We start from the raw sequence: 56,545 nt of genomic DNA on the forward strand, positions 1-56,545 counted from the left end.
CCCGAATTCGGTGGTCGTGGTCGATGAGGCTTACATCGATTTCGGCGGTGAGACGGCGATCAGTCTGGTGGATCGTTTTCCGAACCTGCTGGTGACTCAGACCCTGTCCAAGTCTCGTTCCCTGGCCGGCCTGCGGGTGGGTCTGGCGGTGGGGCATCCTGACCTGATCGAGGCGCTGGAGCGGATCAAGAACAGCTTCAACTCCTATCCGCTGGATCGTCTGGCGAATGTCGGTGCAGCCGCAGCGCTCGAAGATCGTGAGTACTTCGACAAGACCTGCCGGTTGGTCATCGAGAATCGTGAATGGGTCGTTACGCAATTGGAAGCGAAGGGCTTTGAAGTGTTGCCGTCGGCGGCGAACTTCATCTTCGCCCGTCATCCGAAACACGATGCGGCAGCGCTGGCGGCGAAGTTGCGCGAGCAAGGTGTGATCGTTCGGCACTTCAAGCAGGAGCGGATTGCCCAGTTCCTGCGGATCTCGATTGGCACACCGGAGCAGAATCAGGCGCTGATCGACGGCCTCGGCGACCTCTAAAGATACCCCCCGATCCTGTGGGAGCGAGCTTGCTCGCGATGAGGCCATAACATTCAACATAGATGCTGAATGTTATGGCCTCATCGCGAGCAAGCTCGCTCCCACAGTTGTTTTGGGGGGGCTTTTATTCGTGATGCGCTTCGCCGAGGAACGTCAACGAACTAAACACCCCGCGGGTCGCCACATCCGGATTGTCCTTCAGCGCAATCTCCATTTGCGCCGAAATCACATTCAACCCTTCATTACGCACCACCACCTGCGCCCGGCCGTCCGTATCCGTCTCGGTACTCAACGTATTCGGCGCACTGCGATAGTCGCCGGTCAACTTCACCCCCGCCGCCGGTTTCCCATCCAGTAGCACCCGCACTGGCAGCAACTTGCCCGGCCCGACGGTCAGCGGATCAACCTCCGGCAGAATCAGCAATTTCATCTGATCGAGCTTCGGCAGTTTCGCCCCCGGCTGGTATATCGCCAGGCTGTACTTGAAGGTCTGGGTCGACTCAATGGCCCCCGACACTTTGCTGCGTCCTTCGTTGATCCATTTTTTATCCGCGGTCTGCGACCACATGCCGTTGTTCAGCGCCACGGCCATCACCGCCGGTGGTTTCAAAGGCTGCAGGCGGGCGTGGTCGGCCAGGCGTTGCACGCTCACCGGGATCATTTTGCCGCCGACGTCATAAGCCCACGCGCCACTTATTTTCTGCGCCTTGAAGGCGTTATCTTCGGCGCCGTGGCCGTAGATGACTTCGATGTTGCCACGACGTTGTTCGGTCCAGAGACCGTGGGCCGAAACTTGGCTGGCACACAGCAGACTGAGTAGCGCCAGGGATTTCAGGTGTTGCATGGTGGACGTCCTTTTACAGGTTGAGTGTCAGGCTGACGGTGAAATTGCGCGGCTCGCCGGGGTTGACCCAGTAGTTGCTGTAGGAGCGCTCGAAGTATTTCTCGTCGAAAAGGTTGTTCAGGTTCAGGCCCACGGTGACATTTTCGCTGGCCTTGTAATGGGCCAGCAGGTCGACGGTGTGATAGGCCGGCAGTTCGAAATCGCTGCCGGCTTCACCTGAGCGATCGCCGACATAGGTGAACGCTGCACCAAGGTCCGAACCGCGCAAATGGCCGTCCTGAAATTCATAAACACTCAACAGACTGCCGCTGCGTTTGGCCACACCGAGAATTCGGCTGCCGGTGGGAATCACCTTGTCGCCTTGGGTGACTTCGGCGTCGATGTAAGCGAAGGCGCCGATCACTCGCACGGCGTCGGTCACTTGCCCGGTGACTTGCAGGTCGACACCCTGGCTGCGGGCCTTGCCCATGGCGCGGCTGGAATCGGTGCTCGGATCAAGCGCCAGGACGTTTTCCTTTTCGATATGGAAGGCGGCGAGGGTGGTGCTCAAGCGGTCGTCGAACAGCTCGCTCTTGATCCCGACTTCATATCCGACGCCTTCTTCCGGGTCGAAGGATTTGCCGGCGGCGTCCAGGCCGTTGTTCGGTTTGAATGAAGTGGAGGCGTTGGCGAACAACCCTACTTCGGGCGTCAGTTGGTAGAGCAGGCCGGCCCGCTGGGTCAGGGCATCGTGGCGCTGGCGGCTGGTCGTGTTGCGGCTGTGATCGTCGATGCTTTGTTCGAAATGTTCGAAGCGCGCACCGAGCATGCCGCGCAGTTTATCGGTGAAAACTATCTGGTCCTGAAGGTTCAGTGCCTGGCTTTCGACATGCTCGAAGAGGTTGGTCCCGGAGCGTGCGCCATTGGGTTTCGGCTGGCCGTATATCGGTCGATAGATATCGATGGCGTACGGGCCGCCGGCAATGGTCGTGACCCGTTCGTTCTTGCGGAAATTCTCGTATTCGCTGCCGATCAGCAGTTCGTGCTGCCAACTGCCGATGTCGAACAAACCGCGCAGTTCGAGTTGGGTGATGCTGTCATGCCAGTTGGTATCGCGCTCGCGGTAGCGACGGTTGATGGTATGGCCATCGGCGTTCAAGGGACGATTTTCGGACGCGAAGCCCCAGAGTTTGCCTTCCTTGTAATGGCTGGCCAGGCGAAGTTTCCAGCGGTCGTTGAGCTGATGTTCGAGGGCGGCTTGCAGCAGATTGTTGTGGTTGTCGATGTTGCCGTCGTTGGGTTCGCCAAGGAAGGTCGAACGGGAGACGCCGCTCCATTTATTGTTCGGCGCGACGATACCTCGATCGAATGTCGAGCTGTGGCGAACGAATTCGCTCTCCACCAACAGGCTGGTGTCCGGGCTCAGTTGCCAGCTGAAGGAAGGCGCAACAAACACACGCTGGCTGTCGACGTGATCGCGGAAGCTGTGGTTGTCCTCGACGGCCAGGTTCACCCGGGACAGAACGTTGCCGTCATCATCCAGCGGCGTGTTGACGTCCACGGCGGTGCGATAGCGATCCCAGCTGCCGGCGCTGGTTTGCAGTGTGGTGAAGGCTTCGGGCTGGGGTTTCTTGGTAACGATGTTCACCGTACCGCCCGGATCGCCACGACCATAGAGGCTGGCGGCCGGTCCTTTGAGCACTTCGATGCGTTCGATGTTGGCCACGTCCGGCGTGCTCGGATAGCCACGGTTGGCGCTGAAACCGTCCTTGTAGAACTCCGAAGTGGTGAAGCCGCGCACGCTGTATTCGTAGAGCGTCAGGCCGCCGAAGTTGTTCTGCTTCGACACGCCACCGGCAAAATCCAGGGCGCGCTCGACGCTGGTGCTGCCCAGATCCTTGAGCACACTGACGGGAATCACACTGATCGATTGCGGGATATCGCGAATGGCCGTGTCGGTTTTGGTTGCGCTGGAAGAGCGCGTGGCGCGGTAACCCTTGACCGGGCCGGTGGGGGATTCGTAGTCGGAGGTGACGCTGATGGCGTCCAGTTCAACGGTTTGCGATTCTTCGGCGAAGACCGGATCCCCCAGCAAACCGAGGGCCAGGCTTGCGAGGGAAGCCATTGTTCGAGACGACATGTTATGTTGTTCCAATAGTGATATTGAAACAATATAACATGCCTAATGAGAATGTCTGCTGTTAACAGCTTCGGAGTTATGGAGCTGCGGAGGCCACAAAAAGAACGCAGCCTTGGGCAGCTCCTGCGGGCTTACTCTCCTTCTTTTTCCTTGATCGGCGCGGGTGGCGGACGCAGACCGATTTCTGCCGTGAGCTTGAGCTCTTTGCCGTTGCGCATCACCTGGATCGTGACCTTGTCAGTCGGTTTGATCCGCGCGACCTGGTTCATCGAGCGACGACCATCGCCGGCCGGTTCGCCGTCGATGCTGAGGATCACGTCACCCAGTTGTAGGCCGGCCTTCTGCGCCGGACCGTCACGGAAAATCCCCGCGACCACAATGCCCGGGCGCCCCGACAGGCCAAACGATTCTGCCAGTTCCTGGCTCAACGGCTGCACTTCGATACCGAGCCAGCCGCGAATCACCTGGCCGTGTTCGATGATCGACTTCATCACTTCCATGGCCAGTTTCACCGGGATTGCGAAACCGATGCCCTGGGAACCGCCGGACTTGGAGAAGATCGCCGTGTTGATGCCGGTCAGGTTGCCGTTGGCATCCACCAGCGCACCGCCGGAGTTGCCTGGGTTGATCGCAGCGTCGGTCTGGATGAAGTCTTCGTAGTTGTTCAGGCCCAGCTGATTGCGCCCGGTGGCGCTGATGATGCCCATGGTCACGGTCTGGCCGACGCCGAACGGGTTGCCGATGGCCAAAGCCACGTCGCCGATGCGGATGTTGTCGGAGCGCCCGACAGTGATCGATGGAAGATTCTTCAAGTCGATCTTCAGGACCGCGAGGTCGGTTTCCGGGTCGCTGCCGATCACCCGGGCCAGGGTTTCACGACCGTCCTTGAGCGCCACCACGATCTGGTCGGCGCCGCTGGTCACATGGTTGTTGGTCAGCAGGTAACCTTCCGGGCTCATGATCACGCCGGAGCCGAGGCTCGACTCCATGCGCTTCTGTTTGGGCGAGTTGTCGCCGAAGAAGCGGCGGAACTGCGGATCCTCGAACAGCGGATGGTTCGGTTTGTTGATGACTTTGGTGGTGTACAGGTTGACCACCGACGGCGCGGCCGTGGTTACCGCGTCGGCATAGGACACCGGACCCTGTTGCATGGTGGTGGTTTGCGGGGCTTGCTGCATGTTGACGTCGAGGCTCGGGAGCCCGACCCACTGCGGGTAACGCTGGATGATTAACAGAGCGATAAGCACGCCGGCCAACAGCGGCCAGCCGGAAAAACGCAGCGCCTTGAGCATTAAGCACGTCCTGAGAGGTTGCAGGCGGTATGAGACCGCCCATAATGTCGCGCATTATACGAGGCGAAGCGTGCCTCTGAACGGGATATTTAGGAGTCTTTTATGGCCGTCGCCCTGAGCACCCTGGTCGAAGAAGCCGACCGTTACCTTAACAGTGCCAAGATTGCCGATTACTGCCCCAACGGGTTGCAGGTCGAAGGCCGGCCGCAGGTCATGCGCATCGTCAGTGGCGTCACCGCCAGCCAGGCGTTGCTCGACGCCGCAGTGGAAGCCAGCGCCGACCTGGTGCTGGTGCATCACGGCTATTTCTGGAAAGGCGAGAATCCGTGCATCACCGGCATGAAGCAGCGTCGGTTGAAAACCCTGCTCAAGCACGATATCAGCCTGTTGTCCTACCATCTGCCGCTGGATCTTCACCCGGAAGTCGGCAATAACGTGCAGCTGGCACGTCAGCTCGATATCACTGTGGAAGGTCCATTGGACCCGGACAATCTCAAAGTTGTCGGCCTGGTCGGTTCATTGAGCGATCCGGTGACGGCCCGCGATTTTGCCCGTCGCGTACAAGAAGTCATGGGCCGCGAGCCGTTGCTGATCGAAGGCAGCGAGATGATTCGCCGCGTTGGCTGGTGCACCGGTGGCGGTCAGGGTTACATCGATCAGGCCGTGCTGGCGGGCGTCGATTTGTACCTCAGCGGTGAGGCGTCCGAGCAGACCTTTCACAGCGCCCGGGAAAACGACATCAGCTTCATCGCCGCCGGCCATCATGCCACCGAGCGCTATGGTGTTCAGGCCCTGGGCGATTATCTGGCGCGGCGTTTTGCCCTTGAGCACATCTTCATCGATTGCCCGAACCCCATCTGATTTCCTGAACCAATGCATTCCCCTGTGTAGGAGCTGCCGAAGGCTGCGATCTTTTGATCTTGAAAATCAAAGTCAAAAGATCGCAGCCTTCGGCAGCTCCTACAGAGACCGTAGCCCAAACGAGGGGGTATATTCATATACCCTTTCGATCTAGCTCACGTCCTGATTAGAAGAGGTCGCTGTGCTAGGATTCCCCGCTCGAACACGGCCCGCTGGCCGTCCATAAGATCGTTTTCGTGAGTAGCCATGGTCGACAAACTGACGCATCTGAAACAGCTGGAGGCCGAAAGCATCCACATCATCCGCGAGGTCGCCGCCGAGTTCGATAACCCGGTGATGCTGTACTCCGTCGGTAAAGACTCCGCCGTGATGCTGCACCTTGCGCGCAAGGCATTCTTCCCCGGCAAACTGCCGTTCCCGGTGATGCACGTCGACACCCGGTGGAAGTTCAAGGAAATGTACGCGTTCCGCGATCGCATGGTCGAAGAACTCGGCCTGGACCTGATCGTGCACGTGAACCCCGATGGCGTCGCGCAGGGCATCAACCCGCTGACCCACGGTAGCGCCAAGCACACTGACATCATGAAAACCGAAGGCCTCAAGCAGGCCCTCGACAAGTACGGTTTCGATGCCGCTTTCGGTGGTGCCCGTCGTGACGAAGAGAAGTCCCGTGCCAAAGAGCGCGTGTATTCCTTCCGCGATACCAAGCACCGCTGGGACCCGAAAAACCAGCGTCCCGAGTTGTGGAACGTCTACAACGGCAAGGTCAACAAGGGCGAATCGATCCGTGTTTTCCCGTTGTCGAACTGGACCGAACTGGACATCTGGCAGTACATCTACCTCGAAGGCATCCCGATTGTGCCGCTGTATTTCGCCGCCGAGCGCGACGTTATCGAGATGAATGGCACCTGGATCATGATTGACGACGAACGCCTGCTCAATCACCTGAGCGATGAAGACAAGGCGCGCATCGTCAAGAAGAAGGTCCGCTTCCGCACACTCGGCGACTACCCGCTGACCGGTGCGGTCGAGTCCGAGGCCACCAGCCTGACCGACATCATTCAGGAAATGCTCCTGACGCGAACTTCCGAACGCCAGGGCCGTGTCATCGATCACGATGGCGCAGGCTCGATGGAAGAAAAGAAACGTCAGGGTTATTTCTAAGGGGTTGTCATGTCGCACGCATCTGATTTGATCAGCGAGGACATCCTCGCCTACCTGGGCCAGCACGAACGCAAGGAAATGCTGCGTTTTCTGACCTGTGGCAACGTCGACGACGGCAAGAGCACCCTGATCGGGCGCCTGCTGCACGACTCCAAAATGATCTACGAAGATCACCTGGAAGCCATTACCCGCGACTCGAAAAAAGTCGGCACCACCGGCGATGACATCGACCTGGCATTGCTGGTCGACGGCCTGCAGGCCGAGCGTGAGCAGGGCATCACCATCGATGTCGCTTACCGCTACTTCTCCACCGCCAAGCGCAAATTCATCATCGCCGACACCCCTGGCCATGAGCAGTACACCCGCAACATGGCCACCGGTGCGTCCACCTGTGACCTGGCGATCATCCTGGTCGACGCCCGTTACGGCGTGCAGACCCAGACCCGTCGCCACAGCTTCATTGCCTCGTTGCTGGGCATCAAGCACATCGTTGTCGCCATCAACAAGATGGACCTCAACGGCTTCGACGAAACAGTCTTCGAGTCGATCAAGGCCGATTACCTGAAGTTCGCCGAAGGCATCGCGTTCAAACCGACCACCATGGCCTTCGTGCCGATGTCGGCGCTGAAGGGCGACAACGTGGTGAACAAGTCCGAGCGCTCGCCGTGGTACACCGGCCAGTCGCTGATGGAAATTCTTGAAACCGTCGAAATCGCCAGCGACCGCAACTACTCCGACCTGCGTTTCCCGGTGCAGTACGTCAACCGTCCGAACCTGAACTTCCGTGGTTTCGCCGGCACCCTGGCCAGCGGCGTCGTGCACAAGGGCGACGAAGTCGTTGTGCTGCCGTCGGGCAAGAGCAGCCGCGTGAAGTCCATCGTCACCTTCGAAGGTGAGCTGGAGCACGCAGGTCCCGGTCAGGCGGTGACGCTGACCATGGAAGACGAGATCGACATCTCCCGCGGCGACTTGCTGGTGCACGCCGACAACCTGCCGCAAGTGACTGACGCCTTCGACGCCATGCTGGTGTGGATGGCCGAAGAACCGATGCTGCCGGGCAAGAAATACGACATCAAACGCGCCACGTCTTATGTGCCGGGTTCGATTACCAGCATCGTCAACCGCGTTGATGTGAACACTCTGGAAGAAGGGCCGGCCAGCTCGTTGCAACTGAACGAGATCGGTCGGGTCAAGGTCAGCCTCGACGCCGCCATCGCACTGGACGGTTACGCGAGCAACCGCACCACCGGTTCGTTCATCGTCATCGATCGGTTGACCAATGGCACCGTCGCGGCCGGCATGATCATCGCTCAGCCGTTGAGCCATGGCACCAGCACGCATCACGGCAAACTGGCGCACGTCGCCACCGAAGAACGCGCCCAGCGCTTCGGCCAGCAACCGGCCACCGTGTTGTTCAGCGGCTTGTCGGGCGCCGGCAAAAGCACCCTGGCTTACGCGGTTGAACGCAAGCTGTTCGACATGGGCCGTGCGGTGTTTGTGCTCGATGGCCAGAACCTGCGTCACGACCTGAACAAAGGTCTGCCACAGGATCGCGCCGGGCGTACCGAGAACTGGCGTCGTGCGGCGCACGTTGCGCGTCAGTTCAACGAAGCGGGTCTGCTGACACTGGCAGCCTTCGTTGCACCGAGTGCCGAAGGTCGTGAGCAGGCCAGGGATCTGATCGGCAAGGAGCGTCTGCTGACGGTCTACGTCCAGGCCTCTCCGACGGTCTGTGCCGAGCGTGACCCCCAAGGCCTGTACGCGGCCGCCGGGGATAACATCCCGGGCGATTCCTTCCCGTACGACGTGCCGCTGGACGCCGACCTTGTGGTCGATACCCAGTCGCTGTCGCTGGAAGAAAGCGTCAAGCAAGTGCTGGATCTGCTGCGCAAGCGTGGCGCGATCTAAGCGTTAGCCGTTAATAAAAAACCCGCCGATGAGTGATCATCGGCGGGTTTTTTTGTGTCCGGGAAACGCCAGGATCGCAGCCTTCGGCAGCTCCTACATTGCATTGGCGTACACCTGTAGGAGCTGCCGAAGGCTGCGATCTTTTGATCTTAAGCCCCTGGATACTCCCGATGCATCTGCCCCAGCAACGCATCCTTGTCTTCCCACAACTGGTTGATCCAGCCCTGAAACTGCAATCGATACTCGCCGTCCTGGTCGTAGTTCTTGCCGATGAACTGCGGCGGAATCTTCAACTCCTGAAAGTGCACCACCACCTCCTTCACGTTTCCACAGAGCAAATCCCAGTAACCGGGACGGCCGGCCGGATAGTGAATGGTCACGTTGACGATGGCTTCCAGTTGCTCACCCATGGCATCCAGCACAAATGCAATACCGCCAGCCTTTGGCTTGAGCAGATGCTTGAACGGCGATTTCTGCTGGGCATGCTTGCCTTCGGTGAAACGCGTGCCTTCGACGAAGTTGAAAATCCCCACCGGGTTATGGCGGAACTTGTCGCAGGTCTTGCGGGTGGTTTCCAGGTCTTTGCCTTTCTTCTCCGGGTGCTTCTCCAGGTAGGTCTTGGAGTAACGCTTCATGAACGGAAAGCCGAGCGCCCACCAAGCCAGACCAATCACCGGCACCCAGATCAGTTCCTGTTTGAGGAAGAACTTCAGCGGGCGAATCTTCCGGTTCAGCACGTATTGCAACACCATGATGTCGACCCAGCTCTGGTGGTTGCTGGTGATCAAATACGAGTGCTGATAGTCCAGACCTTCCAGGCCGCTGAGTGTCCAGCGCGTGTGTCCGAGCAAGTCCATCCAGGCCTTGTTGTTGCTGATCCAGGCTTCGTGGATATGGCTCATCAGCCAATCGGTAAAACGCTGGGCGGCGGGGAAGGGCAATAGCAGTTTGAAAATCGCGACGATGAACAGCGGTGTGCAGCAGGCAATCGTGTTCAGCGCCAACAGCAGCGAGGCAATCACGCCTCGCAGCGGTGCAGGTAGGGAATCCAGCATTTAAAGATCCAAAGGTCGGTTGGCAGCTTGAATCGCGGTCAACGCGATGGTGTAGACGATGTCGTCGACTTGCGCGCCGCGCGGCAGGTCGTTCACCGGTTTGCGCAGGCCTTGCAGCATCGGCCCGAGGCTGACGCAGTCGGCGCTGCGCTGCACGGCTTTGTGGGTGGTGTTGCCGGTGTTCAGGTCGGGGAACACGAACACTGTGGCGCGACCGGCGACCTGGCTGTTCGGCGCCAGTTGCCGGGCAACGGTTTCGTTGGCGGCGGCGTCGTATTGCAACGGACCGTCGATCAGCAGCGAGTTTTGTTGCTCGTGGGCGAGCAATGTCGCTTCGCGAACCTTCTCGACTTCTTCGCCGCTGGCCGATTCACCGCTGGAGTAGCTGATCATCGCCACGCGCGGGGTGATGCCGAAGGCGGCTGCCGAGTCGGCGCTTTGCAGCGCGATCTCTGCCAGTTCGCTGGCGCTCGGGTGCGGGTTCATCACGCAGTCGCCGTAGACCAGCACTTCCTCGGGGAAGAGCATGAAAAACACTGACGACACCAGCGTGCAGCCCGGCGCGGTCTTGATCAGCTGCAGGGCCGGGCGGATGGTGTTGGCGGTGGAGTGAATGACGCCGGACACGAGGCCGTCGACCTCATCCAGCGCCAGCATCATGGTGCCGATCACCACGGTGTCTTCCAGTTGTTGCTCGGCCATCGGCGCGTTGAGGCTTTTGGTTTTGCGCAGGGCAACCATCGGCTCGACGTAGCGTTCGCGAATCAGGTCCGGGTCGAGGATTTCCAGCCCCGGCGGCAGCTCGATGCCTTGAGCGCGAGCGACGGCTTCGACGTCTGCCGGTTTCGCCAGCAGCACGCAACGGGCAATGCCGCGTGCCTGACAGATCGCCGCGGCTTGCACGGTCAACGGCTCGCTGCCTTCAGGCAGGACGATGCGCTTGTTGGCAGCTTGGGCGCGCTGGATCAATTGATAACGGAACACGGCGGGCGACAGGCGCATTTCCCGTGGCGTGCCGCAGCGTTGGTGCAGCCACTTGGCGTCGAGGTGGCTGGCAACGAAATCGGTGATGATCTCCGCGCGCTCGCGGTCGTCGATCGGGATTTCCTTGTTCAAACCGTTCAACTGGTTAGCGGTGTCGTAGGAGCCGGTGCTCACCGACAACACCGGCAGGCCAGCCTGCAACGCGCCACGGCACAGGTCCATGATGCGCGGGTCGGGCAGGGTGTCGCTGGTCAGCAACAGGCCGGCCAGCGGTACGCCGTTCATGGCCGCGAGACTGACGGCGAGGATGATGTCGTCGCGATCACCGGGCGTCACCACCAACACGCCGGGCTTGAGCAGCTCTACGGTGTTGCGCATGGTACGGGCGCAAATGATGATTTTGGTCATGCGCCGGGTTTCGTAATCACCGGCATTGAGGATCTGCGCGCCCATCAGATCGGCGACGTCGCGGGTGCGTGGGGCGTTCAATTCCGGCTGGAACGGGATGCAACCCAACAGGCGGAAATCGCCACTGCGCAGCAATGGCGAGTGTTCCTTCAGGCGTGAGGCGAAGGCCTCCATGCTCTCCTCGGTTTTGACCTTGTTGAGGATCACGCCGAGGACTTTCGGGTCTTTTGGACCGCCGAACAATTGCGCCTGCAATTCCACTCGGCCGGACAGTTCGGTCAGCACTTCGATTTCCGGTGCCGAGACCAGGATCACTTCGGCGTCGAGGCTTTTCGCCAAGTGCAGATTGACCCGCGCGGCATAACTGGCGCTCCGGGTCGGGACCATGCCTTCTACGATCAGCACATCCTTGCCGACTGCCGCCTGCTGATAGAGGGTGATGATTTCTTCGAGCAGCTCGTCCAGCTGACCGTCGCCGAGCATGCGCTCGACGTGCGCCAGACCGAGCGGCTGAGGCGGTTTCAAACCGTGAGTGCGCGCCACCAGTTCAGTGGACCGTTCAGGCCCGGTGTCGCCCGGATGCGGCTGGGCAATCGGTTTGAAAAAGCCGACCTTGAGGCCGGCCCGCTCAAGGGTACGCACCAGCCCGAGGCTGATGGAGGTCAGACCCACACCAAAATCGGTGGGCGCGATAAAAAAAGTTTGCATGCGGATTCTCTAAAGGTGCATGGCAATGGTGAACGCCTATGACTGGCCTTCTACCGAAATTCAGTCGCCAAGGTTAGCGCTAACCGAGCCTTGTGCGCACCAACCGCAATCAAAGGGCTGGCCTATTTTTTTAATACGTTGCGTGGAGTCCAGGACCCAGGCGCGCGATTGCCACGGTGGCTGGTGGCGCAGGTGCTGGGTGTGACCGCAGGAAAGCTCGGCCACCCAGTGCCCGTCCTCATCTTGATGGAAGCCTGTGACCGTCGAGCCTTTCGCCGTCACCCGTCTGTCCGGGTTGTGTTCGCTTTCGGGCGATTGCTTCGCTAAACTTGGCCATTCTTCATTCTTATGCAAAAGGTCTCGCCCCATGCTGATCGCCGCCAATAAGGCTGTCTCCATCGACTATACCCTGACCAACGACGCTGGTGAGGTCATCGACAGCTCCGCCGGCGGCGCGCCGCTGGTCTACCTGCAAGGCGCAGGTAACATCATTCCGGGCCTGGAAAAGGCGCTGGAAGGCAAAGCAGTCGGTGACGAACTGACGGTTGCCGTAGAACCTGAAGATGCCTACGGCGAATACGCTGCCGAACTGGTCAGCACGTTGAGCCGCAGCATGTTCGAAGGCGTCGACGAGCTGGAAGTGGGTATGCAGTTCCACGCATCCGCTCCGGACGGCCAGATGCAGATCGTCACCATTCGCGATCTGGACGGCGACGATGTCACCGTCGACGGCAACCACCCGTTGGCCGGTCAGCGCCTGAATTTCCAGGTCAAGATCATCGACATTCGTGACGCCAGCCAGGAAGAAATCGCTCATGGTCACGTCCATGGCGAAGGTGGCCATCACCACTGATTTTCTGCGCTAAGCTTTCGAGAACTGGAGAGGCGCCCGAGGGGCGCCTTTTTTAGTCCGCGGCTGTCCCTGGTGACACCGCCAAGTGGCTGTTTCGAGAAGAACACGGGAATCTGGAGTTCGTCATGAGTGCTTTTCACGACCTTAAATTGACAGGCCTGGATGGTCAGGAGCTACCTCTGGCGCCCTTCAAAGGGCACGTCGTGCTGGTGGTCAACGTCGCCTCCAAATGCGGCTTGACCCCTCAGTACGCGGCGCTGGAAAACCTCTACCAGCAATACAAGGACAAAGGCTTCAGCGTGCTGGGCCTGCCGTGCAACCAGTTTGCCGGGCAGGAACCGGGTACCGAGCAAGAGATCCAGGAGTTTTGCAGCCTCAACTACGGCGTGAGCTTTCCGTTGTCCAGCAAGCTGAAAGTCAACGGTCATGATCGTCATCAGCTGTACCGTCTGCTGGCGGGCGAGGGTGCTGAATTTCCCGGTGACATTACCTGGAACTTCGAAAAATTCCTGCTGGGCAAGGATGGTCGCGTGCTGGCGCGGTTCTCGCCGCGCACGGCGCCGGATGATCCGTCTGTCGTTCATGCGATTGAAAAAGCCCTGAGCTGAAGAGAAAGATCAAAAGATCGCAGCCTTCGGCAGCTCCTACGTGGGAATGTGAACACCCGTAGGAGCTGCCGAAGGCTGCGATCTTTTTTCGTTTCTAATCCTTAATCACTTAAATCAATAGTGCTGTTCAAGGCTTGCGACTCTCCATATTATCGCCGTCATAAAGTCATTTCCCGTGGAGCGTCCCATGCCCGTCAAAGCCCTGTTCAAACCGTTCCACCTCGGCACCCTCGAACTGCCGACCCGCGTCGTCATGGCGCCGATGACCCGTTCGTTTTCGCCGGGTGGCGTTCCCAGTTCCAAAGTGATCGAGTACTACCGTCGTCGCGCCGCTGCGGGCGTCGGCCTGATCATCACCGAAGGCACCACCGTCGGCCACAAGGCTTCCAACGGTTACCCGAACGTGCCGCATTTCTACGGCGAAGCGGCGCTGGCTGGATGGAAAAAAGTAGTCGACGCTGTTCATGCTGAAGGTGGCAAGATCGTTCCTCAGCTGTGGCATGTCGGCAGCGTGCGCCGCATCGGCACCGAGCCGGACGCCAGCGTGCCGGGTTACGGTCCGTCGGAGAAATTGAAGGACGGTCAGGTCGTGGTTCACGGCATGACCAAGCAAGATATCCAGGACGTGATCGCCGCATTTGCCCAGGCCGCCAAAGATGCCCAGAGCATCGGCATGGACGGCGTGGAAATTCACGGTGCCCACGGCTACCTCGTGGACCAGTTCTTCTGGGAAGGCAGTAACCAGCGCACCGACGAATACGGCGGCAGCCTGGCCAACCGTTCGCGTTTCGCCATTGAACTGATCCAGGCGGTGCGTGCAGCGGTCGGCGAAGGCTTCCCGATTATTTTCCGTTTCTCTCAGTGGAAGCAGCAGGATTACACTGCGCGTCTGGTGCAAACCCCGGAGGCACTGGGTGAATTCCTCAAGCCATTGTCCGACGCCGGCGTGGATATTTTCCACTGCTCGACGCGTCGTTTCTGGGAGCCGGAGTTCGACGGTTCCGAGCTGAACCTGGCCGGCTGGACCCGCAAACTCACCGGTAAACCGACCATCACCGTGGGCAGTGTCGGCCTGGATGGCGAGTTCCTGCAATTCATGGTCAACACCGACAAGATCGCGCAGCCGGCCAGCCTGGAAAAACTGCTGGAGCGTTTGAACAATGATGAGTTCGATCTGGTGGCGGTAGGTCGTGCGCTGCTGGTGGACCCGGACTGGGCGCAGAAAGTGCGCGACGGCCGTGAAGAAGACATCCTGCCGTTCAGCCGTGAGGCGTTGATGACTCTGGTTTAAATAGCGCCGGGAAGGGCCTCTTCGCGGGCAAGCCTCGCTCCTACGGTTCTCTCGGACAAGGAGCGAGGCTTGCCCGCGAAGCTTTTAAGGCAACAAAGCTGCATCAGCCAGGGGTTGCCCCTGCACACAAGCCCCGCGCAACTGCCCTTCAAATTGCTCGATAATCGCGGCCCAGCCCTGACGACTCGCATGCTGACGCGCGTTAAGCCGCACGCAGCGTAAGGTTTCGCGCTCCTCCAACAGCCAACACGCCGCATCGCAAAACGCCTCTTCGTCCCCCGGCATCGCCAGTACGCCGTTGTAGCCATGGCGAATGTGCTGAGCCGCCGCCGCTTGATCGTAAGCCACCACACCTAAACCCGAAGCCAGTGCCTCAAGCACCACGTTGCCGAACGTCTCGGTCAGGCTTGGAAACAGAAACACATCCCCCGACGCATAGTGACTGGCCAAGGCTTCGCCGCGTTGTGAACCGCAGAAAATCGCCTCGGGCAGTTCTTTCTCCAGGACCACTCGTTGCGGGCCGTCGCCGATCACGATCAACTTCAGGTTTTTCTGTGGATAAGTCGTACGCAGCCTTTCGAAACTGCGCTTAAGCAAGCCGAGATTTTTCTCCGGTGCCAGGCGTCCTACATGGATGACGGCAATGTCACTGTCGGCCAAATCCCACTGTTCGCGTAGCGACGTCAGCCGCTTGGTCGGGTGAAACAACTGGCTGTCGACCCCACGCGACAGCAACGCCAGGCGCTCGAAATGCCGGCGCTCCAGTTCCATTCTTTGGCTCACGCTCGGCACCAGGGTCAGCGTCGAACGATTATGAAACCAGCGCAAGTAGTGGGTCAGCAATCGCGTCAGCAGTCCAAGCCCATACTGACTGGAGTACTGCTGGAAATTGGTGTGAAAACCGCTGACCACCGAAATCCCCAAGCGCCGCGCCGCGCGCAACGCGGACAATCCCAGCGGTCCTTCCGTGGCGATGTACAGCACGTCCGGCCGATGACGCTTCCAGCGCCGCAACAGCTTGTGCATCGACGACTGACCCCATTGCAGACCCGGATAGCCTGGCAGCGGCCAGCCTCGGCACAGCAACAACGCATCGTCGCTGACCCGCTGCTGATCGCAACCCTGACGCGGTCGCACCAATTCCACCTGATGCCCGCGCGCGCGCAAACCGTCGCACAAGCGGCCGAGGGTATTGGCCACTCCGTTGATTTCGGGAGGGAAGGTTTCGGTGATCAGAGTGATATGCAGAGCTGTCGTCATGACCTCAGTGTCGGCTGAGGCCATGTCGTCAGTGTGACGGTGGGATGATGAATTTGTGACCGAATCAGCGCTGGACTACCAGGTTTTCCGCGCCACGTTCACGCACCCAGAACAACGTTGCACCCGCCACGGCGGCCGGCATCATCAGGATGTTGACCACCGGAATCAGCAGCACCAGATAAACACTTCCGCCGAAACTCATGCTTTGCCAGCGCTTCTCGCGCAGCCAGGCGAGCATCTCGTTCCAGCCCAGCTTGTGGTTATCCGCCGGGTAGTCGATGTACTGGATCGCCATCATCCACACCCCGAACAGCAGCCACAATGGTGCGGCAATGATGTTCACCACCGGAATGAACGAGAGGATGAACAGCCCGATGGCGCGCGGCAGGAAGTAGCCGAGTTTGCGCATTTCCCGGGCCAGGGTGCGGGGGATCATGGCGATCAGTTCGCCCCAGCTGAAGGACGGGAAGTCGTCAGTGCCGCGCACCACGACTTCGACTTTTTCCGCGAGGAAGCCGTTGAATGGCGCGGCGATGACGTTGGCCAGCATGGTGAAGGTGAAGAACACCATCAACACCACCAGCACCACGAACAACGGCCAGAGCACATAACTGAGAAAACTCAACCAGTCGGGCAGGGAGGGCATCAACGTGTCGACCCACAGGTTGAATTGATGGCTAGCCAGGTAGATCAATCCGACGAACAGCACCAGGTTGATCACCAGGGGCAACAGCACGAACAAACGCAGGCTTGGGCTCAGGACCAGCTTGAGGCCTTCGCGCAGGTATTGCGGGCCGGACAGAACGGGGGCGGGCATAACGTGCTCCGAGCAAAGGGGAAACGCGCCGACCTTACCGGCTTTGCCTGACAGGCGAAAGCGCGGTAGCAGCATCGACATTAACTGTAACAAAGGCGCCTATGTATCCATCGTGATGGGATAGAGACCGCCTATGAGCTGGATTGTTAAACCGTATTTCCTTAATCTTCGCCCCCTCGATACGCTGCACCCCATACTTTTTACAGGACTGTCGAGCTCAAGCCTTCCCCAAGTGCTTTCAACGGTCCTTTTTTATTCCCGCCGGCAACCCGGCGTTCCGCGCCAGATGTTTAGGGCCGGTCAACAGGAGCAGGTCATGTCTGAAGTCCGTCATTCGCGAGTGATTATTCTCGGTTCCGGCCCTGCCGGTTACAGCGCCGCGGTGTATGCCGCCCGTGCCAACCTCAAGCCACTGCTGATCACCGGCATGCAAGCCGGCGGTCAACTGACCACCACCACCGAAGTCGATAACTGGCCGGGCGACGTCCACGGCCTGACCGGCCCGGCGCTGATGGACCGCATGAAAGAGCACGCCGAGCGCTTTGAAACCGAAATCGTCTTCGATCACATCAATGCCGTGGACTTCGCTGCCAAGCCGTACACCCTGACCGGCGACAGCGCGACCTACACCTGCGACGCCTTGATCATCGCCACCGGCGCCAGCGCTCGTTACCTGGGCCTGCCGTCGGAAGAAGCGTTCATGGGCAAAGGTGTTTCGGCCTGCGCAACCTGCGATGGGTTCTTCTACCGCAACAAGCCAGTGGCCGTGGTCGGTGGCGGCAACACCGCTGTTGAAGAGGCGCTGTACCTGGCCAACATCGCCAGCAAGGTCACCCTGATCCACCGCCGCGAAACCTTCCGCGCCGAGAAGATCCTGATCGACAAGCTGAATGCCCGTGTTGCCGAAGGCAAGATCGTCTTGAAGCTGAACTCGACTCTGGACGAAGTTCTGGGCGACAACATGGGCGTGACCGGTGCCCGCCTGAAGAACAACGACGGCAGCTTCGACGAGCTGACAGTCGACGGCGTGTTCATCGCCATCGGCCACACCCCGAACACGTCGTTGTTCGAAGGTCAGCTGACCTTGAAAGACGGCTACCTGGTCGTGCAGGGCGGCCGTGACGGCAACGCTACTGCCACCAGCCTCGAAGGCATCTTTGCTGCCGGTGACGTGGCTGACCACGTTTACCGTCAGGCCATCACCTCGGCCGGCGCTGGCTGCATGGCGGCACTGGACGCCGAGCGTTACCTCGACGATCTGCAGAACGCTTCGTTCTGATTGCGTTGCAATGAAAAAACAGGCCTCGGTTATTCCCCCACCTAGGAATACATAGTTAGGGTCTTTCTAGACTGTAACTACACAAATACCCCTCGATGAGGGGTATTTTTTTGACATCGCTAATCTGAAAGCCTTTTGTGGCATAGAACTGGATTCGAACAACAGTGTTGTGGTGGTTGCCGACCGGCTCCATCATCCGCCACAGGAATGACCGCCTCCATGTGTGATGACAGTTGTATCGCGGTCGGTGCCAGCACCTACAAACGAATGCTCATCTTGAAAATGCAATTGCAAATTTGTATCATTCGTTTTCAATTCAGCGAAGCAGGGAACGCAGCGCCAAAACAATAATAAGGTCAAGGCAATGCTCAAAATGCTTCTCGTATACGGTCATCTGCTCGCTACATGTATTGCCCTGGGGAGGGTGTTGCAGGCGGATCACAAGCTTTGGAGTTGGCGCAAGGAAATACTGGACCAGGCGAGGCTTGAGTACCTTGATGAAACTCAGAAGATCGTCAGCCTCGCACTGCTGGCCCTTTGGGCAAGCGGACTGTTGCTGGTGCTTCAGGGTTATCTCAATGAAGGCGACGCGTATCTGCTCAATCAGAAACTCTGGGCCAAGGTAACTGTCGTCGCGCTGCTGAGTCTCAACGGTGCATTATTGCATCGAGTCGGCTTCCCGTTGCTGCAAAAGGCTCCATTCGTCGCACTGCGCAGTGCAGGCCGCACGCGGCTCGCCTTGTTGGGTGCGTTTTCCATGAGCGGTTGGCTATTCGCCGCTTTCCTGGGGGTGGCTCGAGCCTGGAATCACGTGTTGCCTTATCTACATGTGATGGGCGCATTCGCCGCATTCTCGTTACTGGCTTGTTGCGTGGCGCTTGCAGTCGCCGGTAGGGCGGGCAGTGTCTGTGCGCAAAAATCCTCGGTACCGGGGTAGCTATCAATACGTGCAGCGGTCAGGCTGTCCGCCGGATCGCAGTTTGCTTTTCAGGAAAGGTTCGCCAGGCAGGCCTCGAGAATATCCAGCCCTTCTTCCAGCACCGCCGCCTCAGTGGTCAACGGCGCCAGAAGCCGGATGATGTGCCGTGATTTGCCGCTGGGCATCAGCAGCAAACCGGCGTCTCGTGCCAACGCCAGCAGCTGCGTCAACTGCGCCGATGCCGGTGTGCCGTCGGTATTGACCAGCTCGATGCCGCGCATCGCGCCAACGCCGGTCAAGCGGCCCAGATACGGCGACAGCTTGCTGGCGCGCCAGGATTGGTAGCGGCTGACAATCGCTTCTTCCTGTTGCGTGCCCCAGGCTTGTAGGTGCGCGTCAGTCATTTCATCCAGGGTCGCCAACGCCGCGGCGCAGGCAATCGGGTTGCCCGAATAGGTGCCGCCCAGTCCGCCCTTGGGCAAGGTGTCGAGCAGCGACTTGCGCCCGACCACCGCACCCAGCGGCACACCGCCGGCGATGCTTTTGCCCAGCAGGATCAAGTCCGGCTCAATGCCCAGTCGCGAAAATGCAAAGCGCTGGCCGGTGCGACCGAAGCCGGACTGGATTTCATCAGCGATCAGCAGGATGTTTTTTTCATCACAGAAGCGACGTAGCGCCTGGGCGAACTCCACGTCCAGCGTCAGGAAGCCCGATTCGCCCTGCACCGGTTCGACAATAAAACAGGCGACGTCATCAACGTCGATCTCGACGCTGAACAGCCGGTCCATGGCTTTCAGTGCCTCCGCGCAGGTCACGCCGTTGTCCTTGCTCGGGAAGGGCAGGTGAAAAACCGGACCCGGCAGCACGCCGACTTTCTGTTTGTAGGGCGCGACTTTGCCGTTGAGGTTGAGCGTGGCGAGGGTGCGGCCATGGAAGGCGCCGTCGAAGGCGATGACGGCCGTGCGACCGGTGGCGCCACGGACGATCTTCAGGGCGTTTTCCGCCGCTTCAGCGCCGCTGTTGGTGAGCATGCCGCTGACCGGGTAGTTCACCGGAATAAACGCGGCGAGACGATCCATCAGTTCGATGTAGGGCGCATGCGGAGCGGCGTTGAACGCGTAGTGGGTCAGCCGGGTGGCTTGTTCGCGAATGGCCTCGACGATGCGCGGATGGCAATGGCCGAGGTTCAATACACCGATGCCGCCGACGAAGTCGATGTAGCGTTTGCCATCGGTGTCCCAGACCTCGGCATTTTTGCCGTGGCTGAGCGTGACGGGATGAACGATGTTGATCGACTGGCTGATGGTTTCGCTGCTCATGGATGACCGACTCTGAAGAAGGGATGCTTCTTTTTATCTAAGCCGTGAGCAGAGGTGCCCGGCAAACGAAATAAAGTTGCCGGGTCAATCTTAAAAGTCGGGATGTGCGGTGAAGGTCATCTTTTGATTTTGAGTCAGCGGCGAGTCAGCGGCTGTTGAGTGAACTTCACACCGGCCAGGCCATGAGCAATCAGCGCGCGGATATTGCCGTGATCGCTGCCTTCAGGCGTCGCCACCACCGAACGGTAATGCTCGCCGAACGCCAACAGCGCTTCTTCATCGCTCAAGCCTTCCAGCAGCGCCAGACCCAGGGTCTTGCACGAGCCTTCATTCTGCCCGGCTGCGTTTTCCACGCCGCCGTTGTTGAAAGCCTGAGGCTGATAGTCGTAGCCGGCGGCGATGAAGGCCAGTGTGTCGGCAAAAACGTGTTCGCCGCTCTTGAGGCTGGCGCGCAGGGTGTTCAAATCACTCATTGGGTTTTCCTTTGGCGAACGCCGCTTGTTGTTCGGCGTTGGCTTCTTGCTGGTATTGGGCTTTCCACTCGGCGTACGGCATGCCGTAAACCACTTCGCGAGCGTCATCGAGGCTGACCTCGATCTGGCGTTCGTCGGCAGCGGCCTTGTACCACTTGGACAAGCAGTTACGGCAGAAACCGGAGAGGTTCATCAGGTCGATATTCTGCACATCCTTGCGGCTGTCCAGGTGGGCGACCAGCCGTCGAAAGGCGGCGGCTTCGAGTTCCAGGCGTTGTTGATCGGTCATGGCGGGCTCTGTGCAATCAAATCGTGCGCGGATGATAAAAGTCTGACGAACAATGCGCCAGACGCGGTCAGCGGCTCGCGGCCAGGGTAATCGACACCGACTCGGCGAAACGCAGGGCATGAGGCTTGTCGACTTCGACTTCGGCATACAACACCGACTCGTTGGCCATGACCAGATCGAGGATTTCCTGAGTCAGGCGCTCGAGCAGGGCGAAGCGATTGCCCTCCACGTGGGCGATGATCGCCTTGGTGATGGTGCGGTAGTTCAGCGCGTGATCGATGTCGTTGTCACGCACCGCTTCCTGAGCGGCATACAGGATGGTCAGGTTGATCAGCACATCCTGCTTGTTGAGGATCTCATCCTCGTTGATCCCGATGAAGGTCCGCAGGCACAGGTTCTTGACCCGGATGCGTGCCGTTCCTGGTTGAAGTTGTGGCATTGCTACTTGCTCCGTCCAATCAATTGCAGGAACTCCTGGCGGGTGTTACTCGAATCGCGGAAGGCGCCGAGCATCACCGAGGTGTTCATGGTCGAATTCTGTTTCTCGACGCCGCGCATCATCATGCACATGTGCTGGGCTTCGATGACCACCGCGACGCCTGCCGCACCGGTCACTTGCTGCACCGCGTCGGCGATTTGCCGGGTGAGGTTTTCCTGGATTTGCAGGCGACGGGCGAACATGTCCACCAGTCGTGCAATCTTCGACAGGCCCAGCACCTTGCCCGTTGGAATATAAGCCACATGCGCCTTGCCGATGAAGGGCAGGATGTGATGTTCGCAGAGCGAGTACAGCTCGATGTTGTCGACGATGATCATTTCATCGGCATCGGAAGCGAACAGCGCGCCGTTGACGATCTCTTCGACACTTTGCTCATAACCATGGCAGAGGTACTGCATGGCTTTTGCCGCGCGAGCCGGGGTGTCTTGCAGGCCCTCGCGGTCGGGGTTTTCACCAAGGCCGATGAGGATCTCGCGGTAGCTCTGGGACAGGGATAACGTCATGGAACATCCTCGCGGGGGCCGCTTATTTGATGTGCCGTCCGCCATTGACGGTCAGGGTCGTGCCGGTGACATAAGGGTTGTCGAGCAAATAACGCAGGCTCTGGTAGATCACTTCGCAGCCGGGTTCGATACCGAGCGCGGACTTGGCCAGTGCCTTGGCGCGGTACGCCGCGTCGTCGTCGGGGTTGAACATTAGCAGGGCTGGCGCGATACCGTTGACCTTGATTGTCGGCGCGTATTTCGCGGCGAAGGACAGGGTGAGGCTGTCGAGCCCGGCTTTGCTGGCGCAGTAGCCAATGTGCTTGCTGCTGCCCTTGCGGGTCACGTCGTCGCTGATGTGCACGATGTCGGCGGGGCTTGAGCGTTGCAGCAAGTCGGCACAATGCAGATTGATCAGGTAGGGCGCCAGCATGTGGCCGTTGAACATGCGGGTGAAGGCTGCGGCGTCGGTGTCCGGGGTTTCGGCCAGCCATTCGGAGGCGTTATGGACAATCGCCCGCAGGCTGTCGGTGTGGTTTTTCAGTTCGCTGATGAACGCGAAGATTCCGGCTTCAGTGGAGAAGTCGGCAAACACCGCGGTCGCTCCCAGGTCGCGCAGAATTTGCACGCCGGGGCGTTCACTGCGGAAGCTGAAGATCACCGGCTGGCCATCCTCGAGCAAACGCTGCGCACAGTGCAGGCCGACACGTTGGCCGGCACCGGTGATGAGGATTGGGGCTACGAAAGAGGTCATGAACGGCTCGCGTCGCGGTAAGAGCAAAACTATACCAGCGACGAGAGGTGTCTTGCCCCTGAAAAGATCGCAGCCTGCGGCAGCTCCTACAGGGCGCGGTACGGTCACGCTTTTGTAGGAGCTGGCGAAGCCTGCGATCTTTTAGCTGTTCTGGGTGGAGGGCTCGGCGGGCAACGGCCGTGCCGGTGGGGTGTTCAGCCAGCTGGCCAGCAGGCGGGTCGACAGCGGAATGAAGAAGTAGACCATCAGAGGGGTCAGGCACAAGGTGCTGATGAACACCCGGCTCAGCAGGCCCATGTCGCTCAGCAATGGCCCGAGGACAAAGTTGAACAGCAGGGAAACCGGAAAGAATGCCAACCAGATCGCCACGGCCTGTTTCCAGCGTGGTGGTCGCTGGCCGGCCGTACCGAACCAGCCTTCGATGCCGCTGACACGATGTTCCGTTGGATGGGCAAACAAGTCGCTGCCGCGTGCCAGCCATGCGGTGCGCGATACAGAATGCTCCCAGGCGTGCAGCGTCTGCTCGTCGGCAAAGCGGAAAATAATCTGGAATTCGTCATCGTCGGGCGGCGGAGCGAGCACGCCAGAACCGAGATAACCGGGAAAATCGGTGGCCAGTTGTTCGCCTTCGTGCAACCAGGCGATCAGGTCTTGATAACGCCCATCGGCGACGCGGCGCGCAACCATCAGCGTGACGGGTGAGGTAGACATTGTGTATCTCCGTATGACAATCGCGTCGCTCCGGATAGGAGTTTCGCCAGGCGCAGCGCCGGGGTGGAGGGCTGCGTCTTGGAACAAGCAAGGATTATTCCTGATTCTGCCTGGAACGTCAGTGACATTCGTCGCCATCAACGTCTTGAATGGTATGGGGGCAGGAGAGGTAGAATGGGATCCAATTTGTACATGGACGTAGAATTGTAAAATGCCTGTCCTGACTGACGTTGTCCGTGTATTGCAGCCCGATATTCCCCTCGAGCAGGAAGAACTGTTTCCGATACGCGAAGTGGCGCGCCTGACGGGGGTCAACCCGGTCACGCTACGCGCATGGGAGCGCCGCTATGGACTGATACAGCCCACGCGCACCGAAAGTGGACACCGACTGTACTCGATGACCGATATCGATCGGGTCCGCAGCATCCTCGGCTGGATCGAACGCGGCGTTGCTGTCAGTAAAGTCGGCAAGATACTGGCCAGGATTGCCCCGCTTCAGGCCCTGTCGCACATCATCCCGAATGAACTCGTACACGCTGACTACACGCAATGGCAGCAACAGGTTCAGGTGGCGGTGAATGCCTTTGACGAGGTTCAACTGGAGCAGGTCTATGGACAGATCTTTTCCAGTTATCTCCTGACTGTCGTGTTTGAGGACATTCTGCTTCCACTCTGGAAGCAACTGCTGCAGCGCCATGAAGCGTTCGGTCAGGCCAGCGAGTGGTTTTTCCTGGATGGTTTCCTGCGCTCCCGAGTGTTGCAACGCCTGCTGCTGGTGCGTGTCATGCAGCCGCGACGGGTGATTGTCTGCGCCCTGAACGCTCAGTGTCGTGAACTCGAAGTGCTGGTAACGGCGCTGTTCCTGAGCAGTGTCGATTCGGCTATTCAAGTGTTGGCTATCGGTCAGCCATTCGATGAGTTGACCCTGGTCTGCGAAAGAGTCAAACCCCAGGCGCTGGTGCTGGTTTCCAATCACGCGCCTGCGCCCGAGTTGCCACGGCGATTGAAGCGCCTGGCCTTGAGCCTGGATTGTCAGTTGATGCTGGCGGGGGATGCGTCCAATCTGGTGCAGGAGAACCTGGCTGGCTCGTCGATTGGATGTCTGGGTAACGAAGGATTGGTCATGCGTCAGCGTCTGAAACAGTTCCTGACAGGCAACCTGGACACTTGAATCAGAGATGCATGGCCGGATGCGTCAGCCGATGCTGCTGAAGAATGTATTGGCGTAGACGCTCGGTTTCGTCCTTATCATCCTGATTCAACTGATAGGCATAGAAGCCGTTCTTGGTTTCTTTCTCGAAGGCGCCGCGCAACGCGATGCGCTCATAGCCGGACGGGCTGAACCACAAGGCGAAATGTTTGGGCGGTTTGGTCTTGTTGCGAACTTCCAGCAAGACCCCTTTGAACGACACTTCGTGCACCCACATAGTACCGGGCTGGCCATTGGCATTCTCCAGCGCTACCGGTTCTTCGAGTACCAGGCGCCATGGCCGGACCATCGGTCCGTCTTCATAAATGCTGGGGACGCCGAGGCGTAAATGCAGCGCATGAAACTCGTCTTCCACCAGGTGCAGCGGGAAGGTCATTTGCTGATTTTCGAAGTTGGCCTGGATGGTGACTTGCTCATGAGCGGCAAGGCGCGTGAGTAAGTCACGGATCTGTGAACCACCGTTGACGAGCAGGCTCGACGTCGCATCCCGCACATTGAGTTGCGGGTTGTGTTGCATGGTCTGGATAAAATCCAGCTCATCCTGAGTCAGGAGTGCGTCGCGTTGCATGATCTGCTCGACAGAAATAGTTACAAAGTCACTGGTGATTGTAGTTAATGACAATCAATTCTTCGTTTTGTTTTCGCCGTTCGTCGCTTTTAGTGCGGCAAGCTCGGCCTGGACCTCAGCCAATTGCGCCTCCAACTGCGCCACTCGCTGCTGCGCCTTGACCTGTACGGTGACATCTTTCTGCACACCGACGAAATAAGTCTGTCCGTCGTCGGGGTTCTTCACCGTCGAAAGGGACAGCTCGTTCCAGAACGGCGTGCCGTCCTTGCGATAATTCCTGAGGATTTCCCGGCAGGAACCGCCACTGCTCAAGGCCTCGCGAATCAACGGGAGAGCTTCCTGGTCGCGGTCCCCGGACTGAAGAAAACGGCAATCCTGGTAGAGGATTTCTTCGCTGGTGTAACCCGTCAGGCGTTCGAATGCCGGGTTGACGTAAATCAGGATGTTGTCCTGCTCGCCTTCCTTTTCGGCAATCACGATGCCGTCATTGGAAGCGTTGATCACCATTTGCAGCAGGTGGGCGTTAATCATCGGAGAGTCCTTTCCAATTTGATTGTGGGATGCATTCTAAAAGAACACTGAGAACTTTCTACTGGCCACCAGCGTTAATTGAGAGTCAATCGCAGCTTTTTTGCCACGGCTGTTAATATCCCCGTCTTTTTACTCAGCTTCAGGATCAGATTGATGAAAGTCGCCATCCTTTCCGGCTCGGTGTACGGCACGGCTGAAGAAGTCGCCCGCCACGCCGCAAATATTTTAAAAGCTGCGGGTTTCGAAGCCTGGCACAACCCGCGTGCAAGCCTCGCCGATGTTCAGGCCTTTGGTCCCGAAGCCTTCCTGGCGGTGACCTCGACCACCGGCATGGGCGAGTTGCCGGACAACCTGCAACCGTTGTATTTCGCCATTCGCGACCAGTTGCCTGCTGCCTGGCGTGGCTTGCCGGGCGCCGTGATTGGCCTGGGCGATGCGAGTTACGGCGACACGTTTTGTGGCGGCGGCGAGTTGATGCGCGAATTGTTCGGCGAACTGGGCCTACGCGAAGTCCTGCCCATGCTGCGCCTGGACGCCAGCGAAAGCGTGACGCCGGAAACCGACGCCGAGCCTTGGCTGAAGGAGTTGGTCAGCGTTCTGCGGGGCTGACCGGTCGCTCGCGCAGTAGGGCGAGCCAGGCTTGCGCGGCTTTTGACAAGTACGCGCCCTGACGCCAGATGAAGGCGATATCCCAACGCAGATAACCCGGTGCGTTCAAGGTCAGGCGCACCACACCTGGCCGCACCAGCCCGTGAGCCACCACGCGCGGCAAGAGCACCACACCTTGACCGGCAGCCACCAGCGCCGCAAGAAAGTCAGCCTGGCCGCTGCGACCACCTTCCTTCGGCGTAAACTCCCGCTGCAGGCAGGCTTGCAGCAAGCGGTCGTTGAGCACGAAGCTGCGCTGATACAGCAGGAATGGCATGTCGGCCAATTCCTCCAGCCCAATCACAGTCTTAGACGCCAGCGGATGATCGGCCGGCAGCAGGGCATCCAGCGGTTCATCGCAGAAAGGCTGGAAGGCGAACTGCGGGTCCTTCGTCAACAGGCTGCCACCCAGTTCCAGCTCTCCACTCAAAACGGCCTGCTCGATTACGGCAGTCTGCTGCGTAGCGACGGTTGGCGAATTTTGCTGGTGATCGGCGTCAGCACGTTGATGGTGATGCTGGTGACCGCCTTTACCGTGGAACTGGTGGTGCGGTGGAGGAGGTCTCGTGAAGCTTGAGCTGATGCCGATGTTCTGGCTGGCCTTCACGCTGCTGGCCTATCTGTTCAGTCGCTGGATCTATCGGCGCACCGGGCGCTATGTGTTGTCGCCACTGATTCTGGTTCCAGCCTTGCTGTTGGCGCTCGCTGTGCCGCTGCACACCGCGTATGCCGAATACTCGAGCAACACCCATTGGCTGATGCTGGTGCTGGGGCCGGTTACCGTCGCTTTTGCACTGCCGATCTGGCAGCAGCGGCAGATGCTGATGCGGCATTGGTCGGCGTTGTTGCTTGGGATGCTGGCGGGCAGCGCGGCGTCCATCGGCAGTTCGTTCGGGTTGGCCAAGGCGCTGGCACTGGACAGTTCGGTGACGATGTCGCTGGTGCCGCGCTCGATCACCACGCCTTTTGCCATGCCACTGGCCCAGGACCTGGGCGGCGTATCGGAACTAACGGCGGTGTTTGTGATGTTCACCGGGGTGTTCGGGGCGATGCTCGGCGGCATTCTGCTCAAGTGGTTGCCCCTGCGCAGTGCCTTGGCTCGAGGGGCGCTGTTTGGTGTCGGTGCTCACGGTGCCGGGGTCAGTCGAGCACATGAAGTGGGGGGTGAAGAGGGCTCGGTGGCGGGGTTAGTCATGGTTCTGACGGGGCTGCTGAATCTATTCGCCGCACCATTGTTGGCGGCAGTACTTTGACATGGATCCAGGTTCGTTGGCGTACTGACTCGCTAGGCCATCAAGCTGGCTGCCAATGCAACTACACGATCCCCGGGGGGGACTAGACTGTTGTAACGTCGGTAAACAATAGAAACCCCAAGAATAAAAATTAGAGGTTCCTTGCCGTGAACGTAGCCCCCGTCCAATCGCCACACAGTGTCAAAGACCAGGTCAGTGCCGCCGAGTGGCAGACCCGCGTCGACCTGGCCGCCTGCTATCGTCTGGTTGCCCTTCATGGCTGGGATGACCTGATTTTCACCCACATTTCGGCCAAGGTCCCCGGTACCGAAGACTTTCTGATCAACCCGTTCGGGCTGATGTTCCACGAGATTACCGCGTCGAGCCTGGTCAAGGTCGATCAGGCCGGCAACAAGCTGATGGACAGCCCTTACGAGATCAACCCGGCCGGTTACACCATCCACAGCGCGGTGCACGAGGTTCGTCACGATGTCGTCTGCGTGCTGCACACCCATACCGCGGCGGGTGTCGCGGTGTCGGCGCAGAAACAAGGTATTTTACCGATCAGCCAACAATCATTATTTGTCCTGTCCAGCCTGGCTTATCACGCCTACGAAGGTGTTGCGCTTAACCATGAAGAGAAGGCGCGACTGCAAGCCGACCTCGGCGAAAACAATTTCCTGATGCTGCACAACCATGGTCTGTTGACCTGCGGCGCGACCATCGCCGACACGTTTCTGATGATGTTTACCTTCCAGCGTGCCTGCGATATCCAAGTGCTGGCGCAGAACGGTGGCGCCGAATTGATCGCCATCGAACCGCAGATTCTGGCGGGCGCCAAGGCGATGATCGCCGGCGTCACCAAAAGCGCTCAAGGGATGGGCGGCGCGCTGGCCTGGCCGGCGCTGCTGCGCAAACTCGATAAACAAGACGCGGGTTATAAACTCTAATGGCACTCGCCGAGATCCCCCTGTGTGTCTGGCGCAAACGCGGCCAGACGTTCGTATTCCGTGGCCAGACCATCCGCTACTGGACGGCGGGGCAGGGTGAGCCACTGTTGCTCATTCATGGCTTCCCCACCGCCAGTTGGGACTGGCATTACCTTTGGCAGCCGCTGACCCAGCGCTATCGGGTGATTGCCTGCGACATGCTCGGCTTCGGTGATTCCGCCAAACCGGTGGACCACGAATACAGCCTGCTGGAGCAGGCCGATCTGCAACAGGCCTTGCTGGCACATGTGAAAGTCGAGCAGCCGGTGCACCTGTTGGCTCACGATTATGGCGACAGCGTGGCCCAGGAACTGTTGGCCCGGCATTACGAAGCGCGCATTCATATCGCCAGTTGTGTGTTCCTCAATGGCGGCCTGTTTCCCGAAACCCATCGCCCGGTGTTGATGCAAAAACTCCTGCTCAGCCCCTTGGGCTGGATGATCGGGCGAGCCTTTTCCCGTGACGGTCTGGTGAAGAGTTTCCAGCAGATCTTCGGTCCGCACAGCAGCCCCACCGAGAGCGAGATGGACGATTTCTGGAGCTTGATCGAGAGCAATCAAGGGCCACGGATCATGCATAAATTGATCGCCTACATCCCTGAGCGGCGTGCCCAGCGCGAGCGTTGGGTCAGCGCGATGCAGCGTGGTGAAGTGCCGTTGCGGGTGATCGATGGTGAGGTCGATCCGATCTCCGGCGCGCACATGGTCGAGCGTTATCGGGAACTGATCCCGAACCCGGACACAGTCTTGTTGCCCGGTATTGGCCACTACCCGCAAACCGAGGCGCCGGGGCAGGTGCTCAAGCACTATCTGGAGTTTCGCGATCAGATGATTTCACCGCCGCGCAAGGCCGCTTGTTCCTGATTATCCCCCTGCCTTATCGCGCACCATTCAGCCTCACCCCAGTTCATTGTGACCCGCATCGCCGTGCCTGACACTCGGACTTATTGTCCCCTGGCCTGCTGGAGTCCCCCCAATGAATGAGTCTGTGCGCTTCGAAGATAAAGTCGTGATCATCACGGGTGCTGGCGGCGGCCTGGGCCGGGCCCACGCGCTGCTGTTCGCCAAACAGGGCGCCAAAGTACTGGTCAACGATCTCGGCGGCTCGGCTCAGGGCGAAGGCGCAAACGCTTCGGCGGCCGACCGGGTGGTGGCCGAAATTCGTGAGGCCGGTGGCATCGCCGAGGCCAACCATGACTCCGTCACCGACGGCGACAAAATCGTTCAGAACGCGCTCGATACCTTCGGCCGTGTCGATGTAGTGGTCAACAACGCCGGGATCCTGCGGGACAAGACCTTCCACAAAATGGAAGACGGCGACTGGGACCTGGTTTACCGCGTCCACGTCGAAGGCGCCTACAAAGTTACCCGTGCCGCCTGGCCGCACCTGCGCGAGCAAAACTACGGCCGCGTCATCTTCACCGCTTCGACCTCGGGCATTTACGGCAACTTCGGCCAGTCCAACTACGGAATGGCCAAACTCGGCCTCTACGGCCTGACCCGCACCCTGGCCATCGAAGGCCGCAAGAACAACATCCTGGTCAACGCCATCGCCCCCACCGGCGGCACCCGCATGACCGAAGGCCTGATCCCGCCGCAAGTCTTTGAACAACTCAAACCTGAACTGGTCAGCCCGCTGGTGGTGTACCTCGCCAGCGAGAACTTCCAGGAAACCTCCGGGCTGTTTGAAGTCGGTGGTGGATGGATGGGCAAGGTGCGCTGGGAACGAAGCCTCGGCGCCGGTTTTGATCCGCGGGTCGGTTTCTCACCCGAAGATGTGGCGGCGCATTGGCAACAGATCTGCGATTTCGAAGGCGCGGTGCATCCGCAGGACAACCTTGAAGCGCTGAAGGAAATGATGGCGAATTTGCAGAAGTATTCGATTTAATGGAAACCAGCAAGGTCACCGCTCTTGACCTTGCTGGTTCTTAATAATCGGTCCCGACATCTGGTTTGCAGCGGTGATCAAGAAAAATACTTGTGAACCAATGCCGCCAGATTCGCGGCCGTTTGCGCATCCATGATCCCGTCGTACGTTTCCGGGCGAAAGTGCAGCTGAAAGGCCCGAACCAGGTGTGTGAAGCCTTGTTCGGTTGACGCACCGGAAACGTCGTACCCGTAAGTCTTGAACAGTTTGAGCAAATCGCTTCGGGCTGGAATGCCGGTCTCGCAATATTGCTGCTGATAGGTATTTCGGGTGGCATCGTCGAACCAGGCACCGACGCCTTTCAAGTAAAGGGCATGCCAGGGGAATTTCGGCCCTGGGTCACTCTTGCGGCCGACAGCAATATCCGAGTGCCCCAGAACAAGGGTCGGGCTGATATCCGGGTAACGTTCAAGGATGTTTAACGCCAACTCCTCAATGGCGGCAATTTGTTCTGGCTGATACGGCGGAAAGTTGAAAACCCCTTGGCTAAACGTTGCAAGGTTGACGATTTCAACGCCGATAGACGTGTCGTTCAGATTGCTTCGATTGCCCCAGGTACTGACGCCCGCATGCCACGCACGCTTGGTTTCGTCGACGAGATTGAAAACTTCCTGCCCGGTATAACCTGCTTTCAAGTAGCTCGGATCGGTGATGTCGGGAACCAGATAGTGGGCGCTGACATTCGGGCCGGTGAGTGCATTCACCGAACTGGAGAAGTTGCCGGCTGTGTAGTGAAAGATCAGAAAACGTACTCGGGTGTTGAAAATTTTGGTGGAGCGGTATTTGTTGTAGTCAATAGGCTTCATGAAAAGATTGCTCGCAATGAATTAGGTTAGAGTCAGCGTGCAAAAGAACGGCTGACTTGTTTTTAACCTTAATCGCGAGGGCGCTTCGCGTGATTACAGAACTATGTAGTCGCTTTCCGAGAGGTGTGTAGGTAAATAGAAAGTTAGAGTGGATTAAGTAATGGGCACCACGTTTACTTCATGCAACTCTTCGCCACCGTCACAAAACCACCGCCCATAAAAAAGGCCGCTGCAAACGCAGCGGCCAAAGTAAGACGATTGATCAAGGAGCAATAAATCAACGTCAGTGAACACAGGGCGATGAGTCGAACATCTTCAATTCATCTGAAGTCTGTCGCCAATGACATGGACGGGGCACTCGCCATTGCTTCGTGCTTTCCGGCCGTTTGCCGTGAAAGCCCGGCAAGAATAAGGCCTTGAGCCCAAAGGAAAAATAGCGATTCATGACATGAACTGTTGCAGCATGAGTAACAGTGCTGACAGACCCCTCCCACACGCCGTGCGTTGCGTTGATAACCCCCCATCCAGCCCATCCATAACCCGCGCAAAACCCCGTCCCATGCGGGCATTCATCCTTTGGAGGTACATCGCGAATACCTCCTTGGTGCGCTTATCGCTCCCAACGTGCGGCAGTAGGGTGGGGCCTTCTGTCACTCACCGGGGAAGACGCATGACAAAAACAACAATGCGCGCCATCTTCACGCCGCAAGCGCTCGCCGCTGCGGTTGCCTTGGGTTGCTGCGCCCAGGCGCAGGCTGTTTCATTCAACATTGGGGAAATCGAGGGGACCTTTGACTCTTCGCTGTCCGTCGGTGCGAGCTGGGGCATGCGCGATGCCGACAAATCCCTGGTGGGCGTCGTCAATGGCGGGACCGGCCAGTCTTCGACGGGGGATGACGGGCGGCTGAACTTCAAGAAGGGCGAAACCTTCTCCAAGATCTTCAAGGGTATTCATGACCTCGAACTGAAGTACGGCGACACCGGGGTGTTCGTGCGTGGCAAGTACTGGTACGACTTCGAACTCAAGGACGAGGATCGTGAGTTCAAACCGATCAGTGACAGCGGTCGTAAAGAAGGCGCCAAGTCCTCCGGGGCGCAGCTGCTCGATGCCTTCGTCTATCACAACTATTCCATCGCCGATCTGCCGGGCACTGTGCGCGCCGGCAAACAAGTGGTCAGTTGGGGTGAAAGTACCTTCATCGGCAACTCGATCAACAGCATCAACCCGATCGACGTTTCAGCGTTCCGCCGTCCTGGCGCCGAAATCAAGGAAGGCCTGATTCCGGTGAACATGCTGTTCGCCTCCCAAGGTCTGACCGATCAGCTCTCGGTGGAAGGTTTCTATCAACTGGAGTGGGACCAGACTGTCGTCGACAACTGCGGCACCTTCTTCGGCAACGACGTGGTGGCGGATGGTTGCAACAAGAACTACACCGTTGCCAGCCCGGCGATCGCACCGTTGCAACCGATCGCTGCAGCGTTTGGCCAAGGCTTCGAGGTCGGCAGGGAAGGCGTGATCGTCCCACGTGGCGGTGACCGCGATGCCCGCGACTCCGGGCAATGGGGCACGGCGCTGCGCTGGCTCGGCGACGACACCGAGTACGGTCTGTACTTCATGAACTATCACAGCCGTACCCCGACGGTCGGCACCACCACTGCCGGTCTGACAACGCTGGCACGGATCCCGGCCATCGTCGGTGCCGCCAACAGAATCGCGCCGGGCACCGGTTCGGCACTGGCCCAGAGCGTGATGCTCGGTCGCGGCCAGTACTACCTCGAATACCCGGAAGACATTCGTCTCTACGGCGCGAGTTTCTCCACCACCCTGCCCACCGGCACCGCGTGGACTGGCGAGATCAGCTATCGCCCCAACGCTCCGGTGCAAGTCAACACCAACGACCTGACCCTGGCCTTGCTCAACCCGATCGCAGGCGGCGCGGCATCGCCTATCGCGACCACGCCAGGTGCCGACAACAAAGGCTACCGCCGCAAGGAAGTGACGCAGGTCCAGAGCACCCTGACGCACTTCTTCGACCAAGTGCTGGGCGCCCAACGGCTGACCCTGGTTGGCGAAGCGGCGGTGGTGCACGTCGGTGGCCTGGAGTCGCGATCCGAATTGCGTTATGGCCGTGACTCGGTTTATGGCCAGTACGGTTTTGGCGGCAATACCGACGGCTTCGTCACCTCGACCTCCTGGGGCTACCGTGCCCGGGCGATCCTCGATTACGCCAACGTGATCGGCGGGATCAACCTCAAACCCAACCTGTCCTGGTCCCACGACGTCGCCGGCTATGGCCCCAACGGCCTGTTCAACGAAGGCGCCAAGGCGGTCAGCGTCGGGGTCGATGCCGACTACCGCAACACCTATACCGCGAGCCTCAGTTACACCGATTTCTTCGGCGGTGACTACAACACCCTGGAAGACCGCGACTTCCTGGCACTGAGCTTCGGCGTGAACTTCTGATCTGGCTGAGAAGGATGATTTTAATGCGCAAGATGATTCTGCAATGCGGCGCCCTGGCCTTGAGTCTGTTGGCTGCCAACGTGATGGCGGCGGTCTCGCCTGAAGAAGCCAACAAACTGGGCACCAGCCTCACGCCGCTCGGCGCCGAGAAGGCCGGTAACGCTGATGGCTCGATCCCGGCGTGGACCGGTGGCATCCCGAAAAACGCCGGTGCGGTGGACAGCAAAGGCTTCCTGGCTGACCCGTTCGCCAGCGAAAAACCGCTGTTCATCATTACCCCCGCCAACGTCGACAAGTACAAGGACAAACTCTCGGAAGGTCAGGTGGCGATGTTCAAGCGCTACCCGGAAACCTACAAGATCCCGGTCTACCCGACCCATCGCACCGTGGCCGTGCCACCGGAGCTTGTCGAGTCGGCCAAGCGCTCCGCGCTGAGCGTGAACAGCATCAACGAGGGTAACGGCCTGGCCAATTTCACCGGCAACCGCTACTACGCGTTCCCGATTCCGAAGACCGGCGTCGAGGTGCTGTGGAACCACATCACCCGCTATCACGGCGGAAACCTGCGACGCATCATCACTCAGGTGACCCCGCAAACAAACGGCAGCTACACGCCGATCCGCTTCGAGGAAGAGATCGCCGTACCGCAACTGATGAAGGACCTGGACCCGGAAAAAGCTGCCAACGTGCTGACCTTCTTCAAGCAATCGGTGACGGCACCTGCGCGTCTGGCGGGTAACGTGCTGCTGGTGCACGAAACCCTCGATCAGGTGAAAGAGCCGCGTCTGGCGTGGATCTACAACGCCGGCCAGCGCCGTGTGCGTCGCGCACCACAAGTGGCTTATGACGGGCCGGGTACTGCCGCTGACGGCCTGCGCACGTCCGACAACTTCGACATGTTCTCCGGCGCACCGGATCGCTACGACTGGAAACTGGTCGGCAAGAAGGAAATGTACATCCCTTACAACAGCTACAAACTCGACTCGCCGAGCCTCAAGTACGATGACATTGTGAAAGCCGGGCACATCAATCAGGACCTGACCCGTTATGAATTGCACCGGGTCTGGGAAGTGATCGGTACGGTCAAGCCGAGCGAGCGACACATCTACGCCAAACGCCACATGTATCTCGACGAAGACAGCTGGCAAGTGGCGCTGGCGGACCATTACGACGGTCGCGGTCAGCTGTGGCGAGTAGCCGAGGGTCACGCTCAGTACTACTACGATCACCAGACCCAGGCCTACACGCTCGAAGCGCTCTACGACATCATTGCCGGCCGATACATTGCCTTGGGAATGAAGAACGAAGAGAAGCACAGTTTCGAATTCGGCTTCGAAGCCAAGGCTGCCGACTACACGCCATCGGCCTTGCGCGCCGAGGGCGTTCGGTAAGGGTTTTGATACATCGACAGTACAAAAGGCGACCGAGTGGTCGCCTTTTTTATGGCTGCCAATCAGCGTGCTGAATACTTCTCAACAAGCGGGTTAGAGAGGGCTAGGGTTGCCGGACAATTATAAAAAGGCACGCCGTAATGACCGCCATGATCCCGTGTCTGGACCGTTCTGGATTCCTGCCCCGTCTGTCCACTCATCACCAGTCACGGGTTCGCTTGACCGAGCCGTTACTGGCCTCCACGGCCCGGGTGAAATTACTTTGCGCGCCGGCCGGCAGTGGAAAGACAGCGTTGCTCGCCGAATGCCTGCTGCAGGCACCGCCGCAGTGCCGCGTGTTCTGGTTGCCATTGTCTGGCACGGAGTTGAGCGCGGTGGATTTTCGTCATCGTCTGACAGAAACGCTGGGGTTGGCTTCGTCGGGCGAATCCGATTTGCTGGGGTATCTGTCACGATTGCAGACGCCGACCTGGCTGTTTCTCGATGACTATTGCCGCGTCCCGAACCCCGAATTAGACCTGCTGCTGGATCGCATGCTGGCGGTCAGCAGCCCGATGTTGACCTGGTGGCTGGGTGCTCGCCGCCGGCCGCCCTGCAACTGGCCACGGCTGTTGCTCGACGATGAGTTGTACGAGTGCGAAAGAACTTCGCTGGCTTTCACGCCAGGTGAAGTCGAGCAGATACTGCAGCCCTGGGTGCCGGAGCAGGCCAGCAAGGTGGCCAGTCGGATCATCCAGCGCACCGGTGGTTGGTGTGCCGGCGTGCGGATTGCATTGCTGCACAAGTGCGACTGGTCGCGTCAGGACAAACCCCTGGGACGGGCGGACACCTTGCTCGATTACCTGGAGCATGAGTTGTTCAGCTCGCTGACGCCTGAGTTGAGCGAGGCCTGGCGCGTGCTGGCCCACTTGCCCCGCTTCAATGCCCGGCTGTGCGATCACCTGTTCGGGGCCGGAGAGGGCGCTCAGTACTTGCGGACCTTGCAAGCGCTGGGCTGTTTTATCGAACCTTGGGGGGACTCCACCGATTGGCTGCAGATATTCACCCCGTTCACGCAGTTGTTGCGCGATGAGCAATGGCCGGCGGGACGTTCCTGGCATCGGCGTGCCTGCCAATGGTTCTGTACCGAACAGGACTGGAAATCGGCCTTCGAACAGGCATTGCTCGCCGAGGAATACGAAGTGGCGGTCAGCCTGTTGCAGCACTTCAGTTTCGAGCATTTGTTCGAGGAGCAAACGGTGGTGCTGTTGTTGCGTTTGCATGAGCAGCAAGGCGAAGAACTGACGCTGGGCAGTCCGCAATTGGTCGGATTGATTACAGCTGCGCTGTTATTCGCCGGACGTTTCGAACAGGCGACTGCCTGTATCGCTCATTTGGCGCATTTCACGCCTCAACCCTCGGCGGTGCTTCAGCGTCAACTGATTGCACGTTGGCAGGCCCTGCAGGGTTGGTTGCTGCATTTACAGGGACGAATGGAGGCTTCGCGCGCGCACTTTCTTGACGCGTTGAGCGCGCTCGATCCCGAATGTTGGACGGCACGCCTGATGTGTTTGTCCGGTTTGACGCAACAGGCATTGCTAAGGGGCGAACTCGACGTGGCGCAAGCCCACAACCGCGAGGCGCTGTGCCTGGCGCGGGCGCAAGGTTCGCTGGTGTTCGAGGGCCTGATGGAGCTCGATCATGCGCAATGGCTGGAGCAGCGTGGCGCCCCGGCTCGCGCCGAGAGTTTGTTGTTCAACATACATGGACTACTCTGCCAGCAGGCCGACCGGCCCGCGCCGTTGCTTGGGCGTATCGCTTTGCGACGTGGGCGACTGGCGTTAACCATGGGCCAGGATGAACACGCGCGCGAGTGCTTTCAGCGCGGTCTCGAGTTGTGTCTGCGCAGTCACGACAAGCGTGTGTTATATGGCTTTCTTGGTCTCGCGCAACTGGCGGCCAATCAGGGTGATTACACCCAGGCGTTTGTCCAATTGCGCGATGCTGAACGGCTGATGCAGCAGCGGCAAATTCCGGATACCGTCTATCGTGGCGTCCTGTTGCAAGTCAGCAGTCAGTTCTGGTTGCAGCAGGGGCGACCGCAACTGGCCCATGAGGCACTGACGCGGGTACTGCGTCATTATTGTGGGCCGCAGGCTCGCCAAGCTCCCCCGGCAACACTGGAGCTTATTCCGCGGATTGAGTATCTGTTGATTCTGGCCGAGGTTTATCTGCAACAGCTCAACAACGCCGCAGCGTTGCTTCAAACTCTGATCGACAATGCGCACGCCAACGGTATGTACGCCCTCGAAGCGGAATTGCATCTGGCGCGGGCCGAAGTGATCTGGCTTCAGGGTGAATCGCATCTGGCCAATGCAGCTTTGCAAGAAGGGGAGCAAATGATCAGCCGTTGCCAAGGGCGGCAAGCGTGGCGCGAGTTGCAATTGCGACAACCCCAGTGGTTGCGTACATCTGCAGCGGAGGTGTCGATCACCGAACTGTGTGTTGAGGCTCACAGTTCCAGTCCCCTCAGTAAACGGGAACTTGAAGTTTTGCAGTTGATCGCACAGGGCAACTCCAATCAACAGATTGCCGATGTATTGTTCATCTCGTTACACACAGTAAAAACTCACGCCCGTAGAATTAATGGAAAGTTGGGGGTTGAACGCAGAACGCAAGCTGTGGCCAAGGCTAAGTTATTAGGTATGTGCTCGTAAAGTTGCCTGTATTTGATGTTGTTTATATGTACTTGCTCGTGTGTGTTTTTATTTCCGGTAATAAGTTGTTCGTGTTTATAATATCTTGTGTTTTTTGGTCCGTGTTGCTTTGCATTGTTCTGGAGTAAGTTTGCGCTAAGTGCTTTGACGCCAAGTCAGGCATAAACGTGTTAACAAAGGACGATGAATATGAACAGTTTATTTGATGCAAAGACGTTGATTGCCAATGCAAGACCCTCGTGGCTGGACGGAGTAACTCAGAATGATCGCGAACTCTATTTAGCGCATGAAGGATGGCTGGTTGCGAGAGAGAGTGAGTTGAAAAAACAGTTGGGACACTTCAGTTCGCTCAAAGACTATGCCCGTAGTACTGCCAATCAGCTCATTAAACTGGAGTTTGACCAGGACCTGGATGCCGATGAAATTGTGTGTAATGCCCGTTATACATTCCAGGTGGGAGGGCGGAAGATCGAGCAGGAAGATACTCGCACCCTGACCGAGCAGTTTATCTACGGCCTTTACGAGGAGGGGCAAAGGGCCAAACTCGTATTCAAGGGTGACGGACTTCCCGCCGAGCTGAATCAGGAATGGTTTGAAGAGATGATGACCAACGATGCCCGGGCTGCCTACGGTGCCCAGTTTCGTTCTCTGTATCAGCGTCAAGAAGTCATGCAAGCCTTGAAGAACGTCATGAGCCAGCGTCTGTTGCTGAGTGCGTTGGCTGCTCGCCATCAGGGGCACATCAACGACAAGAACTTCGCGCAGATTGTCTCTGCCTTGTACGGCGACCAGGCATTCACCATTGATGGCGTGCGTCTCATCGACAACACGCGTGCGCTTCAGCAGTTGATTCTGGTCGCAAGACTCGATGGTCGGGGCGATTTCTTGCTATATGCGCCAGGCTCACCAGGTGGACAGGACTGGTACGAAAGCAAGGATCTGCCAGGACTAGGTATGCGGGTTGGCGGATGGACAAAAGACGGCAAAGGTCGGGACTACCTGACCTGGCAGTCCCACGCTGTGGATCGAGAAGCCATTGCTACCTATCTGAAACAGGTCGAACGTCTGCCGAGGACCTGGAAGGGAGTGAGCCTGGTTGCATCACCTTTCAAAGGTACTGAAGTACTGACCGCCATCATTGAAAACATTCGCGCCTGGCGCGTGGCCGAGGAAGAGTCCCGGACACCTTACGGTTATCGCACGGCTTCCGACGATCAACGCCAGAACTTTGCCCGCACTCGGTGCGAACTCAAGGCCTTGCAGGTCATTGCCACACGTGAGGGCGGTTTCATTCCCTACGGCAAGTTCTGCTTCGATCTGATTAAACAGCGTATCGAGCAAGTGCTGGCTGAAAGGGGGGAGCGGGCAACGGTCAATCCTGATCGCATCTTTGTATCCGTCAGTTCGCAAGTGGTTATGACGCTGACCGAACTGATCAGCACCGAAACGCATTTTTACGCCGATGAAAAACAAACGCCTTGGAGCTATCCGCGATTTACCCTGGAACATGATCATCCGCCGATCAGCAAACTTGATATCCGGGATATTGCCGGCTGGTCGCGTACGCTGCGCCCGGGCGAAAAGTACATCGAAATGCTGCGTTCGAAGCATTTGAATAGAAGCCATCCCGAGGGTGCGCTTAAACGAATGGTTCACCTGGAAGTCCAGCGCCGCCAAATGAAAGTGGGGGTGATGCAGGAGCGTTTTAACGGTCGTTTGACTGCCGAGCAGTATCGGCAACTGATGAATGTGATTGAAGCCCTGGAAAAAATTGACACACGACCGAATCTCATGGCTGAGTATCCGAGAGATCTTCGCTTCAGCGCAATGTTCAAGTTGCATTTGCGAGACAAACTGGTGGTCGGCGTTTTCGTTTTCCGATTGGTCATTGGTGATCGGATTGAGGAGTTCCTGTATACGCCTGACGCACCTGACGGCCGACTGATTCGTCCGCATTCGGAATTTGTATCCGCCGTCAAGAAACTCAAATTTGGCAACTATTTCTATGACCGGGTTCGTTATAAGGATCAGCGGGTGGTGGGTACGTACATCACCGATCTGGAAGAGATTGACAACTTCAATGAGGCCCCGGTTCTGCCACGCAACAGTCGCGTCAGAGACTTGGGCAGCAGTTATGACGATCTGATTAATCGCACGATTTCCGATGTCGATGAAAAGACCGAAAGCCTTGACGAAGTCATCTTCAAGCTGGTGTTCGGCGCGGTGCAGGCTGCGGCCGCCGTTGTCAGCGTGGTGATTCCGCCGGTGGGTATTGCAATGAGTGTGGTGTTGTTCAGCAAAAGTGTGCTGGATGGTGCCGAAGCCTATAACGACGGAGATCGCGCCACTGCGGCAACGCATTTTCTGGATGCACTGATCGAACTCGCGTCGCTGGGTAAAGCCGGTTACAGCAAGACCCAGCCAACCAAGTTGCAGCAGGACTTTATCGGATTGTTGGGCGATGTGTATTCGATTCAGAAGTTTTACAGCCAGGCGACCGGGCAACAGAAATTGCCTTTACAGGCGCTCGAGGCCATTCAAGCTATTCTCGATGATCCACAAGCCCTCGACAGCAAAACGCGTCTGCTGTAACGGCTGAGACAAACGGGATAAGTACCTTGTATTCATCGATCAGGAAATTGGCGTAATACGTTGAATTCCATTGTGCTGCACAAATCTCATGTCGATGAATCCTGGATCGGCTGATACCCCATCCGCCAGCTCACGGCCCGGGTCGCCGCCAGCAAGCGCTGTGCTGCCGGGCCGTTTTCGTCGGCGTGAAACAACGACGCCGGGCCGACAATGGTCAGCACTGCGGCGATCTGTCCGACCGCATTGAATACCGGCGCCGACAAAGCATCGACCCCCGGCATCAGCAAACCATGCACATGATGCAGACCGCGTTCGCGGATCTGTTCGCACAACGCCTTATAGGCCTGATCATCCGCCAGCGCATGGGTCGACACGCTCTGCAGTTCCTGCTCACGCAAGTCCAGGGTTTCACGCTTCGGCAGATAGGCGCCGAACACCAGCCCTGTGGACGAACTGAGTAACGGCAACACCGAACCCAACTGCGTCACCACCGTCACCGCGCGCACCGCCGGTTCGATGTGCACCACCGTCGCGCCCTGATTGCCCCACACCGCTAAAAAGCAGGTTTCATTCAGATCGTCACGCAACTCGGCCAAGGGCAGGGCGCCGACTTTCAGTACGTCCATACTGTTCAGTGCGGCGAGTCCGACACGCAAGGCTTCGCGGCCCAGACCGTAATGGTTGGTGGCAGCATTCTGTTCAGCAAAACCGCTGGCAATCAACGCCTGCAAATAGCGGTGAACCTTGCTCGCCGGCATCTGCACGTGTTCGGCCAGGCGCGACAGTGAAGTCGATGGCGATAACTCGGCCAAGGCCTTGAGGATGTCGGTGCCGACCTCGGCCGAGCGGACTTTCTGTTTATCGTTGCTGCGCGGCGTTTCCATGGAGGCGGTCTGATCCCGGGACGAATGGGCGTCTTTATAGCTTGACGGTCAATACCAATCAAATTACGTTAAGCGTAATCGAATTACGATAAAAATAACCCAGGCGTGCCGAGACCTCTTCAATGGAGCGACGGGCCATGCCTACTCCCTGTTCAGGAGGCTCCATGAACCTCGATTCAACGGCGCCAGCGCTGGTTTATCAGTCCGGCTTCGGCAACGAATTCAGCAGCGAAGCGTTGCCCGGCGCACTGCCCGTCGGCCAGAACTCCCCGCAAAAAGCCCCTTACGGTCTCTACACCGAACTGTTCTCCGGCACGGCGTTCACCATGGCCCGCAGTGAAGCGCGGCGCACCTGGATGTATCGCATTCAGCCGTCGGCCAATCACCCGGCGTTCGTCAAACTGGATCGGCAACTGGCCGGCGGCCCGTTGGGTGAAGTGACCCCCAATCGCCTGCGCTGGAATCCGCTGGACATCCCGACCGAGCCAACCGATTTCATCGACGGGCTGGTGAGCATGGCCGCCAACTCGGGCGCGGAAAAACCGGCCGGGATCAGCATCTACAGTTACCGCGCCAACCGCTCGATGGAGCGCGTGTTTTTCAACGCCGATGGCGAACTGCTGCTGGTACCGGAGCTGGGACGTCTGCGCATTGCGACCGAGTTGGGCGTGCTGGAACTGGAGCCACTGGAAATCGCCGTGCTGCCACGCGGTCTGAAATTTCGTGTCGAACTGCTCGACCCGCAAGCCCGCGGCTACATCGCCGAAAACCACGGTGCGCCGCTGCGTCTGCCGGACCTCGGGCCGATTGGCAGCAATGGTCTGGCCAATGCCCGGGACTTCCTGACCCCGGTCGCGCATTACGAAAACCTCAAACAACCGACCACGCTGGTGCAGAAGTTCCTCGGCCAGTTGTGGGGCTGCGAGCTCGATCATTCGCCGCTGAACGTGGTCGCCTGGCACGGCAATAACGTGCCGTACAAATATGACCTGCGCCGTTTCAACACCATCGGCACGGTCAGTTTCGACCACCCGGATCCGTCGATCTTTACCGTCCTGACGTCGCCGACCAGCGTCCACGGTCTGGCCAATCTGGACTTCGTGATCTTCCCGCCACGCTGGATGGTCGCCGAGAAAACCTTCCGTCCGCCGTGGTTCCACCGCAACCTGATGAACGAATTCATGGGCCTGATCAAGGGCGAGTACGACGCCAAGGCCGAAGGCTTTGTGCCCGGCGGTGCGTCCTTGCACAGTTGCATGAGCGCCCACGGGCCGGATGGCGAAACCTGCACCAAGGCGATCAACGCCGAACTCGCGCCAGCGAAAATCGACAACACCATGGCCTTCATGTTCGAGACCAGCCAGGTGCTGCGCCCGAGCCGTTTCGCGCTGGATTGCCCGCAACTGCAAAACAACTACGATGCCTGCTGGGCCACGCTGCCCGCCACTTTCGACCCGACCCGGAGATAACCCATGACTCAGACAACCATCACTCGTAGCTGGGTTGCCTCCGCCAACGGCCATGCTGATTTCCCTCTGCAGAACCTGCCGCTGGGCGTGTTCAGCGTGAAGGGTTCGGCACCACGCAGTGGCGTGGCCATTGGCGAACATATCTTTGATCTGGAAGCTGCACTGGACGCCGGGCTGTTCGATGGCGTCGCAAAAACTGCAGTTGAAGCCACCCGTGGCGGCCAGTTGAATGCGTTCTTTGAACTGGGTCGTGAAGCTCGCATTGCCCTGCGCGAACGCCTGCTGGAACTGTTCAAAGAAGGCAGTACCCTGCACGGCAAGATCGAAGCCCAAGGTGCAAAATTGCTGCCACTGGCGGCGAATTGCGAGATGCACCTGCCAGCGAAAATCAACGACTACACCGACTTCTACGTCGGCATTGAGCACGCGCAAAATGTCGGCAAACTGTTCCGTCCCGACAACCCGTTGCTGCCGAACTACAAGTACGTGCCGATCGGCTACCACGGCCGCGCCTCGACCATTCGCCCGTCCGGCACCGACGTTCGCCGTCCGAAAGGCCAGACCTTGCCGGCCGGTCAGACCGAACCGACTTTTGGCCCGTGCGCACGTCTGGACTACGAACTGGAGCTGGGCATCTGGATCGGCCAAGGCAATGAAATGGGCGACTCGATCGCCATCGGTGACGCCGCCGATCACATCGCCGGTTTCTGCCTGCTCAACGACTGGTCGGCGCGGGACATCCAGGCCTGGGAATACCAGCCGCTGGGGCCATTCCTGTCGAAAAGCTTTATCACCAGCATCTCGCCGTGGGTGGTGACTGCCGAAGCGCTGGAGCCGTTCCGTCGTGCTCAACCGGCACGTCCGGAAGGCGATCCGCAGCCGCTGCCGTACCTGTTCGACAAGCGTGATCAAGCGGCGGGCGCCTTCGACATCGAACTGGAAGTGCTGCTGCTCACCGAAGGCCTGCGCGAGCAAAAACTGCCGGCCCATCGCCTGACCCTCAGCAACACCCAGCACATGTACTGGACCGTGGCACAAATGGTCGCGCACCACAGCGTCAACGGCTGCCAGTTGCAGGCCGGCGACCTGTTCGGTTCGGGCACGTTGTCGGGGCCTGAGAACGGTCAGTTCGGCAGCCTGCTGGAAATCACCGAGGGCGGTAAAAAGCCGATCGAACTGGCATCGGGTGAGGTACGTAAATTCCTTGAGGACGGCGACGAAATCATCCTGCGTGCCCGTTGCAACCGCGAGGGTTTTGCCTCCATCGGTTTCGGCGAATGCCGCGGCAAAGTGCTGCCGGCGCGCTAAGAGGATCGGGTCATGGAACTCTATACCTACTACCGTTCGACATCGTCCTATCGGGTGCGCATTGCGTTGACGCTCAAGGGGCTGGATTACCAGGCGCTGCCGATCAACCTGATCGCGCCGCCAGGTGGCGAACATCGACAGCCGCCGTATCTGAGCATTAATCCGCAAGGCCGAGTGCCGGCCTTGCGCACTGACGAAGGCGAACTGCTGATCCAGTCGCCGGCGATCATTGAATACCTGGAGGAACGTTATCCACAGGTGCCGCTGCTCTCCAAAGACCTCTCCGCTCGCGCCCATGAGCGTGGTGTGGCAGCGGTGATCGGCTGCGACGTGCATCCGCTGCACAACGTCAGCGTGCTCAACAAGCTGCGGCAGTTAGGGCACGATGAACCGCAAGTGGTGGAGTGGATCGGGCACTGGATCAGCCAAGGATTGGCGACCGTGGAGCAGTTGATCGGCGATGAGGGTTATTGCTTTGGTCCGACGCCTGGGCTGGCGGATGTTTACCTGATTGCGCAGCTGTACGCGGCCGAGCGCTTCAGCATTTCACTTGAGGCGTATCCGCGGATTCGTCGAGTGGCGGCGTTGGCGGCGACGCATCCGGCGTTCATCAAGGCGCATCCGGCGAACCAGCCAGACACTCCTTAAGTCAGAAACAAGATCAAAAGATCGCAGCCTTCGGCAGCTCCTACATTGGGATGGTGTACACCCTGTAGGAGCTGCCGAAGGCTGCGATCTTTTGCTTTTAATGGACGATGGAGTTAGGCGGCAGGTGCCCTAATCGTTCAGTCAGGCGAATCCGCTGAATCGGGTCGTCACTAAGCAGCAGGGCATGCTCCAGGTCAAAGCGCTCGGCGTTCGGGCAATCCAGCCGTTGATAGAGGCTGGCCCGGGCCAGGTAGTCGGAGGCGCTGGCGTTGCCCAGTTCCAGCACACGTTCTGCGTCAATCAGGGCGCCGATGTAGTCATCGTTAGAAAGGTGTAACTGACGCAGGTTGCGCGACAGCCGCTGCAGCATTTGCACTGGCTCGGCGGTGAGCAAATGCTCGGCGCTGAGCTGCATGTTCGGGCCGTACTGGCGTTGCAGCAGTTCCCGGCAATCGTTGGGGTACAACCGACGTCCGCCGCATGGGTCGAGCAGGTGATCGGCGCCCGGTACCCGTAGCAGGAAATGCCCGGGGAAGTTGACCCCGACCATGGGGATTTCCAGGCCTTTGGCCAGTTCCAGGGCAACCAATCCCAGGCTCAGCGGCTGCCCGCGCCTGCGTTCCAGCACTTTATTGACCAGCGCGACTTGCGGACGCAATGGCGTGGAGTCGTCCTGAGCGAATCCCAGGTCATTCATACGCCGTAACAACGGCTGGGCCAACTCGCTCACCGGCAACATCGGCAAGCCATAACTGACCCGTTGTTGCAGGTCCTTGAAATCGTTCAGCACCGCTTCGGGATTTACCTCACTGTCGTGTTCGGCGGCAATCCATAGCGCCGCCTCGAACAGCGCGGGCGGTGAACGTTGCAGACAGTCGAAGAAACATTGGCGGGGGGTCATCAAAATCTCCGGGTAATGCCTCGTTTTAGCCCCGTCTCCGTCATTCGTCCAGTGCCGAACATAGGCGGTTGCAGGTTATGTCCGAAAGTCTGCATGGCGGCGTCGCTTATTCCGGTGCGCTTCTGCAATTTTCGGGCGCAAGCCTATACTGGCGACTACAAGAAGTGATTCGGGAGCCCTACGATGTTCGCTCTCATGCAAAGCACTCGCCTTGAATCCCTGCATCTGAGCGTCGACTCGGTCACCGGGTTGAAGGCGGTCATTGCCATTCATAACAGCCGTCTGGGTCCTGCCCTCGGCGGGTGTCGTTACCTTGCCTATCCGAGCGACGAGTCCGCCGTCGAGGATGCGGTGCGCCTCGCCCAAGGCATGAGTTACAAGGCGGCGCTGGCCGGCCTGGCTCAGGGCGGCGGCGTGGCGGTGATTGTTCGCCCGGTCCATGTGGAAAACCGCGCCGCGCTATTCGAAGCCTTCGGGCGTTGCATCAATCAGCTCGACGGCCGCTACATCACCGCCATCGACAGTGGCACCTCGGTGGCGGACATGGATTGCATCGCCCAACAAACCCAACACGTCACCAGCACCACCTCGGCGGGCGACCCTGCACCGCACGCGGCGATGGGCGTGTTCACCGGTATTCGTGCCACCGCCATGGCCCGGCTGGGCAGCGATAACCTCGAAGGCCTGCGAGTGGCGATACAAGGGCTCGGCAACGTTGGCTATGCCCTCGCCGAACAACTGCACGCCGCCGGTGCCGAGCTGCTGGTCAGTGACATCGATCACGGTAAAGTCCAACTGGCGATGGAGCAACTCGGCGCTCACCCGATCGCCAACGACGCGCTGCTCAGCACCCCTTGCGACATTCTCGCGCCCTGCGGCCTCGGTGGCGTGCTCAACAGCCACAGCGTGACGCAATTGCGCTGCGCGGCGGTGGCCGGCTCGGCGAACAACCAACTGACCCATCTGGAAGTCGCCGATCAACTTGAGCGGCGGGGCATTCTGTATGCGCCGGACTATGTGATCAATTCCGGCGGGCTGATCTACGTTTCGCTCAAACACCGCGGCGAAGATCTCACGACCATCACCGCACACCTGTCGAAAATCAGCTCCCGGCTGACCGAAGTCTTCGCCCATGCCCAAGCGGAAAAACGCTCGCCGGCCCGAGTGGCTGACGAGTTGGCGGAGAAAGTGCTGTATCGATGAGGTTGAACCGATGAAGGAGTGAGGGCCTATCCGGCAGACTTGCTCCCAAGGCTGGCGCCACAAGCGTCAAGCTTGACTGACGCACGCTGACGCGGCGTGCCAGGAGCCCCTGTGATGCCTCACAAGGTTGAGCTGCCTTACACCCGATTTTTATCCCCTGACGGCCAATTGCTCGGCGAACTTCCTGCCTGGGCCGACGATTTCAATTTGCTGACGCGCCTTTATCGGCAGATGGTCCTGACCCGCCTTTTCGATCAGAAAGCCGTCGCCCTGCAACGCACTGGGCGCATCGGCACTTATGCGCCGACGTTGGGCCAGGAAGCCATTGGCGTCGCCGTCGGCAGCGTGATGCACGCCGAAGACGTGCTGATTCCGTATTACCGTGACACCGCCGTGCAGTTGATGCGCGGGGTGCGCATGGAAGAAATCCTCCTGTACTGGGGCGGTGACGAGCGCGGCAGCGACTTTGCCGAACCGGCGGCGGCCCAGGACTTTCCGATCTGTGTGCCGATTGCCACCCAGGCCTTGCATGCCTGCGGCGTTGCCAGTGCATTCAAAATCCGCGGCGAACATCGGGTCGCCGTCACCACCTGCGGCGACGGCGCCACCAGCAAGGGTGATTTCCTCGAAGCCCTCAACGTCGCCGGTGCCTGGCAGTTGCCAGTGGTGTTCGTGGTCAATAACAACCAATGGGCGATCTCGGTGCCACGACGGATTCAGTGCGGCGCCCCGACCCTGGCACAGAAAGCGATCGGTGCCGGGTTCCACGGTGAGCAGGTCGACGGCAATGACATGCTCGCGGTTTACGACCGAGTACACGTGGCCCTCGAAAGGGCGCGTCACGGTAAAGGCCCAGTGTTGCTGGAATGCCTGAGCTATCGCCTCGGCGACCACACCACCGCTGACGATGCCACGCGCTACCGGCCGGCGGACGAGGTCAAGCAGGCCTGGCTCGAAGAACCGATCAAACGCCTGCAACGTTTCATGGTCGACCAGGGCGTGTGGGACGAAGGCCGCGAGCAGGCGCTGATCAGCGAATGCCAAGGCTTGGTGCAGCGTGCTGTGGATAACTTCGAAGCGGCGGGGACTCAGGCGCCCGAATCGGTCATGGATCACGTCTACGCCCAATGGCCGGAGTCTCTCGCCAGCCAGCGTGAAGAGTTGCTCGAAAGGGCGGCGCGTCGCGCGGGAGATTCGAGCCATGAGTAACGGCAAAGTCACGTTGCTGGAAGCGGTGAACCTGGCGCTGCATCGGGCCATGAGCGAAGACGAAAACGTCATCGTCCTCGGTGAAGACGTCGGGGTGAACGGCGGCGTGTTTCGCGCGACTCAAGGGCTGCGCGACAGCTTCGGCTTCAAGCGGGTTATTGACTCGCCGCTGGCCGAAACCATGCTCGGCGGACTGGTGGTCGGCATGGCCGCGCAGGGCCTGAAACCGGTGGTGGAAATCCAGTTCATGGGCTTCATCTACGCGGCCATGGAGCACCTGGTGTCCCACGCCAGTCGCATGCGTAATCGCACTCGAGGGCGGATCACTTGCCCGATGGTCATGCGCACACCGATGGGCGCGGGGATTCGGGCGCCAGAACATCACAGCGAAAGCACTGAAGCACTGTTCGCACACATTCCGGGTTTGCGGGTGGTGATTCCGTCATCGCCGGCCCGGGCCTATGGCTTGTTGCTGGCGGCCATCGATGACCCGGACCCGGTGGTGTTTCTCGAACCGACCCGGCTCTATCGCATGAACCCGCAACCTCTGCTGGACGATGGCAAGCGCCTGCCGCTGGACAGCTGTTTCACCCTGCGCGAAGGCAGCGACATCACGTTGATCAGCTGGGGCGCCAGTGTGCTGGAAACCCTGCAAGCCGCCACCGCATTGGCCGAGCGGGGCGTCTCGGCGGAAGTAATCGATGTCGCAAGTATCAAGCCGCTGGACCTCGACACCCTGGAAGCTTCGGTGCGCAAGACCGGTCGCTGTGTGATCGTCCACGAGGCGCCGCGCTCCTGTGGCGTCGGTGCAGAAATCGCCGCCAGTCTTTACGAGCGGGTGTTGCTGGAATTGCAGGCACCGATCCAGCGAGTCACTGCGCCGGACATTCCGCCACCGCTGTATCGACTGGAGTCGCTTTACATGCCTAACGTCGAGGACATTCTTCAGGCTTGCGACAACGTACTGCACATTTCCTGAACCCAAGGAGGCTGCGATGAAATATTTCAAACTGCCGGATCTGGGCGAGGGTTTGCAGGAGGCGGAAATCGTCCGCTGGCACGTCAACGTTGGCGATACCGTCAAGGCCGATCAACTGCTGGTGTCGGTGGAAACCGCCAAGGCGCTAGTGGATATCCCTGCACCCTATGACGGCGTGGTGGCGAAACTTCATGGCGGCGAGGGCGACATCATTCACGTCGGTGAACCCTTGCTCGGTTACGAAGGCGAAGCCGATGCGGGCACCGTAGTGGGGCGACTCGAAGGTGGCGGCAGCAGTCAGGAGGACTCGTTTTTCATCGGGGCTGCCCCCTCGACCCGAGAGCACCTGGCGACTCGCGCCACGCCGGCCGTGCGGCAACTGGCTCGGCAACTCGGCGTGGAGTTGAGTGGGTTGACGGGCTCTGGCCACGAGGGGCTGATCACCCGTACGGATGTAGAAAACGCGGCTCAAACTGAACTGGATCGCTTCGGCGGTGAACGGTTGCGCGGTGTGCGGCGCAGCATGGCGCTGAACATGGCCCGGTCCCACGCCGAAGTCGTGCCGGTGACGATTTTCGGTGACGCCGACCTGCATCGCTGGGGTCAGGCCCGCGAACCGCTGATTCGCCTGGCCAAGGCGATGGCGGCCGCGTGCGCCGTGGAGCCGGTGCTCAACAGTGCCTTCGATGGCAAAAGCCTGTCGCTCAAACAACACGAACGGCTCGATCTGGGCATCGCCGTCGACACCCCGGACGGCTTGTTCGTGCCAGTGCTGCGCGATGTCGGTCACCGCACCCCGGCTGACTTGAAGGAAGGCGTCATGCGATTAAGGGCCGATGTTCAGGCGCGATCGATTCCGCCCAAGGAAATGATGGGGGCGACCCTTACGTTGTCGAATTTCGGCACCTTGTTCGGCCGCTACGCCAACCCGGTGGTGGTGCCGCCGCAAGTGGCGATCCTCGCCGCTGGAGCGATCCGTGACGAACCGGTGGCGGTCGATGGCGCGGTGGTGGTGCATCCGGTCCTGCCGCTGTCCCTGACCTTCGATCACCGCGTGGTGACGGGCGGCGAGGCGGCACGCTTCTTCAAGGCCCTGGTCGAGGCGCTGGAACAACCCGAAGCTTAGGTTTTTCGCAGGCATGAAAAAGGCCCTGAGTCATTTGACTCAGGGCCTATTCAATTCGGGCGTTGCTTACTTGGCAGCCTTGGGGGCTTTAGCTGGCTTGGTCGGCTCAGCGACTTCAACAGGTGCAGGCGCCTCAACGGGGGCAGCCTTTTCAACGACTTCAGCAGGCGCATTGAGCAATTCGGACAACGCGTCCGGCTGGCTCTTGAACGCCTTGGCGAACACATCGCGGTTCTTCGCCATGTAGATCCCGGCTTCTTCCACTTGCTGCTCGGTCAGGGACGGAACGGCTTTTTGCAACACTTCAGCCAGCAACTCGGCCAGTTCGAGCATTTTGTCATGACGGTCAGCTTCGGCTTTATCCATGAACAAGCGCTCCAGATCTCGGCTGCTGCGGTATACCACTTCGACGGCCATTCACCACCTCACATGCCTTCACATTAAGTTGTCTTATTCGACTACTGTATTTATATACAGCGAAAAGGATAAGCGAATCCCTGCGCTTTGGGTAGTGGCTTTTTAATGTAGACCGAAATCAGGTGGTCTGCGCAAAACCTGTGGGAGCCGAGCTTGCTCGCGATGAGGCCCTCGAATCCAGCACAAAAGTGTCCAGTAGCAGCCCATCGCCATCTCACCAAACAGCCTCTGGCCTTTTTTCTGCATGCAGAACAACCGTCACGTCAAACCCGCATCATCCGCTCGAACCGAGCTAAGGAAGAATCATCGTGAAAATCAACTGGGCCGAGAACCTGCGGCAGAACGTGCACCAACTGGCCGAGTCTCTGGGCAACCTGTTCGTCGAGACCTTCCACTACCTGGCGCTGTTCGCCATCGGTGCAGTCACCGCGTGGGCGGCGGTGATGGAATTTCTGGGGATGATCGAAGAAGGGCACATCAAGATCGATGACATCTTGCTGCTGTTCATCTACCTGGAACTGGGGGCGATGGTCGGGATTTACTTCAAGACCAACCACATGCCGGTGCGTTTCCTGATCTACGTGGCGATCACTGCGCTGACGCGGCTGCTGATCTCCAACGTCTCGCACCACAATCCGCCAGATATCGGCATCATCTACCTGTGCGGCGGGATTCTGCTGCTGGCGTTTGCGATTCTGGTGGTGCGTTACGCTTCGTCGCAATTCCCTTCGGTGAAGATCGAACACCCGCAGCGCAAGATCGGTGCGGGTTCCGGTGAGCATCCCGAAGTCGAGAAGGGCGAGATTTAAAGCCGCATGGCTGGTCGGCTGTGGCCCTTGACGCGTGGCGGCGGCAGGTTGTGATTGTCGCCGTCGGTCATGGCTTCAAGGATGGCCACGGCGCTGTGGCCCTGTTCGATAGCAATGCCGAATTGAATGCTTTGCACCAGGCGTTTGAGGCGCTGGGGGTCATTGCGTTGTTCGGCGCTGATCATCCGTTTGGCGACCACGTGACCGCTGTTGGACAGGGTCAGCATGATGCTGCCATCCAGGCCCTGAATGCTCAGGTTGATCTGATAATCCGCTGCAAAGGCATCGGTAATGAGCTGAAAGGGGTTGTCCATGATGCGTCACCGCCTGATTGAACGTGCAGTTGTTGACCCGCCGTGATCGGGATTAGTTCGCAACACCAGACCGCCGGCATTCCATGTTCATTACTTTTTTCCGTATCGCGTAGGAGCTGCCGAAGGCTGCGATCTTTTGATTTTTGGCGCCCTTGAAGGCGCTACAGATCAAAAGATCGCAGCTTTCGGCAGCTCCTACATAGGCATAGCAAGGGGCATGCCGGAAAAATTGTCGAACAATAGACACGGCAAAAAAGAGGCGGGCTCTGTGGCCCGCCTTCTTTTTGCCTCCCCGTTTCAGGGCATGAATGAGTAGATGATCGCAGACAGTGCAATCAAACCGATCAGCACCACGAACACATTCGAGGCCTTCCCGGAGTACTGGCGCAAGGCCGGCACGCGGCGGATGGCGTACATCGGCATCAGGAACAACAGGCACGCGATGATCGGCCCGCCGAGGGTTTCGATCATGCCGAGGATGCTCGGGTTGAAGGTCGCCACGGCCCAGCAGCTGAGGATCATGAACAGCGCGGTCACGCGGTTCAGCCAACTGGCTGACATCACCCGGCCACGGCCGCGCAGGCTTTTCACGATCAGGCCCTGAAAGCCTTCGCTGGCGCCGATGTAATGGCCGAGGAACGACTTGGTGATCGCCACCAGCGCAATCAGCGGCGCAGCGTATGCGATGACCGGCGTCTGGAAGTGGTTGGCCAGGTACGACAGGATCGAGATGTTCTGCGCCTTGGCCGCCGCCAAGTCAGCCGGGGACAGGGCCAGCACGCAGCTGAAGCAGAAGAACATCACCGTCACCACCATCATCGCGTGGGCGATGGCGAGGATGCCGCTGCTTTTGCGTTCGGCCTGTTCGCCGTAACGCTGTTTCTGATCGACGGAGAAGGCGGAGATGATCGGCGAATGGTTGAACGAAAACACCATTACCGGGATTGCCAGCCACAACGTCTTGAAGAACAGTGGCATCGGCATGCCTTCACTGGCGGTGGCGAAGAACGCTCCGTTCCAGTTCGGGATCAGGCTCAAACCGAGCAGCAGCAACGCCGCGACAAACGGGTAAACCAGCACGCTCATGCATTTGACGATGACGCCCTGACCGCAACGGACGATCGCCATCAGACCGAGGATCAGCACCAACGACAGAATCGCCCGTGGCGGCGGGGCGATGTGCAACTGATGCTCCATGAAGCTGCTCAAGGTGTTGGTCAGCGCCACGCTGTACACCAGCAGAATCGGGAAGATCGCAAAGAAATACAGCAGCGTGATCAGCTTGCCGGCACCGATGCCGAAGTGTTCTTCCACCACTTCGGTGATGTCCCCGGAACGCCCGGACAACACGAAGCGGGTCAGGCCGCGGTGGGCGAAGAAGGTCATCGGGAAGGCTAGCACTGCCAGAATCAGCAGCGGCCAGAAACCGCCTACGCCGGCGTTGATCGGCAGGAATAGCGTGCCGGCGCCGATGGCCGTGCCATAAAGGCCAAGCATCCAGGTGGTGTCGTGTTTACTCCAGCCTTTGTGGGTTATTTCGCTATTGCGTGTCAGGTCTACAGCAGGATTATCGGCAGCAGGTGTACGTACATCGGTCATCGTTTGGCCTCGTTATTGTTCTTGCTCGGGCTCACGTGTTGCGGACGGTCAGGGAGTGCTCCTCAGCACTCCACCCAGCTAACAGCCAGGCCGCCCCGTGAAGTCTCTTTGTATTTGTCATGCATGTCGGCGCCGGTATCGCGCATGGTGCGGATCACCCGGTCCAGGGAAATGAAGTGTTTGCCGTCGCCGCGCAGGGCCATTTGCGTAGCGTTGATCGCCTTCACGGCGGCGATGGCGTTGCGCTCGATGCACGGCACTTGCACCAGGCCGCCGACCGGGTCACAGGTGAGGCCGAGGTTGTGTTCCAGGCCGATTTCAGCAGCGTTTTCCAGTTGCTCGGGCGTGGCGCCGAGCACGTCCGCCAGCCCGGCGGCGGCCATGGCGCAGGCGGAGCCAACTTCGCCCTGGCAGCCAACTTCGGCGCCGGAGATAGAGGCGTTTTTCTTGCAGAGGATTCCTACGGCCGCAGCGCCCAAAAAGAACGCCACCACGTCATCGTCCGACGCGTCCGGGTTGAATTTCATGTAGTAATGCAGCACCGCCGGAATGATCCCCGCCGCGCCGTTGGTCGGCGCCGTGACCATGCGCCCGCCCGCTGCGTTTTCCTCGTTCACGGCGAGGGCAAACAGGTTCACCCACTCCATGGCCGATAGGGTGGAGGTGATGACATTCGGCTTGCCAATTTCCAGCAGGCTGCGGTGCAATTTCGCCGCGCGACGGGGAACATTCAGACCGCCGGGCAGGATGCCTTCATGGCGCAGCCCTTGCTCGACGCACTCGCGCATCACGGACCAAATGTGCAGTAGGCCCTGGCGGATTTCGGCTTCGCTGCGCCAGGCCAATTCATTGGCCATCATCAACTCGGAAACGCGCAGACCGTGCAGGTTGCAGAGCTTGAGTAGTTCGGCGGCGCTGGAAAAATCGTACGGCAGCACCACATCGCTGGTGGGCGCGATGCCGGACTCGGCTTCGGCCGCTTCGATGATGAAACCGCCGCCAATCGAGTAGTACGTTTGCTCAGACAGCTCACCGGTTTCGCCAAAGGCTGTCAGGGACATGGCGTTGGGGTGGTAGGGCAGGCTCTCGTCGAGCAGTAGGAGATCGCGTTGCCAGTTGAAGGCGATGGTGGTTTTGCCTGCCAGAGACAGTTCGCCAGTTTCGCGCAGAGACTGGATTCGACTGTCGATGGACGTGGGATCAATGCTGTCCGGCCATTCGCCCATCAGGCCCATGACGCAGGCGCGGTCGGTGGCGTGACCGACGCCGGTCGCCGACAGCGAGCCATAAAGTCGGATTTCTACTCGCCGTACGTCGGCCAGCAATTGTTGGTCAATCAGGGCTTGGGCGAAGGTCGCGGCGGCGCGCATCGGGCCGACGGTATGGGAACTGGACGGACCGATGCCGACTTTGAAGAGATCGAAAACACTGATAGCCATGCTAAAGCCTATACAAGCAATGGAAGAGAAATCGCTGCCATTTTTGTAGGACAAGCGCAATGTCGGCGATACTGCCCATCTCGGTCCTACGTGACCAACGAAACTTCCTAAGACAGCCTTTAGCAGGACTAAACAATGAGTCGCCAATTGCACGCCCAGACTTACGTCTGGCTGCACGTGTTTTCCTGTGCCGCGCGGCACTTGTCGTTCACTCGATGCGCCGAAGAACTGCACATCACGCCGGGTGCGGTCAGTCAGCAAATCCGACAGCTGGAAGAACGGCTTGGGTTTCGACTTTTCCACCGCCGCGCTCGGGGTGTGGAACTGAGCGCCGAGGGCCAGCGACTGGCCATCACGGTCAACGAGGCTTACGGCAGCATCGATGCGGAATTGCGACGACTGGACGCGGGAATGATCAGCGGGATTTTGCGGGTACGCTCGATACCATCGTTCCTGAGCAAGTGGTTGACCCCAAGGTTGCCGCGTTTGCAGCAGCGATTCCCGGACATTCAATTACGGCTGGTGGCCGAGGACAGCAGCGTGCCATTGCACGAAGGTGACTTCGATTTGGCCATCGACCTGAATGACGGCAGCTATCCCGGTTTGTTATCCACAACCTTGCTCGACGAACAGATATTCCCGGTCTGTGCCCCAAGCCTGCTGCGCGGCCGGCCGCCGCTGCATGGCCCGGCGGACCTGATGTATTTCCCGTTGCTGCACGACATCACCGCCTGGCGCGGCAGTTATGAGTACGCGGAATGGGAGTTCTACCTCAACGCCATCGGCTTCGAAGGTGCGGACGTGCGGCGAGGGCACACCTTCAATCGCAATCATCTGACCATCGAAGCGGCGATTGCCGGGATGGGCGTGGCGATTGCGCGGCGAACGTTGCTCAATGACGAGTTGGAGCGGGGGACGTTGATCGTGCCGTTTGGCCTGGCGGTGCCCAATCACAAGCGTTACGTGCTGCTCTATGCGCCGGGGGCGCTGAGCCATCCGGGCGTGCGTGCGGTGCATGACTGGCTGGTGGAGGAAGCGGGGATCTTTCGAAGCCTGCATCCGCTGGCGGAGCGGCAGATGTGAGCAATTGTGACAAAAGAGTCAGGCGACCCAACTCCCGACCTTAACAGCGCTTTTGCTCCTTGTCCGGCTTTTTCTGCGTATGAAAATTTATCTTTTTTTAGGGGTTGAATTGTTCTGCGAGCAGACCGATTGTGTAAGTAAGAGGTCACGGTGATGACGCCCAAGGGCCAGCCGATGCGCCTCTCGCGAGCTAGCTGAAATAAGGGATGAACTATGCAAATCCAAGTCAACAGCGATAACCATATTCAAAGCAGCATCCGACTGGAGGAGTGGGTACGTACTACCATTGAGAGCACGCTCGAACGTTATGAAGAGGACCTGACACGCGTCGAGGTTCATCTGCGGGACGAGAACGGCGACAAGCCCGGTCCCCATGACATGCGCTGTCAGCTGGAAGCGCGGCCAAAAGGCCACCAACCGATTTCTGTCACCCATAAAGCCGCAAACCTGGAACTGGCGATCGACGGTGCGGCCGAAAAACTTGAACATGCACTTGAGCACCTGTTCGGCAAACTGCGGGGCAAACCACGTGCCGCTGTGGTGCCGTTCGAGAGAGTCGCTGCCGATGCGTTGCTGGAAGACGAGTTTCTCGAGAACGAACAGGCTGCGCAAAACGGTTGAAGCCTGATTGATTTTTTACCTTTCCACTGACAAACGGGTCTGCTTATGCAG

General features: G+C 59.1%; 51 protein-coding genes and 4 pseudogenes. 30 read left to right on the forward strand and 25 right to left on the reverse strand.

Translation table 11 applies throughout. From position 1 onward, the window contains the following. Positions 1–535, forward strand: a 535-nt coding sequence (locus WLY71_RS07165; protein ID WP_347803010.1) for a pyridoxal phosphate-dependent aminotransferase, incomplete at its 5' end; no start/stop codon positions are given. 124 nt (positions 536–659) lie between these two features. On the opposite strand, the gene WLY71_RS07170 is transcribed toward WLY71_RS07165, so the two are convergent. The 3 genes from WLY71_RS07170 to algW all read right to left on the reverse strand — a co-directional run bounded on the left by WLY71_RS07170 (position 660) and on the right by algW (position 4,790). Continuing rightward, positions 660–1,379 carry a DUF4198 domain-containing protein gene (locus WLY71_RS07170; protein ID WP_347803011.1) on the reverse strand — a complete coding sequence of 240 codons (720 nt, stop codon included), beginning with the start codon at positions 1,377–1,379 and terminating at the stop codon, positions 660–662. 13 nt (positions 1,380–1,392) lie between these two features. Further along, positions 1,393–3,498: a TonB-dependent siderophore receptor gene (locus tag WLY71_RS07175; protein ID WP_347803012.1), complete on the reverse strand. Its 2,106-nt coding sequence runs from the start codon at positions 3,496–3,498 to the stop codon at positions 1,393–1,395. Between the two features lie 131 nt (positions 3,499–3,629). Continuing rightward, complete coding sequence (algW, locus tag WLY71_RS07180; protein ID WP_347803013.1) at positions 3,630–4,790, reverse strand: Do family serine endopeptidase AlgW; 1,161 nt, start codon at positions 4,788–4,790, stop codon at positions 3,630–3,632. A gap of 102 nt (positions 4,791–4,892) precedes the next feature. Here algW and WLY71_RS07185 point away from each other — a divergent pair, with 102 nt between their 5' ends. The 3 genes from WLY71_RS07185 (at position 4,893) to cysN (ending at position 8,723) form a co-directional block, all read left to right on the forward strand. Continuing rightward, complete coding sequence (locus WLY71_RS07185; protein ID WP_347803014.1) at positions 4,893–5,651, forward strand: Nif3-like dinuclear metal center hexameric protein; 759 nt, start codon at positions 4,893–4,895, stop codon at positions 5,649–5,651. 246 nt (positions 5,652–5,897) lie between these two features. Beyond that, positions 5,898–6,815, forward strand: coding sequence for a sulfate adenylyltransferase subunit CysD (gene cysD / locus WLY71_RS07190; protein WP_131061189.1), 918 nt, complete (start codon positions 5,898–5,900; stop codon positions 6,813–6,815). A 9-nt stretch (positions 6,816–6,824) separates the two neighbouring features. After that, positions 6,825–8,723 carry a sulfate adenylyltransferase subunit CysN gene (gene cysN, locus WLY71_RS07195; protein WP_347803015.1) on the forward strand — a complete coding sequence of 633 codons (1,899 nt, stop codon included), beginning with the start codon at positions 6,825–6,827 and terminating at the stop codon, positions 8,721–8,723. 149 nt (positions 8,724–8,872) lie between these two features. On the opposite strand, the gene yihG is transcribed toward cysN, so the two are convergent. From yihG to WLY71_RS07210, 3 genes are read right to left on the reverse strand one after another with little or no spacing between them, the layout of a single operon-like run. After that, on the reverse strand, positions 8,873–9,778 hold the full coding sequence (gene yihG / locus WLY71_RS07200; protein ID WP_347803016.1) for a 1-acylglycerol-3-phosphate O-acyltransferase, YihG family: 906 nt from the start codon (positions 9,776–9,778) through the stop codon (positions 8,873–8,875). Further along, positions 9,779–11,878 (reverse strand): phosphate acetyltransferase, encoded by a 2,100-nt coding sequence (pta, locus tag WLY71_RS07205; RefSeq protein WP_347803017.1) that lies wholly within the window; start codon positions 11,876–11,878, stop codon positions 9,779–9,781. 60 nt (positions 11,879–11,938) lie between these two features. Continuing rightward, complete coding sequence (locus WLY71_RS07210; protein ID WP_347803018.1) at positions 11,939–12,277, reverse strand: DUF3565 domain-containing protein; 339 nt, start codon at positions 12,275–12,277, stop codon at positions 11,939–11,941. Here WLY71_RS07210 and WLY71_RS07215 point away from each other — a divergent pair. The 3 genes from WLY71_RS07215 to WLY71_RS07225 all read left to right on the forward strand — a co-directional run bounded on the left by WLY71_RS07215 (position 12,246) and on the right by WLY71_RS07225 (position 14,630). After that, a complete protein-coding gene (locus WLY71_RS07215; protein WP_007901600.1) occupies positions 12,246–12,731 on the forward strand; it encodes an FKBP-type peptidyl-prolyl cis-trans isomerase in 486 nt (161 codons plus the stop codon). The genes WLY71_RS07210 and WLY71_RS07215 overlap by 32 nt on opposite strands. A gap of 125 nt (positions 12,732–12,856) precedes the next feature. After that, a complete protein-coding gene (locus WLY71_RS07220; protein WP_347803019.1) occupies positions 12,857–13,339 on the forward strand; it encodes a glutathione peroxidase in 483 nt (160 codons plus the stop codon). Positions 13,340–13,526: 187 nt separating this feature from the next. Continuing rightward, on the forward strand, positions 13,527–14,630 hold the full coding sequence (locus tag WLY71_RS07225; RefSeq protein ID WP_347803020.1) for an NADH:flavin oxidoreductase: 1,104 nt from the start codon (positions 13,527–13,529) through the stop codon (positions 14,628–14,630). Between the two features lie 84 nt (positions 14,631–14,714). On the opposite strand, the gene WLY71_RS07230 is transcribed toward WLY71_RS07225, so the two are convergent. Beyond that, complete coding sequence (locus WLY71_RS07230; RefSeq protein ID WP_347803021.1) at positions 14,715–15,914, reverse strand: glycosyltransferase family 4 protein; 1,200 nt, start codon at positions 15,912–15,914, stop codon at positions 14,715–14,717. Positions 15,915–15,954: 40 nt separating this feature from the next. After that, on the reverse strand, positions 15,955–16,707 hold the full coding sequence (gene cysZ, locus WLY71_RS07235) for a sulfate transporter CysZ (RefSeq protein ID WP_347803022.1): 753 nt from the start codon (positions 16,705–16,707) through the stop codon (positions 15,955–15,957). Positions 16,708–17,023: 316 nt separating this feature from the next. On the opposite strand from cysZ, the gene trxB reads away from it, so the two are divergent. Both trxB and WLY71_RS07245 read left to right on the forward strand, forming a co-directional pair. Then, positions 17,024–17,986: a thioredoxin-disulfide reductase gene (trxB, locus tag WLY71_RS07240; RefSeq protein WP_123365291.1), complete on the forward strand. Its 963-nt coding sequence runs from the start codon at positions 17,024–17,026 to the stop codon at positions 17,984–17,986. A 364-nt stretch (positions 17,987–18,350) separates the two neighbouring features. Continuing rightward, a complete protein-coding gene (locus tag WLY71_RS07245; protein ID WP_347803023.1) occupies positions 18,351–18,923 on the forward strand; it encodes a hypothetical protein in 573 nt (190 codons plus the stop codon). A gap of 50 nt (positions 18,924–18,973) precedes the next feature. Here WLY71_RS07245 and WLY71_RS07250 read toward each other — a convergent pair whose 3' ends face one another. From WLY71_RS07250 to WLY71_RS07280, 7 genes are all read right to left on the reverse strand, one after another. Further along, positions 18,974–20,224 (reverse strand): 2-aminoadipate transaminase, encoded by a 1,251-nt coding sequence (locus tag WLY71_RS07250; protein WP_347803024.1) that lies wholly within the window; start codon positions 20,222–20,224, stop codon positions 18,974–18,976. A gap of 134 nt (positions 20,225–20,358) precedes the next feature. Continuing rightward, positions 20,359–20,697 (reverse strand): HopJ type III effector protein, encoded by a 339-nt coding sequence (locus WLY71_RS07255; protein ID WP_008037347.1) that lies wholly within the window; start codon positions 20,695–20,697, stop codon positions 20,359–20,361. Beyond that, positions 20,690–20,986: a DUF1244 domain-containing protein gene (locus WLY71_RS07260; RefSeq protein WP_008150700.1), complete on the reverse strand. Its 297-nt coding sequence runs from the start codon at positions 20,984–20,986 to the stop codon at positions 20,690–20,692. The genes WLY71_RS07255 and WLY71_RS07260 overlap by 8 nt, the downstream gene beginning before the upstream one ends. 67 nt (positions 20,987–21,053) lie before the next feature. Continuing rightward, complete coding sequence (gene folX / locus WLY71_RS07265) at positions 21,054–21,425, reverse strand: dihydroneopterin triphosphate 2'-epimerase (protein WP_150658820.1); 372 nt, start codon at positions 21,423–21,425, stop codon at positions 21,054–21,056. Positions 21,426–21,427: 2 nt separating this feature from the next. Further along, on the reverse strand, positions 21,428–21,988 hold the full coding sequence (folE, locus tag WLY71_RS07270) for a GTP cyclohydrolase I FolE (RefSeq protein ID WP_347803025.1): 561 nt from the start codon (positions 21,986–21,988) through the stop codon (positions 21,428–21,430). A gap of 22 nt (positions 21,989–22,010) precedes the next feature. Then, positions 22,011–22,721 carry a dihydromonapterin reductase gene (gene folM, locus WLY71_RS07275; RefSeq protein WP_347803026.1) on the reverse strand — a complete coding sequence of 237 codons (711 nt, stop codon included), beginning with the start codon at positions 22,719–22,721 and terminating at the stop codon, positions 22,011–22,013. 141 nt (positions 22,722–22,862) lie between these two features. Beyond that, positions 22,863–23,432 carry an antibiotic biosynthesis monooxygenase gene (locus WLY71_RS07280; protein WP_347803027.1) on the reverse strand — a complete coding sequence of 190 codons (570 nt, stop codon included), beginning with the start codon at positions 23,430–23,432 and terminating at the stop codon, positions 22,863–22,865. A 211-nt stretch (positions 23,433–23,643) separates the two neighbouring features. On the opposite strand from WLY71_RS07280, the gene WLY71_RS07285 reads away from it, so the two are divergent. Further along, positions 23,644–24,603, forward strand: coding sequence for a MerR family transcriptional regulator (locus tag WLY71_RS07285; protein WP_347803028.1), 960 nt, complete (start codon positions 23,644–23,646; stop codon positions 24,601–24,603). Between the two features lies 1 nt (position 24,604). Here the strand turns inward: WLY71_RS07285 and WLY71_RS07290 are convergent, their stop codons facing one another. Both WLY71_RS07290 and WLY71_RS07295 read right to left on the reverse strand, forming a co-directional pair. Next, complete coding sequence (locus WLY71_RS07290) at positions 24,605–25,210, reverse strand: hypothetical protein (protein WP_347803029.1); 606 nt, start codon at positions 25,208–25,210, stop codon at positions 24,605–24,607. A gap of 54 nt (positions 25,211–25,264) precedes the next feature. After that, positions 25,265–25,741, reverse strand: a complete 477-nt coding sequence (locus tag WLY71_RS07295) for a PAS domain-containing protein (RefSeq protein ID WP_347803030.1) — start codon at positions 25,739–25,741, stop codon at positions 25,265–25,267. Positions 25,742–25,894: 153 nt separating this feature from the next. Here WLY71_RS07295 and WLY71_RS07300 point away from each other — a divergent pair, with 153 nt between their 5' ends. Beyond that, on the forward strand, positions 25,895–26,350 hold the full coding sequence (locus tag WLY71_RS07300) for a flavodoxin (RefSeq protein ID WP_347803031.1): 456 nt from the start codon (positions 25,895–25,897) through the stop codon (positions 26,348–26,350). Here the strand turns inward: WLY71_RS07300 and WLY71_RS07305 are convergent. Then, positions 26,331–26,837, reverse strand: a pseudogene (locus WLY71_RS07305) (LysR substrate-binding domain-containing protein); the annotation flags it as partial. The gene WLY71_RS07300 and the pseudogene WLY71_RS07305 overlap by 20 nt on opposite strands. Between WLY71_RS07305 and WLY71_RS07310 the strand changes: the two are divergent. The 5 genes and pseudogenes from WLY71_RS07310 to WLY71_RS07330 form a co-directional block, all read left to right on the forward strand. Further along, positions 26,826–26,966 (forward strand): annotated as a pseudogene (locus WLY71_RS07310) (CidA/LrgA family protein); the annotation flags it as partial. The pseudogenes WLY71_RS07305 and WLY71_RS07310 sit on opposite strands and share 12 nt — an antisense overlap. After that, positions 26,956–27,642: an LrgB family protein gene (locus WLY71_RS07315; protein ID WP_347803032.1), complete on the forward strand. Its 687-nt coding sequence runs from the start codon at positions 26,956–26,958 to the stop codon at positions 27,640–27,642. The pseudogene WLY71_RS07310 and the gene WLY71_RS07315, both read left to right, overlap by 11 nt. A 146-nt stretch (positions 27,643–27,788) precedes the next feature. After that, positions 27,789–28,571 (forward strand): class II aldolase/adducin family protein, encoded by a 783-nt coding sequence (locus tag WLY71_RS07320; protein ID WP_283182993.1) that lies wholly within the window; start codon positions 27,789–27,791, stop codon positions 28,569–28,571. Continuing rightward, complete coding sequence (locus tag WLY71_RS07325; RefSeq protein WP_347803033.1) at positions 28,571–29,473, forward strand: alpha/beta fold hydrolase; 903 nt, start codon at positions 28,571–28,573, stop codon at positions 29,471–29,473. Before WLY71_RS07320 ends, WLY71_RS07325 begins: the two co-directional genes overlap by 1 nt. Before the next feature lie 112 nt (positions 29,474–29,585). Further along, complete coding sequence (locus tag WLY71_RS07330) at positions 29,586–30,497, forward strand: SDR family oxidoreductase (RefSeq protein ID WP_347803034.1); 912 nt, start codon at positions 29,586–29,588, stop codon at positions 30,495–30,497. 380 nt (positions 30,498–30,877) lie between these two features. Here WLY71_RS07330 and WLY71_RS31300 read toward each other — a convergent pair. Continuing rightward, positions 30,878–31,342, reverse strand: a pseudogene (locus WLY71_RS31300) (N-acetylmuramoyl-L-alanine amidase); the annotation flags it as partial. A gap of 670 nt (positions 31,343–32,012) precedes the next feature. On the opposite strand from WLY71_RS31300, the gene WLY71_RS07340 reads away from it, so the two are divergent. The 4 genes from WLY71_RS07340 to WLY71_RS07355 all read left to right on the forward strand — a co-directional run bounded on the left by WLY71_RS07340 (position 32,013) and on the right by WLY71_RS07355 (position 40,485). Next, positions 32,013–33,806 carry a DUF1302 domain-containing protein gene (locus WLY71_RS07340; RefSeq protein ID WP_347803036.1) on the forward strand — a complete coding sequence of 598 codons (1,794 nt, stop codon included), beginning with the start codon at positions 32,013–32,015 and terminating at the stop codon, positions 33,804–33,806. A gap of 23 nt (positions 33,807–33,829) precedes the next feature. Then, positions 33,830–35,197, forward strand: a complete 1,368-nt coding sequence (locus WLY71_RS07345; protein ID WP_347803037.1) for a DUF1329 domain-containing protein — start codon at positions 33,830–33,832, stop codon at positions 35,195–35,197. A gap of 140 nt (positions 35,198–35,337) precedes the next feature. Then, on the forward strand, positions 35,338–37,893 hold the full coding sequence (locus WLY71_RS07350; protein WP_347803038.1) for a LuxR C-terminal-related transcriptional regulator: 2,556 nt from the start codon (positions 35,338–35,340) through the stop codon (positions 37,891–37,893). Positions 37,894–38,082: 189 nt separating this feature from the next. Beyond that, entirely contained in the window at positions 38,083–40,485 is a 2,403-nt protein-coding gene (locus tag WLY71_RS07355; protein WP_347803039.1) for a dermonecrotic toxin domain-containing protein, read from the forward strand. Between the two features lie 86 nt (positions 40,486–40,571). Here the strand turns inward: WLY71_RS07355 and WLY71_RS07360 are convergent, their stop codons facing one another. Next, positions 40,572–41,369 (reverse strand): IclR family transcriptional regulator, encoded by a 798-nt coding sequence (locus WLY71_RS07360; protein ID WP_347803040.1) that lies wholly within the window; start codon positions 41,367–41,369, stop codon positions 40,572–40,574. Between the two features lie 164 nt (positions 41,370–41,533). Between WLY71_RS07360 and hmgA the strand changes: the two genes are divergently transcribed. From hmgA to maiA, 3 genes are read left to right on the forward strand one after another with little or no spacing between them, the layout of a single operon-like run. After that, positions 41,534–42,838: a homogentisate 1,2-dioxygenase gene (gene hmgA, locus WLY71_RS07365; protein WP_347803041.1), complete on the forward strand. Its 1,305-nt coding sequence runs from the start codon at positions 41,534–41,536 to the stop codon at positions 42,836–42,838. Between the two features lie 3 nt (positions 42,839–42,841). After that, positions 42,842–44,146: a fumarylacetoacetase gene (gene fahA / locus WLY71_RS07370; protein ID WP_347803042.1), complete on the forward strand. Its 1,305-nt coding sequence runs from the start codon at positions 42,842–42,844 to the stop codon at positions 44,144–44,146. A gap of 12 nt (positions 44,147–44,158) precedes the next feature. Further along, a complete protein-coding gene (maiA, locus tag WLY71_RS07375) occupies positions 44,159–44,794 on the forward strand; it encodes a maleylacetoacetate isomerase (RefSeq protein ID WP_347803043.1) in 636 nt (211 codons plus the stop codon). Between the two features lie 97 nt (positions 44,795–44,891). Here the strand turns inward: maiA and WLY71_RS07380 are convergent, their stop codons facing one another. Next, positions 44,892–45,695, reverse strand: coding sequence for a SirB1 family protein (locus tag WLY71_RS07380; protein ID WP_347803044.1), 804 nt, complete (start codon positions 45,693–45,695; stop codon positions 44,892–44,894). 183 nt (positions 45,696–45,878) lie between these two features. On the opposite strand from WLY71_RS07380, the gene WLY71_RS07385 reads away from it, so the two are divergent. The 4 genes from WLY71_RS07385 to WLY71_RS07400 all read left to right on the forward strand — a co-directional run bounded on the left by WLY71_RS07385 (position 45,879) and on the right by WLY71_RS07400 (position 50,212). After that, positions 45,879–46,898 carry a Glu/Leu/Phe/Val dehydrogenase family protein gene (locus WLY71_RS07385; protein WP_347803045.1) on the forward strand — a complete coding sequence of 340 codons (1,020 nt, stop codon included), beginning with the start codon at positions 45,879–45,881 and terminating at the stop codon, positions 46,896–46,898. A gap of 114 nt (positions 46,899–47,012) precedes the next feature. Beyond that, a complete protein-coding gene (pdhA, locus tag WLY71_RS07390) occupies positions 47,013–48,107 on the forward strand; it encodes a pyruvate dehydrogenase (acetyl-transferring) E1 component subunit alpha (protein WP_425589916.1) in 1,095 nt (364 codons plus the stop codon). Further along, positions 48,100–49,086 carry an alpha-ketoacid dehydrogenase subunit beta gene (locus tag WLY71_RS07395; RefSeq protein ID WP_347803047.1) on the forward strand — a complete coding sequence of 329 codons (987 nt, stop codon included), beginning with the start codon at positions 48,100–48,102 and terminating at the stop codon, positions 49,084–49,086. The genes pdhA and WLY71_RS07395 overlap by 8 nt, the downstream gene beginning before the upstream one ends. Positions 49,087–49,102: 16 nt before the next feature. Then, the gene (locus tag WLY71_RS07400) at positions 49,103–50,212 is read left to right on the forward strand and encodes a dihydrolipoamide acetyltransferase family protein (protein WP_347803048.1); all 1,110 of its coding nucleotides are present in this window, start codon (positions 49,103–49,105) and stop codon (positions 50,210–50,212) included. A 162-nt stretch (positions 50,213–50,374) separates the two neighbouring features. Here WLY71_RS07400 and WLY71_RS07405 read toward each other — a convergent pair. Beyond that, positions 50,375–50,629: pseudogene (locus WLY71_RS07405) on the reverse strand (YebG family protein); the annotation flags it as partial. Between the two features lie 308 nt (positions 50,630–50,937). Between WLY71_RS07405 and WLY71_RS07410 the strand changes: the two are divergent. Further along, a complete protein-coding gene (locus WLY71_RS07410) occupies positions 50,938–51,438 on the forward strand; it encodes a phosphate-starvation-inducible protein PsiE (RefSeq protein ID WP_283183010.1) in 501 nt (166 codons plus the stop codon). Here WLY71_RS07410 and WLY71_RS07415 read toward each other — a convergent pair. From WLY71_RS07415 to WLY71_RS07425, 3 genes are all read right to left on the reverse strand, one after another. Continuing rightward, positions 51,435–51,752 carry a DUF3509 domain-containing protein gene (locus WLY71_RS07415; RefSeq protein ID WP_008150633.1) on the reverse strand — a complete coding sequence of 106 codons (318 nt, stop codon included), beginning with the start codon at positions 51,750–51,752 and terminating at the stop codon, positions 51,435–51,437. The two genes, WLY71_RS07410 and WLY71_RS07415, sit on opposite strands and share 4 nt — an antisense overlap. 297 nt (positions 51,753–52,049) lie before the next feature. Beyond that, positions 52,050–53,351 (reverse strand): serine/threonine transporter, encoded by a 1,302-nt coding sequence (locus WLY71_RS07420; protein ID WP_347803049.1) that lies wholly within the window; start codon positions 53,349–53,351, stop codon positions 52,050–52,052. 62 nt (positions 53,352–53,413) lie between these two features. After that, positions 53,414–54,790 (reverse strand): L-serine ammonia-lyase, encoded by a 1,377-nt coding sequence (locus WLY71_RS07425; protein ID WP_347803050.1) that lies wholly within the window; start codon positions 54,788–54,790, stop codon positions 53,414–53,416. 135 nt (positions 54,791–54,925) lie between these two features. Between WLY71_RS07425 and WLY71_RS07430 the strand changes: the two genes are divergently transcribed. Together WLY71_RS07430 and WLY71_RS07435 are read left to right on the forward strand one after the other, a co-directional pair. Further along, positions 54,926–55,873, forward strand: coding sequence for a LysR substrate-binding domain-containing protein (locus WLY71_RS07430; protein ID WP_347803051.1), 948 nt, complete (start codon positions 54,926–54,928; stop codon positions 55,871–55,873). Positions 55,874–56,086: 213 nt separating this feature from the next. After that, the gene (locus WLY71_RS07435) at positions 56,087–56,494 is read left to right on the forward strand and encodes an HPF/RaiA family ribosome-associated protein (RefSeq protein WP_008150614.1); all 408 of its coding nucleotides are present in this window, start codon (positions 56,087–56,089) and stop codon (positions 56,492–56,494) included. Positions 56,495–56,545 lie beyond the last annotated feature (51 nt).

Source organism: Pseudomonas rossensis (assembly GCF_039888995.1).
GTDB lineage: Bacteria > Pseudomonadota > Gammaproteobacteria > Pseudomonadales > Pseudomonadaceae > Aquipseudomonas > Aquipseudomonas rossensis.

Excerpts from the sequence above, each read along its gene's own strand:
- folE (WP_347803025.1), bottom strand. The coding sequence starts at position 21,988 with ATGACGTTATCCCTGTCCCAGAGCTACCGCGAGATCCTCATCGGCCTT.
- WLY71_RS07435 (WP_008150614.1), top strand. The coding sequence starts at position 56,087 with ATGCAAATCCAAGTCAACAGCGATAACCATATTCAAAGCAGCATCCGA.
- folM (WP_347803026.1), bottom strand. The coding sequence starts at position 22,721 with ATGACCTCTTTCGTAGCCCCAATCCTCATCACCGGTGCCGGCCAACGT.
- WLY71_RS07355 (WP_347803039.1), top strand. The coding sequence starts at position 38,083 with ATGAACAGTTTATTTGATGCAAAGACGTTGATTGCCAATGCAAGACCC.
- algW (WP_347803013.1), bottom strand. The coding sequence starts at position 4,790 with ATGCTCAAGGCGCTGCGTTTTTCCGGCTGGCCGCTGTTGGCCGGCGTG.
- WLY71_RS07360 (WP_347803040.1), bottom strand. The coding sequence starts at position 41,369 with ATGGAAACGCCGCGCAGCAACGATAAACAGAAAGTCCGCTCGGCCGAG.
- cysD (WP_131061189.1), top strand. The coding sequence starts at position 5,898 with ATGGTCGACAAACTGACGCATCTGAAACAGCTGGAGGCCGAAAGCATC.
- WLY71_RS07420 (WP_347803049.1), bottom strand. The coding sequence starts at position 53,351 with ATGACCGATGTACGTACACCTGCTGCCGATAATCCTGCTGTAGACCTG.
- WLY71_RS07415 (WP_008150633.1), bottom strand. The coding sequence starts at position 51,752 with ATGGACAACCCCTTTCAGCTCATTACCGATGCCTTTGCAGCGGATTAT.
- WLY71_RS07395 (WP_347803047.1), top strand. The coding sequence starts at position 48,100 with ATGAGTAACGGCAAAGTCACGTTGCTGGAAGCGGTGAACCTGGCGCTG.
- WLY71_RS07345 (WP_347803037.1), top strand. The coding sequence starts at position 33,830 with ATGCGCAAGATGATTCTGCAATGCGGCGCCCTGGCCTTGAGTCTGTTG.
- pdhA (WP_425589916.1), top strand. The coding sequence starts at position 47,013 with ATGCCTCACAAGGTTGAGCTGCCTTACACCCGATTTTTATCCCCTGAC.
- WLY71_RS07330 (WP_347803034.1), top strand. The coding sequence starts at position 29,586 with ATGAATGAGTCTGTGCGCTTCGAAGATAAAGTCGTGATCATCACGGGT.
- WLY71_RS07385 (WP_347803045.1), top strand. The coding sequence starts at position 45,879 with ATGTTCGCTCTCATGCAAAGCACTCGCCTTGAATCCCTGCATCTGAGC.
- WLY71_RS07400 (WP_347803048.1), top strand. The coding sequence starts at position 49,103 with ATGAAATATTTCAAACTGCCGGATCTGGGCGAGGGTTTGCAGGAGGCG.
- folX (WP_150658820.1), bottom strand. The coding sequence starts at position 21,425 with ATGCCACAACTTCAACCAGGAACGGCACGCATCCGGGTCAAGAACCTG.
- cysN (WP_347803015.1), top strand. The coding sequence starts at position 6,825 with ATGTCGCACGCATCTGATTTGATCAGCGAGGACATCCTCGCCTACCTG.
- WLY71_RS07425 (WP_347803050.1), bottom strand. The coding sequence starts at position 54,790 with ATGGCTATCAGTGTTTTCGATCTCTTCAAAGTCGGCATCGGTCCGTCC.
- WLY71_RS07215 (WP_007901600.1), top strand. The coding sequence starts at position 12,246 with ATGCTGATCGCCGCCAATAAGGCTGTCTCCATCGACTATACCCTGACC.
- WLY71_RS07170 (WP_347803011.1), bottom strand. The coding sequence starts at position 1,379 with ATGCAACACCTGAAATCCCTGGCGCTACTCAGTCTGCTGTGTGCCAGC.
- hmgA (WP_347803041.1), top strand. The coding sequence starts at position 41,534 with ATGAACCTCGATTCAACGGCGCCAGCGCTGGTTTATCAGTCCGGCTTC.
- WLY71_RS07380 (WP_347803044.1), bottom strand. The coding sequence starts at position 45,695 with ATGACCCCCCGCCAATGTTTCTTCGACTGTCTGCAACGTTCACCGCCC.
- WLY71_RS07295 (WP_347803030.1), bottom strand. The coding sequence starts at position 25,741 with ATGATTAACGCCCACCTGCTGCAAATGGTGATCAACGCTTCCAATGAC.
- fahA (WP_347803042.1), top strand. The coding sequence starts at position 42,842 with ATGACTCAGACAACCATCACTCGTAGCTGGGTTGCCTCCGCCAACGGC.
- WLY71_RS07430 (WP_347803051.1), top strand. The coding sequence starts at position 54,926 with ATGAGTCGCCAATTGCACGCCCAGACTTACGTCTGGCTGCACGTGTTT.
- cysZ (WP_347803022.1), bottom strand. The coding sequence starts at position 16,707 with ATGCCCGCCCCCGTTCTGTCCGGCCCGCAATACCTGCGCGAAGGCCTC.
- WLY71_RS07280 (WP_347803027.1), bottom strand. The coding sequence starts at position 23,432 with ATGTCTACCTCACCCGTCACGCTGATGGTTGCGCGCCGCGTCGCCGAT.
- WLY71_RS07225 (WP_347803020.1), top strand. The coding sequence starts at position 13,527 with ATGCCCGTCAAAGCCCTGTTCAAACCGTTCCACCTCGGCACCCTCGAA.
- WLY71_RS07230 (WP_347803021.1), bottom strand. The coding sequence starts at position 15,914 with ATGGCCTCAGCCGACACTGAGGTCATGACGACAGCTCTGCATATCACT.
- trxB (WP_123365291.1), top strand. The coding sequence starts at position 17,024 with ATGTCTGAAGTCCGTCATTCGCGAGTGATTATTCTCGGTTCCGGCCCT.
- WLY71_RS07340 (WP_347803036.1), top strand. The coding sequence starts at position 32,013 with ATGACAAAAACAACAATGCGCGCCATCTTCACGCCGCAAGCGCTCGCC.
- maiA (WP_347803043.1), top strand. The coding sequence starts at position 44,159 with ATGGAACTCTATACCTACTACCGTTCGACATCGTCCTATCGGGTGCGC.
- WLY71_RS07250 (WP_347803024.1), bottom strand. The coding sequence starts at position 20,224 with ATGAGCAGCGAAACCATCAGCCAGTCGATCAACATCGTTCATCCCGTC.
- yihG (WP_347803016.1), bottom strand. The coding sequence starts at position 9,778 with ATGCTGGATTCCCTACCTGCACCGCTGCGAGGCGTGATTGCCTCGCTG.
- WLY71_RS07260 (WP_008150700.1), bottom strand. The coding sequence starts at position 20,986 with ATGACCGATCAACAACGCCTGGAACTCGAAGCCGCCGCCTTTCGACGG.
- WLY71_RS07290 (WP_347803029.1), bottom strand. The coding sequence starts at position 25,210 with ATGCAACGCGACGCACTCCTGACTCAGGATGAGCTGGATTTTATCCAG.
- WLY71_RS07325 (WP_347803033.1), top strand. The coding sequence starts at position 28,571 with ATGGCACTCGCCGAGATCCCCCTGTGTGTCTGGCGCAAACGCGGCCAG.
- WLY71_RS07300 (WP_347803031.1), top strand. The coding sequence starts at position 25,895 with ATGAAAGTCGCCATCCTTTCCGGCTCGGTGTACGGCACGGCTGAAGAA.
- pta (WP_347803017.1), bottom strand. The coding sequence starts at position 11,878 with ATGCAAACTTTTTTTATCGCGCCCACCGATTTTGGTGTGGGTCTGACC.
- WLY71_RS07350 (WP_347803038.1), top strand. The coding sequence starts at position 35,338 with ATGACCGCCATGATCCCGTGTCTGGACCGTTCTGGATTCCTGCCCCGT.
- WLY71_RS07185 (WP_347803014.1), top strand. The coding sequence starts at position 4,893 with ATGGCCGTCGCCCTGAGCACCCTGGTCGAAGAAGCCGACCGTTACCTT.
- WLY71_RS07220 (WP_347803019.1), top strand. The coding sequence starts at position 12,857 with ATGAGTGCTTTTCACGACCTTAAATTGACAGGCCTGGATGGTCAGGAG.
- WLY71_RS07245 (WP_347803023.1), top strand. The coding sequence starts at position 18,351 with ATGCTCAAAATGCTTCTCGTATACGGTCATCTGCTCGCTACATGTATT.
- WLY71_RS07210 (WP_347803018.1), bottom strand. The coding sequence starts at position 12,277 with ATGGAGACAGCCTTATTGGCGGCGATCAGCATGGGGCGAGACCTTTTG.
- WLY71_RS07285 (WP_347803028.1), top strand. The coding sequence starts at position 23,644 with ATGCCTGTCCTGACTGACGTTGTCCGTGTATTGCAGCCCGATATTCCC.
- WLY71_RS07255 (WP_008037347.1), bottom strand. The coding sequence starts at position 20,697 with ATGAGTGATTTGAACACCCTGCGCGCCAGCCTCAAGAGCGGCGAACAC.
- WLY71_RS07175 (WP_347803012.1), bottom strand. The coding sequence starts at position 3,498 with ATGTCGTCTCGAACAATGGCTTCCCTCGCAAGCCTGGCCCTCGGTTTG.